Origin of the sequence: Rhizohabitans arisaemae (genome assembly GCF_025996515.1) — a bacterium.
Classification (GTDB): Bacteria; Actinomycetota; Actinomycetes; order Streptosporangiales; family Streptosporangiaceae; genus Rhizohabitans; species Rhizohabitans arisaemae.
The window spans coordinates 115343-173013 of record NZ_BLRH01000029.1 but is presented as its reverse complement, the minus strand read 5'-3'; the positions used below and the strand labels follow the sequence as shown (position 1 = coordinate 173013).

The following is a 57671-nucleotide window of genomic DNA, read 5'->3' as shown; positions in this document are numbered from 1 at the left end:
CGGTATCGAGGTCTATCGCTGGGATCCCGGCGACTTCCCCGTCTCCGCCCGGATGACGTCCCGGCTGGTCGGCGGAGCGTGGCGGCACACCCTGGTGACGGCGGACGCGGAGATCGACTCAGCGGATGTCAGCGCTGTATGGATACGGCGTCCTCGCGATCCGCGCGCGGCGTCGGACACCATGGACCCCGGCTATCGGCGGTATGTGGAGAGGATCGGACGGATCTTCCTCGACGGCTGGGAGGACACCTTCGAAACCCGCTGGTTCCCGGCACGGCTCGGCGTACTCATCCGTACCCAGAGCAAGCTGGTCAACCTTGCCGCCGCGGCCAAGCTCGGCTTCACCGTTCCCGACACCACCGTCACCAACGACCCCGAGGGCCTGGCCGTGGCGTGGTCCGAGGCGGGCGGCCGGCTCATGGCCAAGGAGGTTGAGGCCCTCCCCTACAACTTCGACGGGTTCGGGAACGCCTTCTACACCACGGCGGTCACCCGGCGCCACCTCACCAGTCGTCACCGACTCGTCCACGCACCCGTGATCCTCCAGCCCAGGGTCGACAAGGCCGTGGAGCTGCGGATCAACGTCGTCGGCGACCAGGTCTTCACCGCGGAGATCCACTCTCAGGGATCACGGGCCACCCTCGACGACTTCCGGCACTACGAAGGCACCTTCACCGAGTACGGCGTTTACGACCTGCCGAAGGATCTGGAGCGGCGCTGCGTGGAGCTGGTCAGGTCCCTGGGGTTGGACTTCGGCTGTATCGACATGATCCTCACCCCGGAAGGCGAGTACGTGTACCTGGAACTCAATCCCAACGGTCAGTGGGGATGGGTGGAGGAGGTCACCGGCCTGCCCATCTCCGAGGCGATCGCCGAGCGCTTGGCCGCCGACGAGCGCCCGGCAGTACAGGGGGTGCCCGCGTGACCGGCTACCCGGAGACCCTCGCCGCGGCGGTGGACCTGCTCCGCGGGCTGCCGCGCGACCGTACAGGCGTACCGGACGCGAAGCGGGCCGTCGCCGCCTGGCGCGCCGCCCACCCCGAATCCCGCGCCCAGCTCGTCCCGGACATCCGCCCGGGCACCACGACGGTCGACTACGACCTGCTCGTCGACCATCCGGACGGCGGCACCGTCGCGATCACCGCGTCCGTCGAGGACGGCGTCCCGTGGACGATCGACCACTCGACGCACTGGGCGGCGAGCAAGGTGCTCAGTGTGGACGACGAGGAGATCTCCGTCCAGACGGCGCTGCTCACCCTGCGGGCCCACGCCGAGCGTGACCGCACCGTCCACGACGACCTCATCGACCACTGCATCTTCCAGCTCGAGACCGCAGGCGAGCCGGAACCTTCCCCGGAGGAGCTGCAGCGGGCCTCCGACGACTACCGCCGCCGGCGCGGCCTGTACAGCCGAGCCGCCATGTCCCGGTGGCTGGAAGAGGTCAACCTGACCCCCGAGGCGTACCAGAACCACCTGTACTCCGTGGCCAGGGCCAACCGGTTCCGGGACCGCGTCGAGCGCGAGTCGGCCCGAACCTACTTCGACGATCACATCCGGGAGTTCGACCAGGTGTCGGCCGTGTGGGTGCTCGGCCCCGAGTCCGGTCTCGCCGAGCTGGCCGGCCAGGACGACCCCTTCTCGGCGGTGGCCGCGGCGGTCGCGGACCTCTCCGGTGAACTCACCGTCCAGGTGGCCGACCGGATGGCGGCCGAACTGCCCGAGCCGCTGCGAAACGCCGCCGAGGGCTCGGCGGTCGGCCCCGTGCCGTACCGGGACACGTTCCTCTTCGGTGCCGTACGGCGACGTCGCCCGGCCCGGCCCGACGCCGTCGCGCTGGCCGCGGCGGGGCGGGCCGCCTTCACCGCCTACCTGGCGGACCGGCGGGCCAAGGCGCGCATCAGGTGGTTCTGGCTCTAAGCACCGCGCCTCGTCGTCGATGACGCCTCGGCGACGAGGCGCGGCACCGGCGGCGGCAGGAGATCGGCGTTCTCCCCCTTAACAGCCGATTCTCCGCCGCCGCCACGGGGACCGGCGGCGGCCGGAGATCGGCATTCTCTCCCCAACCTCCGATGCCGATCCTCCGCCGCCGCCGGTGGGGGAGCCCCCGATCGGGGCGTCCACGGACGGTACCCGGCCATCCCACTGTCCCGTCCAGCGTTTTGAGGTTCCGTTCCATGACCGACCACGACCGCACCCATCCCATGCAGGCTCCGGCCCGGTTCCGGGCGAGCCATCCGGTCGACGCCCAGGCCGCACCTTCCGGTCCCGCTCCCCAGACCTCCCCACCGGGTCCTCCCCGGTTCGCCCCGGCCGATCCCGGCCACCGGGTCGTGCCCGCCGGCCCCGCTCCGCAGGCGGCCCCTGCCGCCCCCTCCCCCGTGGCGCGCCCGGCCGGAGGTCTCTTCCGCGAGGAGGCGATCCGCCACGCGGCCGGATCCCGTGCCGCGACCCGCATGCCGCTCATGATCAGCGGTCCGTCGTTCCTGCTGCTGTGGATCGTGGTGGCCGCACTGGTGGCGTCCGGCGCCATCCTGGCCGTACTCCTTCTGGACCTGCGCCGATGAGAGACGCCGTCCTCGTCCCGCCGGCCGTCTCGGCCGTACCCGTGCCGGAGGCCGCCCGGTGAGACGCCGCCGTGTCCCCGTCATCCTGCAGAACACGGTCACCGAGTGCGGCGCCGCGTGCCTGGCCATGGTCCTCGGCCACCACGGGCAGCGCACCACCGTGCACGCGGTGTCGGAGCGGCTGGGTGTGGGCAGGGACGGGCTGACCGCACGGGCCATCCTGGAGGGTGCCCGTGAGCACGGCCTGAAGGCCCGGGCGTTCTCCCTGGCTCCCGAGGATCTGGCTCGCGTGCCGCTCCCGGCGATAGTCCACTGGGAGTTCCGCCATTTCGTGGTGGTCGAACGCCGGTCGCCGGACCGGGTGACCGTGGTCGACCCCGGTCAGGGGCGCCGGCAGCTGACCGCGGCGGAGTTCAGCGCGGGGTTTACCGGCGTCCTGCTGGCCTTCGAGCCGAGCGAGGGGTTCCAGCGCGGCTCGTCCTCGGCGGCGAGCACCTGGCGGCGGGAGTTCCTGCACACCCTGGTGCGGCGCCGCCGCGGCCTCTTCGCACAGATCGTCACGGCCTCGCTCCTGCTGCAGCTGCTGGGGCTGGCCCTGCCGTTCTTCGCCGAACTGCTCATCGACACGATCGTCCCGGAACGCGCCGTGGACCTGCTGCCGCTGCTGGGCGTGGCCGTGCTGCTGGCCGGGGTGGCGCAGTTCGTCATCGGCTACCTGCGGGCCGCCCTGCTGGTGGCGGTACGGGCCCGCGCCGACCAGGAGCTCACCGAGGGGGTGGTCGGCCACCTGGTGGCCCTGCCCTACCGGTACTTCTCCCAGCGCGGCACCGGCGACCTGGTGACCAGGGCCACCAGCGTGTCGGCCCTTCGGGACATCCTCACCGGTCAGATCGTCACGGCGCTGCTGGACGGGCCCCTCGCCATCGGCTACCTGGTGCTGGTCTACTTCCGGGATCCGGTGTTCGGGCTGGCCCTGACCGGCGTGGTGGCGCTCCAGTCACTCCTGCTGCTGGTCACCGCCCGCCGGGTCAACCTCCTGGCCCGGCAGGAGCTGACCGCCCTGTCCGCCTCACAGGGCAGCCTCATCCAGACGATCAGCGGAATCGAGACGTTGAAGGCGTCCGGCGCCGAGGAACGTGCGGTGGATCAGTGGTCGGCCCACTTCTCCAGGCAGCTCAACGCGGACGTCCGCGGCGGGCTCACCCACGGCGTCCTGGAGGCGGCACTGTCCGCGATCCGGGTGGTCACCCCGCTCGGACTGCTCTGGCTCGGCACCTGGCGGGTGCTGGAGGGCCAGCTCACCGTGGGCACGCTGATCGCGCTCAACGCCGTCGCGCTGGCCGCGCTGACCCCGCTGAGTTCGCTGATGAGCAGCCTGCAGAGCTTGCAGCAGGCGGGTGCGCACTTCGACCGGCTCTCCGACATCCTGGCCTCCGACCCCGAACCGGGCCAGGGCATCGAGGTGCTGCGGCTGCGTGGCGCCATCGACCTCGACCGGGTCGGTTTCCGCCACGATCCGCGGGCGCCCTGGACGGTGCGCGACGTCTCGGTCTCCATCCGGCCGGGGCAGAAGGTCGCCCTGGTGGGGGCTTCGGGCTCGGGCAAGAGCACGCTGGCCAAGCTGCTGCTGGCGCTGCACACCCCGACGGAGGGCGAGATCCGCTACGACGGCGTCCCGCTGCCGGAGTTGAACCTGCGCACGCTCCGCCGCCAGTTCGGGGTGGTCACCCAGGACCCTTCCCTGTTCAACGGCTCGATCCGGGAGAACATCGCGTTCAACGACCCCGACGCCACGCTGGAGCGCATCGTGGACGCGTCCGTCCTCGCCGCCTTGCACGACGAGGTGATGGCGATGCCGATGGGGTACGAGACCATGCTCACCGACGGCGGCGGTCTCTCCGGCGGTCAGCGTCAGCGGCTGGCCCTGGCCCGCGCCGTCCTGTCCCAGCCGAAGGTGCTCCTGCTCGACGAGGCCACCAGCAACCTGGACAGCGTCACCGAAGCGGCGATCGAATCCAATCTGTGCTGGCTTTCGCAGACCAGAATCGTGATCGCCCATCGGCTGAGCACGATCAGGGACGCCGATCTGATCCTGGTGCTGGACGCCGGGCGGATCGTGCAGAGCGGCACCCACGATCGGCTCATGGCCGAGGGCGGCAAGTACGCCGCGCTGGTCGCCGCCCAGGCGGCCTCCCGCTGACCCGCCGTGCGACCGCGTCCAACCTCTGAGCCGGTACGGCCGGCGGCGGCTCAGGCCGGGCGCCGCGGCGTCCCGTACCCCCTCCACCGCAGCTGACCTGAGGAGACACCAAGCAGTAAGCAAACTGAAAGGTCATAAAAATACGGTGTCAGTCACAATTTCGGATGTTCTAATCCGGGATTATCCTGCGTACCCTTGCAGGGTCGTGACTGAAGGGACAGGCCAGCTGTGGATGCCAGGGGGGCCGAGCTTCACTTTTCCGTTCTTGGACCGCTAACCGTGACGCGGGAGGGCGTCGACCTCGACCTCGGGGGGACGAGGATCAAAGCGCTGCTCGCGACCCTGCTCATCGCACAGGGCAGAGTCGTCACCGTCGATCGGATCGTGGAGGCCATCTGGGACGGGCGTTCCCCCGAATCCGCGGTCGGCACCCTTCATTCCTACGTCACCAGGCTGCGCCGAACGCTTGAGCCGGACCGCGCCCCCCGCACCGCGCACGGAATCGTGGACCGGCAAGGGCCCGGCTACACGCTGCGGGTACGGCCGGAGACGGTGGACTCCGAGCGCTTCACCGAACTCGCCAAACGCGGCTCCCGCCTGCTCAAAGAGGAACCGCTGGTGGCGGCGGAGCATCTGTCGGCCGCGCTCGCCCTCTGGCGCGGACCCGCCTACGCCGACCTGCAGGACAGTGAGGTGGCGGCGGCCGAGATCGCCCGGCTGGAAAGCGCCCGCCTCGACGCCCGCCAGGACCACGCGGCGGCCCGGCTCGCCCTGGGGGTGGACGCCTCGGTCCTCAGCGACCTGGAGGGGCTGGTCCGCGAGCACCCCCTCTCCGAGCGCGCCTGGGAGCTCCTCGCGCTCGCCCTCTACCGGAGCGGGCGGCAAGGCGGCGCCCTGGCGGCGCTGCGCACGGCCCGCGAACACCTGCTGGAAGAACTGGGCGTCGACCCGGGTCCCGGACTGCGAGCCATGGAGACCGCGGTTCTCAACCAGGATCCGGAACTGGACGGGGCCGCTCCGCGCACAAGCGTTCAGGCCGTCGTCCCCCGGCCCGCTCCCGCCGCCCCGTCGAAGAGTGCGCAGGTCTCGTCGATCCCGGCCCCGGTGACCAGACTGATCGGCCGCGACGACGACGTGGCGGGGGTCAAAGGCCTCCTGGCATCCCACCGGATCGTGACGATCACCGGCCCCGGCGGTTCCGGCAAGACGCGCACCGCGTTCGAGGCGGCCAGAGGGTACACCGTGGCCGAAGGCCCGTGGGCCGTACTCCTCGCGGACCTGACCGACCCCGCCCTCCTCCCCGACCTCGTCGGTACGACCATAGGCGCCTCGTTCGCCAAGAGCACCGCCGAGCTGACCGCCGCGATCGGCGACCGCGAGATCCTCCTCGTCCTGGACAACTGCGAGCACCTCGTGGACGAGATCGCCGCCCACGCCGAAGAGCTGGTGACGCGCTGCCCCGGCCTGCGGCTGCTCGCCACCAGCCGGGAAGCCCTCGCGATCGCGGGAGAGGTCACCTGGGAACTCCCGCCGCTGGACCCGGACGGCGCCGGCGTCGAGCTGTTCGTCGAACGAGCCGTTTCCCTGCGGCCCGGATGGCGGCCCCGCCGCGCGGAACGCGAGCTCATCGCCGAAATCTGCCGGAGCCTCGACGGGCTTCCGCTCGCCATCGAACTGGCCGCCGCCCAGACGCGGATCCTGTCCCTGGAGCAGATCCACGAAGGCCTCGACGACCGCTTCGACCTGCTGTCCTCGGGATCCCGTACGGCGCCGGCGCGGCACCGCAACCTGGAAGCGGTGATCGAGTCAAGCGTCCGCCTCCTCAGCGAGGACGAGCTGAAGCTCCTGGGCGGCCTCGCCCTGTTCGAAGGAGGCTTCGACCTGGAGGCGGCCCAGTGGCTGAGCGACCGGCCCAAAGTCCTCCCGAACCTGCGGGCGCTGATCGCCAAATCGCTGGTCACCACCGAGACCGCGGACACCCCGCGCCGCTACCGCCTCCTGGAAACGATCAAACAGTACGCGCACCGTCTGCTTACCGTGGAAGAGCGGCCCCGCTGGGCGGACCGGCACCTCGCCTGGGCGATCTCACTGGCCGACACCGCCGGCCGCCGGATGCGATCGTTCGACGCCGACATCTGGATGCGCCGGCTTCAGCAGGAACAGGCCAACATGCGCTCGGCGCTGAGCCACGCCATGTCGACCGGCGACGTCGACTCCGCACTCCGCCTCATCGCGTCGCTGTCCTGGTACTGGTATCGCACCGGCCAGGGACACGAAGGCATCGGGTGGGCGAACCGGGCGCTCGGCTCCGCCGACGCCGAGCACCCCGAGCGTGGGCAGGTCCTGGTGGGCCGGGCGATGCTGCGCTACCTCGTGGGGGACGCGCTCGGCGGCAACGAGGACGCCAACCTGGCCTCGACGACGGCCGAACGCTCCGGTGAGATCGAGGTCATCGCCCGGGCCCTCCCGTACCGGGCCTACTTCCAGCAGCTCGCGGGTGACCCCGAAGGCGCCCAGGAGCTGATCCGCGAAGCGACACAGCTGGCCCCCTCCGTCGGCCTGCCGTGGATCGAGGCGGAGGCGATGATGATCCGCGGGCAGATCACCAGGGCGAACGGGGACTTCCGGCTCGCGTCCGAACAGCTGATGCGGGCCGCCACCATCGCCGATCTGTGCGGGCACGAGTGGGCGTCCGTCTCGGCGTGGTGGATCGCCGCCAAGGTGTCCATGGACCTGGGAGACGCGAACCAGGCGATCCGCCAGGCCGCACACATGATCATCCTGCTTGACCGGGGACTGGACGTGACCAGCTGGCTCGCGGGCGTGCACGTGCTGGCCGGCGCGCTCGGCATGGCGGGACAGGCGACGCAGGGCGCGATGCTGCTCGGCGCGGTGGAGGCCATCGGCGGCCGGGTCGGCTACTCCCCCGAGGCCATGGACCCGCTGGACGGCCCGCGCAACACGTTCTCGGTACGCTCCGCCCTGCCGGAGGAGACCTACACGGAGGCGGTCGCCGTGGGCGCCTCCCTGAGCCGGGACGACGTGACCGCGATGGCCCGGCGCCTGACCACGTCGATCTGCGGGTGCCAGCACTGACCGAACCGTTCGGCGTCGGCCCGCCCCCTTCCGGTTTCCCCGGTCCGGGGCGGGCCGACCCTATGCCATGGCGCGGTGTCTCAGCGGCGGGCGAAGAGCGGAACCCACGCGCCGGGCTCCTGGCTGTTCGCCATGTAACCGGTGAGCGGCACCGCCTGCCCGCCGTCGGCGTCCACCAGCAGCAGGCGGTTGCGGAACTCACTGACCCGGCAGTTGTTCGTGCCCTCGAGTTCGCAGGCCCAGACAATCACCTTGTCCTCACCCGACCAGGCGACGCTCTGCTCGATCCAGTGGCCCGCAAGCGGACGGAGCGGGGTGGTCGTGCCCGAGGCCACGTCCTTCACCGCCACGATCGCACTCTGGTCAGGGCTGTCGACCATCAGTGATCGGCCGCTCGGCGACAGCCCCGCCTCCTGGTACGTCTCGGCCACGTGCGGCGGGGCCGGCCGGGGCCTGCCCTCGAGGTCGTAAAACCGCTTGGTCGACGGAGGCGTGCTCTGGGTCTCCCAGATCAGGCTGCCGTCCTGACTCCAGTACAGCCAGAGGTTGGCGCCTAGGTCACCGTCCACGGACGTCAGCGGACGGAAACTCACTTGGCCGCTCTTCACGTCGACCACCGAGAAGCCGGTCCGGGTGGCGGGCGATCGGTGCACGACCACCGTCCCCGACATTTCCAGTTGGCCGTGCGGGTTCGCGCTGTAGCTGGTCAGCAGCAGCTTCCCGCCGTCCGGAGACCACTTCACCGAGGACGCGGGGTGCGGCAGGTCGACCCACTTCACCTGCCGATCGGGACCCAGCACACCGACCCTGCGGGCGTGCTGCTCCTCCAGCACCGCGACGTACCCGCCGTCGGCGACGTCGACCACCGCCCACGGGGTCTTCTCGTAGGTCGCCGTGGCCGGGTTGTAGAGGTACCAGGTCTGGCGGTAGCGCTGCCGCTTGTCCGGAAGCTGCTCGTAGTCCCAGACGTAGTAGGCGTACATGGCCGCTTCAGGCGTCGCCACCAGCTTGGTGGGCGGTGCGGCGTCCGAGTCGGCCGACAGCTCCCCGGACTGCGGGAGCGCGACGGCGGGGCCGTCGACGATCAGCGAGTTGCCGGCCAAGGCGATCCTGGTGTCGTCGCCCCTGCGGGGAAGCACCGCCGGGGCGACGACGACGGCGGCGGCCACGACGGCTGCGGTGGCCCCCGCGATCACCGCGAACGTCCTGACCCGGCCGCGCCTGCGCCGGGCGAGCGCCCGGTCCGCAAGCCCGCCGGGGACTCGTGCCTCGTCCGCCCAGCGGCCAAGCGTCTCCTTCACGATTTCGTCGATCGTCATGCCATCGCCTCCCCGAGCATGGTGTACGGCTCGGCCAGCTCGGGCACGAGGACCCTGAGCTTGGCCAGTGACCGATGGGCGGTGCTGCGCACGGTCCCCACCGAGCAGCCCAGAACCGCCGCGACCTCCGCTTCGGGGAGGTCCTCGAAATAGCGCAAGACCAGCACCGCCCGCTGGCGCGGGGTGAGCCTGGCCAGCGCATGTCGTACAACGATCTTCATGTGGATCGCCTGTGTGGCGTCCTGGGCCACCCCCTCCGGTGGCTCCGCCACCGCGATCTCGCGTCTGCGCGTGGCCCGGCGCCACAGGGAAATCTGCTGGCGGTACAGGACCCGGCGCACATAGGCCTCCGGCTCATCCACGGCGTGCCACCGGGCGACCGTCTTGGCCAGCGCGATCTGGAGCAGATCCTCCGCCGCGTGCTGATCACCACCGCTCAGCAGGAAGGCCAGGCGCATCAATGCGGGGGAGCGCGCCGCCACGAAGTCGCGGAAACGTCGCTCTGCTGCGGCGTCCACGATCACCTCCACAATTCGGTTGCCCCTGAAGACGCTCGGGGCACCGGACCGCTATGGCGGCTTCCCGCTCCGACCTTTCCGCGTGACCGGAACGACCGCATCGAAGAGAACGCGCCGCGGCTCGATGGATTCACAATCTTCAGCCCGACGACCGACATGTCCCTGGTCGATGCATCCCGCTAAAACTTGAAATAGAAACATTTTCAAGTTTAAGTGTGGTCACTACGCTGATCGCCTATGACTATTCCGCGATGGCTGGCAGCAGTGACACTCGCCACCGGGTTATCCCTGGCACTCCCAGCGCACGCCAACAAAGCAGTCATGCAACCCCCCGATACGCTCCTGCGCGGGCTGGACCTCGACCGCGCGACCGTCCTCGACCTGCAGCGCGCCATGAACCGAGGACGCCTCACCTCTCCCAACGTTTGATTGTGACACTTCTGGAATCTACGTGCCTGAGCTACCGAGATTGAAGGCAAGCTACTACCCCTGGGACAGCGGGTCTCAACTTGGTATCACCGCTGGTGTTGGCTTCTACGTTGCGCATCGGTTGCTGCTGGCCACCACGGCTGCCGTGGCTCCATGACCTGGAGTGCCCGAAATGACGAAAGGCCACGGATCGAACAACCATGTCGATCCGTGGCCTTGATCACTCCGTTGGTGGCTGACTGTCCGGCGGTTGCTCGAACTCGAAGTCATCGACCGTGCCCACGGTGTACGTGAGGTAGCGCCGACCTTGACATGACTTGCACATCTCCTCGACGCCTGCGGTGACGATCTGCCGATCGACTATCGCCATGCGACCAACGACGACGTGACCCGCCCCGTAGCAGCGGGGACATATCATGCGCTCTTCCCTGATCGTCATCAGTAGGCCGTTCCTGTCCCGTTGCAGCGTTTGCAGTCAACGTATACGACTTCGGTCACCATCTGGTCGTTCTCTTGGTCGGCGGTCTGGTCTTTGGGGATGAGCCGCGCGAACTGTTGGGCATTGCTGCCACTACCGCTACAGCCTGGACACGACTCTTGTCCGCCTCCGGCGGCCTTCTTCCAGCCCATTCGAACCTCCTGCCTCCGATTGACCATCTCCGGGTCAACATTGCAAGAGGGTGTGTAGATACATCTTGCCGACTTCCAGGGTATGGACTAGAGGCAATGTGGTTAAGGCTGGGCGCTCCTAGATGGTTCGGCCAACCGCAAACGCCAACTGATCTTTGGCGTCAGACAGACCGCTTTCCTTGGTGCATAGCGCAAGAATGTTCCGAACATCCTTGTCGAGTCCGCCCGAATTAAGCATTGGTAGCAATGTGGCTAGCTTGCCCATCCACTCTGCGGCTTCGTCGAATTCACGCCTGTTAAGGAGTGAGATGGTATTTGCAGCCAAATAGCCAGCTTGCATGAGCGGGCTGAAGTCCTCACACATTGTCGCTGCCTGCGTTAGCATTCCGTGGGCAACGTTCTCGTTGAGATCGGCGAGCGCTGTACCGGAGTTGCCGATGATCGCTGCTCGACCCGCAGTGTCGAGACCATCGATTGTTAGTGCCTTATCGATGTAGTGTCTTGCCTGGGCTTTCATATGCGGATTGAGAGCAAGTGCCTGACCCATACGACAGGTCAGCCGCGCCTTAAGCTCTGACGTCAGGTCTGCCAGACTGAGACCAGATTTGGCGTACACAATCGCCTTGTCCTGTTCTCCGTTGCGTCGGGCAATGGCACTCAACGTTTGCAGGCATTCACCCTGGCTGAGGGTATCCCGGCTCCGTGCGGCGAGGTTAAGCGCCAGTTTCCCTAGAACTTCTGATTTGGCTTGCTTGCCAGGAATATCGCTAATTACAAGTGATGTCCGCCAAATCAATTCAGAGGCGGCTTTATTTGTGTGAGGGCTCGTTACGTTGCGGATTGCTGATTGTACTTGGGAAGCGTGCCGAACGGCTTCTGCCGCTACTGGTATCCCGCCTTGCATACTGGTGAGGTTGTGCAACCGGCTTGCCAGCGATTTCAAGTATTCAGGGTCTTGATAGGGGCTAGCCTGTGGGCTGGGAATGAAGGCTACTGCGGCGGCAGACGCCATGAATTCTCGTCGTTTCACTTCATCGGGTTCCTCTCTTAATGTGAGGGTGAGCTGCCACCCTATGCGCCTGAATGCCTCCTGAGCGTCTGTGATCTTGAGATCGTTCTTACGATTTATGATCTTCGATAGATACGGTTGCCGCAACCCTAGGTTTTCGGCCGTCTGGAGCTGGGTCCATCCGTAGCGGGACATGATGACCTGAAGCGCTTGGCTGAGATCGTTAGCCTCCACTAGCCCAGAGTATTCCTGACCGGAATAAAGGACTAGGGGATTCGCACATCCACATTCAGGATACGTGTTTGCCAGCGTCCGGGCCCAGAGAAGACAAAACAGACTTTTTCGACATCCGGCATCGTCTGGCGCTCCTGAAAATGGTGAACCCGCCAAAGCCGCGCGAACGATCTTGGCGGGTCCCGATCGCATGGAGGTGCGATCTATGCAGCACGCTAGTACGTCCCACGTCGGGTGGAAAGTCGATCTTTTCAGGTCGTCGGCGACCGCGCTGTATCGCCTGGACACCGGGCCTTTCCCGGTTCGGCGGGCGCGGCAACTGGTCCGCGATGTTCTTGTCGAACGGTGGGGGTTCGATCCGTCTGACGTTCTGGTCAGCGATGCGGTGACGGCGGTTTCCGAGCTGGCGACGAACGCGGAACGCTACGGGAAGACACCGTTTCTGTTGCTGGTGACGGCGTTTCCTGCGGGCGAGGGGTCCGGGGCGTGGGTGCGGGTGGGGGTGTATGACGCGAGGTCGAGGCGGCCTCGGCGCCGGTACTGGTGGCGGTGGTGGGGCTGGTGGCGTGAGCGGGGGCGGGGGCTGGACGTCGTCGAGGGGCTGGGCGTGCTGTCGGTGATCCGGCGGCCGTTCGGGGGTCGGGGCAAGATCGTGGTGGTGACCGTGGGGGCGGGCCGTCGTGTCGCGGGTGCCGTATGAGGCTCGGGTGGCTGGGCCTGGGTTCGGGGGTTGCGCTGCTGGTCCGGGCGGGGGTGACCGGGGGTGGGCACGCCGGATGAGGTCCGGGGGTTCCTGTCGGCGTTCCTGGCCTGCGCGGGTCGTCAGGGTTTGCGCGGCCGGTGGGCCGGTGCCGATGAGGTCTGGGTGTGGGTGCCCGGTGAACGGCTGGGTGTCGCGGTGAGCTGCCGGACCGTGCACGAGTACGGTCCTGCGGTTCTGCTGCTGGGAGGGACTACCCCGTTGGGCTCGGCGGGTGAGTGCGCCGATGCGGTGGCTCGGCTGAAAGGGCTGTTCGCGGTGTGGATCGAAGAAGATCAGCAAGGGTTCCGTTGATCATGAAGGGAAGAGAGATGCCGGTACATCACAAGCCGATCGTGCACCTGGGTCGCTCGATGGCGATCGTGCTGGGGCGGCTGGTGGCTGACCCTGACCGGGAGTGGCCGGAAGCCGATCTTCGAAAGGAGGCGGGGGTCACCTCGGTGGGCAACACGATGTTGCGGCTTGAGTTTCACGGCTGGGTGAGCTACACGGTGCGGCGTACCGGTCCTGATGGGAAGGCGTTTCCCAAAGCCCGCCGCTACTACAAGATCACCGCCAAGGGGCTGGATGAGGCCACAGCACGTCTTGGCGGGGTCGGCTCGTCCTCGGGTGAAGGGGGGTCGTCCCGGTGAAGGTGGGGCGCGTGACGGCCTCCGTCCTGCGGATCCTGGCTGAGGATCCGGATCGGGAGTGGACGCGGGTGCAGCTGAAGATGCGGGCCGGTCTGAAGGACGTTTCGCATTCGCTCGGCAGATTGGAGTCGCTGGGCTGGGTGTCGGTCGAGAAACGCCGTGTCCTGTTGCCGGGGTCGGACCGTTCGCTGATCACCAACTTCTACCGGGTGACCGGGGAGGGGGTCGCGGAGGCAAAGGAGAGGACCGGTGACGGCGGGGGCGGTGGGACCGAACCCGGGTGAGGCGGGCATGCCTTGCCGACGGTGAGTGCGGCGGACTCTAGTCGGCCGTTTGATGGATGGTCAACTCAAGATCAGGGAGAGGGACACCGGTGAGTAGGCGCCTTTCGGTGGTGCTGGCGGGTACCACGGCGGCTGTGCTGCGGATCATGGTTGATGAGCCGGACCGGGAGTGGACGGTGGCGGAACTGGGTGTCGACTCGGCCGATGTGCGGCGCCCGCTGGCGCATCTGAGGGCTCTGGGCCTGGTGGCGGTCGATGAGCGGGCCGTGGTGAGCGGGGGCTCTGTTGCGCTGGTTGATCACTACCGGCTGACGGCCGGTGGTCGGCGGGAGGGTCCGAGCTGGCTGCCGCCGGTTGCAACGGTCGTGCGAACGGGCGTACCTGAGCGGGCGGGTAGCCGGTGATGGATGCCGGGGGGCGGGCGCTGCCCGTGGTCAGAGTGGGGGTTCGGATGCGGTCGGTTCTGCGTCACCTGGCCGGTGACCAACACAGCCCGGTGTCGGATGATGATCTGTGCCGGATGGAAGGCGTCACCTCGCGGGTCCTGGTGCGCCTGGAGGCTCGGGGATGGGTCCGCCATAGTCAGCGCATGGTGGGCGGCGGGGGCAGACGGGCGCGGTGGCGGCGCCACTACAAGATCACGACGTGGGGTCTGAACGCCTCGCGGGATCTGGGGTTGATGTGAGCGATTCCGGCGATGTTCACGGGCGCCCGTCGATCGGCGCGGCGCGGGAGTTGGCCGATGCGCAAGGGGCGGTGGTGTTCGCGGACACAAAGGCGGCGCTGATGCTGGCGTTCACGGGTGTGGGCCTGGGGGGTGTGGGGGCGGTGGCGTCCTCGGGTCGGCTCGCGGGGGTGGCGCTGGCCGGTGCGGGGATGGTGGCGCTGCTGCTGGCGGTGGCGGCGGTGCTGCTGCTGTGGGTGGTGCGTCCTCGGCTGCCCCGGGATGCCGGGGGGTGGGTCGGTCTGGCGCGGGGGCTTCCCTATGAGGGGGATGTGGAGGCCGATGCCCGGCGGGTCGCCCGGATCGCCTTGTCCAAGCATGTGCTGAACCGGTGGGCGGTGGATGTGCTGGTCCTGGCGCTGATGGCTGCCGTTGTGACGGCGGTGGTGGTGTATCGGGCCGGTTGAGAGGGAGAGGTGCGCCGGGAGGGTGGCCGTCTGGGGTCGAGGGTGTTCCTCGGTCACGGGATGACGGTGACCCTCCCGGCGGCGTGTGCGGGGTGTGCCTTGGCCCGGCTGATGGCCTGCCGCTCGTGTCCGGGGCCGACGACCCGAACCGGAGTGAGCGCAGCGAATGAGGATCGGAAGCGTTGGCGTCGATCGCCGGTCACCACTTGTCCACATCGGCCGTTCGGCGATCGTGTTCCTGTGCGCGGGTGGGTGCTCGGCGTGGGGGAACCCTGTCGATCGGGTCGGTTCTGCTGCCGGTGTGGGCCTGCCGGTGCCGGTGGGCGGGTCGTCGTTCGAGGGCGTGAAAGGGGCGACCGGTGATTACGGAGTGCAGCCGCCGGCATAATGCAAGGCACCCCGTAGGGGCCGCGTAGCGGTTGTGCCGGACGCGTAACGGCTGGTCCTGCGCCTGCGTTGCCGGTTCGCTGTCCAAGCCCGATGCGTGACGGTTCCGTGTGTGCCGTGGGTGCCGGATTGCGGTCGACGGTTCGTCGGTCCGGGCTTGGGGTCGTTGCGGGGGTCGATGTCGTGAACGTGTGAGGGACGGCTTGGCTGGATCTCGTGTGATGCGGCCGGTGCCTGTTTGGTGGGCGTGTGTTCCGCTCGGCGCCTGGCGGTGCTGAGGGGGCGGGCGCCGGGACCGGCCGTCAGGCCGCACGCCCGGTGTCCCGATCCCCTCGGCGGCGCGGGGCGCCGTGGCGACGCGCAGCGTCGCCCTTGATCCATATAAGGAAAATTCGGCAATTGCTTTGTTGTCGATGTTGTGTCCGCCGGTGTCTGCCGCTGTGGCGAGTGGTCGGGCGGCCTGGTGACGAGCGGGTGGTCTCGTCGAGTCGAAGGGCGTTGCCGGGCCGGAAAATTCGGCAATCGTCGTTGCCGGGGTCGCGGGAGTTGCCGATGCCTGCTTCGTCGAGTCGCTGGGGCTCGTCCGGTGATCCGGGGCGGAACAGTTCGGCAATCGTGGTCGGGTGGTCCTGGTGACGAGCGGGCGGTCTCGTCGAGCTGGGGATCGATGCCGGGTTCCGGCGGCTGGGCGGGGAATTCGGCAACCGCTGCGCGGGCCTGTCCCACACCGATAGACTGAATGATTCCCCTGACTTTCGGTCACACCCGAACCTAAACGTGACGCAGGTCACACTCGCTGTTCGGAACATAAACTACCCGCTGGTAGAGATCATGGTCTGTGACCGCTGTTTCCGATGTGACGTCTGGGATTCCTGGGAGCCGTGTTTCCGGGTTGACCGAAACCCCTGCCTGTGACCTGGGGCGGGAACACGGGGTCGTTGCCGGTCGTTCCCCCGCTTACCTGCCAAACGATCAAAGGGGTGTGAATGGCGCTACAGGGACGTATCCCTGTCGGCTTCGATCAAGTCTTCCCGAACGGTTGTTTCGTGACCGGTGAGGTTACCCCGGTCCTGGATTTCGAGGCGTCCACTCCGGCAAAGCCCGTCCCCTCCCGGGACAAGGAGACCGGGGAACCGGTCTGGTCGGTGCCGGTGCTGGACGCGGACCCTGCCGCAAAGGCGGCGGGCAAGTCGCTGGCGGTGAAGATCTCTTCTCCGGTTCAGCCGGTGGTGCCCGAGATCCCGGCACAGATGGCGGCGCTCGGGCTGCCGTTCACGCCGGTGGTGTTCGAGGGCATGACGGTCACCCCGTATGTGAACGGGCAAGGGCGTCTGGCCTACTCCTTCCGCGCGTCGGGGATGCGCGGTGTTGCGGCGGCGGGGTCCTCGCCTGCGCCGCGCGGCGGTAAGGCCGCAGAGATCTAGCCGGTAGTCGGGGCCGCTGACCTCCTCCCGGGTCGGCGGCCCTTCGGCTGTCGCCGTGCTTCCCCCCCTCGGCTCGTGCGCCGGGGTCGTCCCCCGGAGTCTCATCGGCTCCGGGGTCCTCCGGGAGTCACCCCCTCCCGTTTTCCCAGTCTCCCAGTTGTCCGGCGTCCGTCACCGAGGTGGCGGGCGTGATGTGTCGTGTCGTCTGGTGCAGAAAAGGGGTTCTTCTCATGCTTCGTCAGTTGCCTGGGGCGACTGAAGGTCTGGTGTCCACGCGGCCTGACACGGTGGTGTTCCGGCCGGTGGTGCTGCCGACTCCGGCCGTGGTCACGATCTGGCTGACGGTGTGGCGGGTGCTGCGCGGCCTGGTCCGGCTGCTGGTGCGTCACCCGCTGGCCTGCGGCCTGACCTCCGGGGTCGGGGTGCTGTGGTGGGTGTGCGGCTGGCGGGTCACGCTCGTCATGGTGGCCGTGCTGGGGTGCGGCCTGGGATTCTGGGCGTCCTGGTGGCCGGAAAAGTTCATCGTCGTCGTGGGCTGGCGGCTGCTGGCCTGGTGGCGGTGGATGTGGGTGTATCGGCGCCGCTGGGGCGGGGTCATGGCGATCACCGGTCTGGCGCGGTCGGTGGAAGGGTCGACGTTCGCGCCGGACCTGGTCAAGGTCACCTGCAACGGGTGGGCCGACACGGTGACGGTGCAGATGCTGCGCGGCCAGACCGATCAGGACTGGGCTGACGTGTCCGGCGGTCTGGCGCACGGGTTCGGCGCGTCCTGGTGCAAGGTGACCTCTCCCATGCCGGGGCGGGTGCGCCTGGTGTTCCCGCGTCGTGACCCGCTGGGCAGGCCGCTTGCCGCTCGCCCGATCCCGGACGGGCCGCTGGTGGCGCACGCGGAGATCGGGGTGGGTGAGGACGGCAGGCCGTACCGGCTGAAGCTGCACGGGACGCACGTCCTGATCGCCGGTGCCACGGGTGCCGGTAAGGGCTCGTGGTTGTGGGGGGCGGTGCGGGGGCTGCTCCCTGCCGTGGCGGCGGGGCTGGCCGAGATCTGGGGTTTGGATCCCAAGCGTATGGAGCTGTCCTACGGGCGGGCGCTGTTCTCCCGGTACGCCTCCTCGCCTGAGGACTGCGCCGAGTTGCTGGAGGCTGCGGTGGAGGTGATGCAGGAACGCGCGGACCGGTACGCGGGGGTCCGCCGCAACCATGAAGCCACCACAGCGGACCCGTTCGTCCTGGTGATCGTGGACGAGGTGGCGTTCCTGACGGCCTACCAGCCCGATCGGGGGCTGAAGCAGCGGATCTCGGCGTCGCTGGCCACGCTGACGACACAGGGCCGCGCGGTCGGCGTGTGCGTGCTGGCTGCTCTCCAGGACCCGCGCAAAGAGGTGCTGACGATCCGGAACCTGTTCCCGGACAAGATCGCGCTGCGGCTGGATGAGGCCGAACAGGTGGATCTCGTGCTCGGGGACGGTGCGCGGGATCGGGGGGCGCTGTGCGATCAGATCGCCCGTGATCCGTCCAACCCGAGTGTGGGGGCGGGTATCGGGTTCGTCCGTCTGGAGGCCGACCCGACTCCGGTGAGGGTGCGGGCGGGCTACGTCAGCGATGACGACATCCGTCAGATGGTGCTCGGCTACTCGGCGATGTTCAAGGGGGTCGTGTGATGTATCCGGACGTGAGCGGTTACCTCGACGGGGTGTGCGCGTCCTGCGGTGAGGACGGCGGGATCTTCATCGATGTGCGGGCGGGGGTGGCCGAGTGCCGGGGGTGCGGGCAACGGTCGCTGCTGTGCCCGGGTGAGTACGGGTACGACTACCGGCCTGGTGCGGGGGGATGCCGTTGACGGGCGGTGCCGTGAACGGGATGCCGGTGTCCTCGTCGGCGGTGGGGCCGGTGCGGGCGTCGATGCCGGTGGCGCTGGATGTGGCGGTGGAGGCCGCCAGGGTGAACGGGGTGTGCGTCCGTCCTGTCGAGCTGGAACGGGTGGATGTGCTCGGCGGCCGGACCGAACGGGTGCTGATCCCGTGCGGGGCGACCCTGGCAAGCCGCTGTGAACCGTGTGCCAGGCGGGCGGCGGCGCTGCGGCGGGCTCAGTGCCGGGAAGGCTGGCACCTGGCCGTCGAACCGGTGGCGGGCCGTGAGACGCCCGACGGTGACCAGGTGCACCTTGCCGTCGAACGGGCCGACGCGCAATGCCTGCTTGATGACGCGCGGGAGAACGGCGGCGACACGGCGACCTATGAACAGGTCGTCGAGCTGCTGGACGGCGATCTCAACGCGGCGGGGGTGCGCGGCGTCCTGAAGGTCGATCCGTCGTCTCGGCGGGCCCGGTCGACTCGGCGACGGCAGGACACCCCGGATCTGCCTCGGCGTCGGCTCGAACCGCGCACGGTCGGCCGGACCTATGCCGCGAGAGACGGCAAGGGGTACCGTCCGAGCCTGTTCATCACGTTGACCTGTGACAGCTACGGCAAGGTGCGATCGGACGGTACGCCGGTCGACCCTGCCAGCTACGACTACCGGCGGGCGGCTCGGGATGCGATCCACTTCCCTCGGGTGGTGGACCGGTTCGTGCAGAACCTGCGCCGGGTGGCGGGGTTCGACGTCCAGTACTTCGCCACGGTGGAACCGCAACGGCGGGGTGCTCCGCATCTGCATCTGGCGATGCGCGGCACGATGCCCCGGGCCGACGTGAAGGCAGTGGCGGCGGCGACCTACCACCAGGTGTGGTGGCCGTCGGCCGACGTGGTCCGTTTCGAAGGGGACCGTTCGCCGGTGTGGACCGGTGAGGGCACCGGATACGCCGACCCTGCCACGGGTGCGCTGCTGCCCACCTGGGATGAGGCGTTGGACGCTCTCGGCGACGATCCGGACGCTGAGCCGTTTCACGTGGTCCGGCTCGGGCGGCAGGTCGACGTGAAGGGGGTTCTTGCCGGGTCACCCGATGCCGACCGCTGCCTGCGGTACCTGTCCAAGTACCTCACCAAGTCGATCGGTGACTGCCACGTCCCCGACTCCGATGATCAGCGTCGGCACGTCGAGCGGCTGGCGGACGTGCTGCGGTACGAGCCGTGCTCGCCCGGGTGCTGCAACTGGCTGCGGTACGGGGTGCAGCCCAAGGGCGCCAAACCGGGCATGGTGCCCGGGACCTGCCGGGGTCGGGCGCACAAGCCCGCCCACCTGGGCTATGCGGGTCGGCGGGTGCTGGTGTCGCGCAAGTGGTCGGGCAAGACCCTGGCCGGTCATCGGGCCGACCGTCGCGCCTGGGTGCTCGAACAACTCGGCGTGAACGCCGATGCGGGCGAAGATCCGGGCCGGTACCTGTGGCGGCCGGTCGACCCGGGAAGCCCTCGGGCGTCCCCGCTGGCGTTGCGGCTGCTGCGGGCGATAGCGGATCGGCAACGCTGGCGTGATCGTCTGCGGGCGGCGCTGGCGCGGGCCGACGGTGACCCTCCCGGTGCGGTCGTCACCTCGGCGGCCTGACCGGTGCGGGGCGGTCAAGATGCGCGTGGGCCCGGCGGCCGGTGACGCAGGGTCGCCATTGAAAAGGGCCGCGCGAAGCGCTCCTTTCCTGCTCGCAAGGACCGATGCCGGCACTTTTCCGGCTGGCTCTGACGTGCGTAAACACCATGACGGCGGCGACGAAAGGACGGTGAGGACGGCGGGAACCCCGGTGTGTGCGCCTGCCGCGCTGGCTGCGGTGCGTGACCAGCGTGACCATGTGGTACAGCCGATGTCGGCGGAACAGGGCTGCGGGCAGACCGCTCGTGAACGGCTGACCTCCGAAGACCGTGAATGGATCAAACAGACGGCGGGGCGGCTGGGGCCGCTGGACGGGGAAGACCGCGAGTATCTGGCAATGGTCTTCGCCATACGCCGACGCTGAACAAGCCGGAAAAGCAGATGCCCCGGGGTCGTCCCCCCGGGGCACCTGTCGTTGAACGAATCGGCAGCCTGGCCGATGTCAGGTGATCTCGATCCGTTCCCTGATCGGCAGGCGACTTCCACTTCCCACCCGTCGGACGGTGAGGTTCACCAGGCGCCGGACCACGGCGCGCTGTTCCCCGAAGTCCAGCTCATCCCATGCCGCCTGGACGTCTGGGGCGTTGATGAGCCGGTGAACGGGATGACGGTCGGCGTTGGCCGCGCTGATCTGAGCCTCCAAGACTTGGATCTTGGATCGGCGGCGGGCGGTCATCTCCAGCATCTGAGCTCGGGTGATCAGGTCGTTGTCGCGGTCGGCGGCGATGTCGATCAGCCGTTCCCGGTGTTTGGCCACCTCGGCGTTCAGGGCGGCCACGTCCACCGAGTCGGCGGCCTCCTCGCCGATGATGTCGGCGGGCTTGCTTATCTGGATGCGCTCGATGATCAACGCTTCCACTAAGGCGTCCAGCTCGGCGGCGGGGACGGTGACATGCCCCTTGCCGGGCGCGGAACAGCGGTATGTCTTGCGAACGACGGTCTCCTTCTCGGTGCTACCGGGAACCTTGCGCGTCTGGTGCCACGGCGAAGCTCTCAGCACGCTTCCGCAGTGACACCGGAACGTGCCGCTTCCCAGCAACACCGGTGCGGTTCCCCGGACGTTGGTACGCCGGTCGGGGTCGGTCCACTTGGCCACCAAAGCCCAATAGTCGTCTTCGGCGACGATCGGGTCGCCCGGGAGACGGCCCACCACGTCGTCGGGGGTGTAATACCGGGACTGCGGTAGGTCCTGCACGGGGCGGTGCACGCTCAGACCGGCGTTTCGCGGGCGTAGCAACATCGTGCGTGCGGACTGACCGGTCCACAGCTCGCCATTGGCGTTACGGTGTCCGGCGGCGTTCATGTCCCGGGTGATCTCCCGGACGGCCACACCGGACAACGCCACGGCGTGATAGCGAGCGATCACGTCGGCTTCCGACTTGCGAATGGTCTCGCCGTCCGGCTCGAAACCGTAGGGGCGGCGGCCTCCCTGGAAATGACCCTCCTCGGCGAGTTGGCGTTTCTTGCGCGAGACACGGCGTGCGGTGTCCCGTGACGACTGGTTGGCGACGGCGCACAGAATCCGCGCGGCGGTGATGTCGGAGTCGCTGGCAAGCCGGAGTGATCCGGTTACCGAGTCGACCACGATCCGGGGGCGTGAGGTCTCGATGACGTCGATCAGGTCTTCCAAGTCGCGCGGGTCGCGGACCGTCCGGTCAAGGTGAACGGTGAGAAACCGCCGGAACCGGGGTTCTGTGAGGAGTTTCAAGGCACGGCGGAACTGGGGGCGGACGGTGCGCAGCTGGTGTTCCCCGTTGGGAAGTTCGATCCTGCGGCGTTTGAACGCGCTGGTGTCGTTCTCGACAAGGATCATGCCGATACGGGCTTGAGTGCGGGCGGCGTGGTCGCATAGGTCCTGGACCTGGCGGGCCACTCCGTCAACGTCGCCGTCCTCGGCGTCGGAGATACGGGCGAGCGCCAGGGCGTCACCCGATGCCGGGTCGTCGGTGGTCCAGGTGTCGCCTGCGGGGTTCCACGATCCGGGGATGCCGTCGATGGTCATGGCGGCGCCGGTGAGCATGGCCTGCCGAATCTGCTGGATGCGAGCCGTCTTCTCGTCGGCCTGGTCGGGACTGTGTGCCACGGGATGCTCCGTTTCGGGGGCTGATCTCCTGCGGCTCCAAGCTAGCCAAGAGAAGTGGCACATTCCATAGTTCGTCTCGGTGATGCTCACCCGGTTCTACCTCGACCGCATTCGCCGGCTGAACCCGCGGCTGCACGCCGTCATCTCGACCAACCCCGCTGCGCTGCGGGAAGCGGAACGGAGCGACCGGCGGCGGCGCCAAGGGGCACGCAGCCCGCTGGAAGGTATCCCGGTCCTGCTCAAGGACAACGTCGACACCGCCGGACGGCTCCGCACGACCGCCGGCTCGCTGGCGTTGCTGGACTCCCGCCCGAACCGGGACGCGTTCGTCGTCCGGCGGCTGCGCGAAGCGGGGGCGATCATCCTCGGCAAGGCCAACATGTCGGAGTGGGCCAACTTCCGCTCCAGTCCCTCCTCCAGCGGCTGGAGCGCCGTCGGCGGCCAGGCGAGCAATCCCTACGTCCTGGACCGCAACCCCTGCGGATCCAGCAGCGGCTCGGCGGTCGCCGCCGCGGCCGGCCTGGCCGCCGTCACCATCGGCACCGAGACCGACGGCTCGATCGTCTGCCCGGCGGGGGTGACCGGCACCGTCGGCATCAAGCCCACGGTCGGCCTGGTCAGCCGGACCGGAATCGTCCCGCTCTCCCTGGCCCAGGACACCGCCGGCCCCATCACCAGGAACGTCACCGACGCCGCCGCGGTGCTCTCGGTCATCCAAGGAACCGACCCCAAAGACCCGGCCACCGTCCCCGGTGGCAACCGCGACTACCTCAAGGCCCTGCAGCCGGACGCGCTGACCGGCAAGCGCATCGGCGTCTGGCGGGCGGCCGCAGGGGCCGACCAAGCGGTGCTCGCCACGCTGGACACCACCGTCGCCACGCTCCGGGCGCAGGGCGCGACCGTGGTCGACAATGTCGACCTGACCGGGGTGGACCAGATCGGCGAGGCGGAGTTCCCCGCCCTGCTGACCGAGTTCAAGCACGACATCAACGTCTACCTGGCCCAAACCCCGGGACGGCACCCGAGCAGCCTCGCCGAACTGATCGAGTTCAACAAGCGGCACGCCTCGACCGAGCTCCGCTACTTCGGGCAGGAGCTGTTCGAACAGGCCCAGGCGACCAGCGGTGACCTGAACGACCCCGCGTACCGCGCCCTCAGGGAGAAGGCGACCTCGCTCGCCCGGCAGGCGATCGACTCCGCGATGGCCGCGCACCGGCTCGACGCGGTGCTCGCGCCGACCAACGGCGAAGCGTGGCTGACGAGCCTGACCAAGGGCGACGACTTCTCCGGCTACATCGCCTCCTCCACACCGGCGGCCGTCTCCGGCTACCCCGCGATCACGATCCCCGGTGGATACGCCAAGAACGTCCTGCCGCTCGGCGTCACCTTCTTCGGCGGCCGGTTCTCCGAGCCGACCCTTATCGCCCTGGGCTACGCGTTCGAGCAGGCCGGACAGGTACGCAAACCGCCGACCTACCTGCCGACGCTGCCGTAGCCGACCGAGACACCCGGGCTTGCGGTGCGGATCCGGCTCGGCACGCTCTTCGCCATCGGTACGGGGTTCCCATCCGATGGCGAAGAGCCTCCGATGTGCTCCCCCGCAGCCGTCGGGAACCCGGTCGGGGACGCGTCACCGTGGTCGCGGAAGGGCTGTCCACCCGGAATCCGGCCTCGCGGTCAACCCGGGGCTTGAATGAGGCCGGACTGGTAGGCGAGCGCGACGAGTTGAGAGCGGTCTCGGGCGTGGAGCTTGGCGAGGAGACGGCTGACGTAGGTACGCGCCGTGGCCGAGGTGATGTGGAGTTCCGCGGCGATCTCGTCGTTCGAGAGCCCGCAGCCGATGTGATACAGGACTTCCCGCTCCCGGTCCGTGAGCCGTTTGATCGGTTCCGTGACGGGGGGCCGGATGGCCGAACGCGCCGCGGCGTCCATCACCCGGCGGGTCACCGCAGGGGACAGGAGGGCGTCGCCGGAGGCGACGATGCGCACGGCCCGGCGCAGTTCGTCGGGGTCGGCATCCTTGAGCAGGAAACCGGCGGCGCCCGCCTGGATGGCGGCGAAAACATGTTCGTCCGTATCGAAAGTGGTCAGCATGACGACATGAATGCCGGCCAGCCGCTCGTCGCCCTTGATCCGCCGGGTCGCCTCGATGCCGTCCACGCCCGGCATGCGGATGTCCATCAGGACCACGTCGGGATGCAACTCTTGGCACAGGGCCCACGCGCGTTCCCCGTCGGCCGCCTCACCCACGACGGTGATGTCGGGCGCCCGCTCGACCAGCGCGCGTAATCCGGCACGGACCAGGTGCTGGTCGTCCACGATGGCGACGCGGATCATCGCGCCCCCTCGAACGGCAGCGACGCGCGGACCTCGAAGCCGTCGCCCCCGGCGATGACGGTGAGGGTTCCGCCGATCAGCTCCGCGCGTTCGCGCATCCCGGTCAGCCCGTGCCCGCCGCCGCCCGTACCGCCGTCGCCTCCACGGCCGTCGTCCTTCACGGTGACGTCGACCCGATCGGGCCGATAGCGCACGTGTACGGCCACATGCGTGGCGTTGGCGTGGCGTACGGCGTTGGTGAGCGCCTCCTGCACGATGCGATACGCGGTGACGTCGACCACGGTGGGCGGAGGGGGTCGCTCGCCGTCGACGTGGACGGTGACCGGCAGTCCGCTTTCCGTGGTGACGGCGGCCAGGCGGCCGAGGTGTTCCAGGCTGCCGACCGGGACGCGTGACGCCCCCTCCGCGGGTTGCCGGAGCAGGGTGAGCGTGGCACGGAGCTCTTGGGTGGCTTGCCCACCGGCCGACCGGATTATCGAAAGAGCGGCCTGCGCGGCGTCGACGTCGCGGACCTGAAGTGCCTCGCGGGCCACGTCGGCCTGGATGGAGATGACGGTCGTGGTGTGGGCGAGGACATCGTGGAGATCGCGTGCGAGCTGGAGGCGCTCCTGCGTGATGCGCCTCGCGGCTTCCTGCCGGCTCGCCTCCAGCAGGTCCAGTTCGCGTTGGCGCTGTTGCGCGTTGCGGATCCGGCGGCTGCGCACCCCGTCGCCGAGCGCGACGGCACCCGCCATGACCGCCACCGACCACGACAGTTCGTAGCCGAGGAGATAGGCGAGTTCCTGGCCGTCGCGCAGCCGGAAGAAGGAGGAGGACAGCAGCAGGAAGACGGCCACCCCGCCGGCGAGCATCAGCTTGCCGTGTTCGGCCGCGGAGTACAGTGCGGCGGCGACGGGCACCGCCAGGCCGATCGGCGGATAGTCGGCGATGTAGTAGCCGACCAGACCCACTGCCGTCACGATCAGCGTCAGCGACGGGTGCTGTCTCCGGACGAACATCAGCAGCCCGAGGCCCACCGCGAACATGTAGGCGCCGAGATCCGGTCCACGGCTGCCACCCGTGTTCGCGGTGATCGCGACCGCGACGACCAAGGCGACGACGCCGCCCAGGCAAGCGTCGATCACGACCTGCCGTCTTCTCACGCCCACCTAGGGTAGTCGAGTCCGATACCGGCCCCTTCCGACCATCGGACGACGGACCGTGTCGACATCCGAGGTACTCCTGCACCCGCGATACACCGGAAATCGACGTTCGGGTGTCGACCTCGGGCGGACGACGTGGAGCGGCTGCGTCCGTAGGTTTTCAAGGCATGAGAACACTCGGCGTAGCGGTGCTCGGCCTGTTCCTGGGCCTGATCGCGGGAGCGTTGCTTACCTCGGCCCTGGCCCGCCCCCTGGTCTCCGGGGGAGAGGGTGTCGGCACCGGCCTGGGAATCCTGCTGGGCAGCCTGATGCCCGTGCTGGGAATCGCCGGTGCGGTCGTCGCCGTGGTCGTCGATCGGAAGACGCGGGACAAGTCATGACCGCTGCTCAAGCATCGCGGCCGCCGGGCATGGCCCGCTGGGCGAAGTGGTCGCTGCGCGTGCTCGCGATGGCCGTCACCCTGCTCGCCCTCGTCCAGCCGGTGCTGGCCGGGCTGTTCGTCACCGGGGACGTCGGCATGCTCGACCTGCACGGCATGATCGCCTCGTTCCTCGTGGTGCTCGCCTTCCTGCAGATCATCGCCTCCATTCTGGCGTGGCGGCCGGGGCGAGGTCCCGCATGGCCCGTCTCCGTGAGTATCGGGATCTTCGTGGTGATCGAGCTGCAGGCGGCGCTCGGGTACGCCCGTGCCATCGCCTTGCACATCCCCGTGGGTGTCCTGCTGTTCGGACTGCTGGTGGCCCTCCTCATCGCGGTGTGGTCACCACGCTCGGATCGGCGCCGCTTCACCCGCGGACGGAAGGACGCCCGATGAGCCCGGCCAGGATCTCGCGACGCGGATTCCTCGGCCTGCTCGCCGGCACCGCCGCGGCGGGCCTGACCGGATGCGGAGCCTCGACCACCGAGCGGAGCGGCGCCTTGCTCACCAGCCGGCTCCCCCTCCCCCGGCCGTTCACCGTCCCGCTTCCTGTCCCCGCGATCGCCGAACCCGGCGCCGACGGCACCTATGAGCTGGTGCAACGGCAGGCCAAGCTGGAGATCATCCCGGGCACTCGGACCGAGATATGGGGATACGACGGAACGTTCCCCGGCCCGACCTTCGACGTCCGGCGCGGGAAGCCGATCCGGGTCCGGATCCGCAACACCCTGCCGGTGCCCACGTCCACGCACCTGCACGGCGGGGTGACGCCGGCCGAGTTCGACGGCTACCCCACCCATCTGGTCGTACCCCCTCGACTCACCGGATTCGATCCCGGCCACAGCCCGCACGCGGCGCACGACCAGTCGGTGTGGAAGCTGGCCGCGGAGCGGTTCACGCACGAGTTTCCCCTCGACCAGCAGGCCGCCACGCTGTGGTACCACGACCACCGGATGGACTTCACCGCACCGCAGGTCTACCGCGGTCTCGCCGGCATGTTCATCATCCGGGACGACGCCGAGGACGCGCTGCCGCTGCCCCGCGGCGAGCAGGAGATCCCGCTGCTGATCTGCGACCGTGCGTTCGAGGCGGACGGCTCCCTGCGCTACCCGTCCCTCGACCCGACGCTGCTGAAGCAGCCCGGCGTGAAGGGCGCCCACCACCAAGGCGTCGAAGGCGACGCGATCCTGGTCAACGGGGCACCGTGGCCGGAGAAGGAGGTCGCCGCGATTCGGTACCGGCTCAGGATCCTCAACGCCTGCAACGCCCGCCGTCTCGACCTGCGCTTGGACCCGCCGCCACCCTCTGGTGCGGCGTTCGTCCAGATCGGAAGCGACGTCGGGCTGCTGGGGCGGCCGCAGCGCCTCGACGAGCTGGTGGTGGCGAGCGGTGAACGCGCCGACGTCGTCGTCGACTTCGCGGCGTACCCCGTCGGTACCCGCGTGGTGTTGCGCAACCACCTCGGCACCGGAGCCACCCGCGACGTCATGAGGTTCCACGTCACCCGCCGGGCCAAGGACGACAGCGCGATCCCGGCCAGGCTCGCCGACGTTCCCACGCCGTCACCCGCGCAAGCCGTACGCAGGCGCCGGTTCGACTTCAGGCTGAGCGGTCCGGGCCCGCACGGCAAGAAGTGGATGATCAACGGCCTGCCGTTCGACCCGGCCGGCGCGATCGCCGACCCGGCGCTCGGCACCACCGAGCTGTGGACCCTCACCTCGGATTTCCACCACCCCGTCCACGTCCACCTCGGCCACTTCCAGGTGGTCGGCCGGAACGGCCGCAAACCCCGGCCCTCGGACGGCGGCTGGAAGGACACCGTCGACGTCCGCCCCTACGAAGTGGTTCAGATCCTGGTGCGCTTCACCGGCTACCGCGGCCGATACGTGATGCACTGCCACAACCTCGAACATGAGGACATGGCGATGATGGCCAACATCGACGTCGTCTAGCTCGGGCGGCCTCGGAACGGCTTCAACTTGCGGCCTCCTCGCACAACCCGCCTACGTGAAACACCCTCCGCGTCGGCGGACAGCGGAACCTCGCCGTACCCGGCTTGAGGGAGCAACCATGCGACGTCTCATCACCGGCTGAACAGATCGGCATGTCGGGCGACGAAATCCTCAATCGTCTGGGCCGGACGGCCGGTGATCTCTTCGACGGTCCGGGTGGAGCGGTCGTAGCGATTCCGCCGGTGCAGCCGGGCCATGGTGGCCAGATGCTGTTCGACGTGTGGCCCAAGCCCGGCGTGGGACAGCACACGGTCGGCCCACTCATCCGGGGGCACGTCCACGTACGAGATCGGTCTGCCCAGCGCGCGGGAGAACTCCCCGGCCACGCCGGTCATGTCCTGGGCGCGCGGGCCGGTCAACTCGTAGACCTGCCCGATGTGCGGTCCGGGGTTCGCGAGGACGGCGGTCACGACCTCCGCGACGTCGGCGGCGGCGATCGGCGAGGTACGGCCCCGCCCGAACGGGAGCTCGATGACGCCCCGGTCCGCGACGGAGCTCGCGGCCAGCGTGGTGAACAGCGGGTTTTCCAGGAAAATCGTGGGACGGATGTGCACGACCGGCAGGGCGGACCAGTCCAGCAGCTGTTCGGACAGCCAGTGCAGCCGCTGCTGGCGGGATTCCTCGGTGCTGAGGGCGTCCATCTGCGAGACCGTCATCTGGGAGATGTCGACCAGGGCTTCCAGCGGGCCGAGGGCGCGGGCCACGGTCGCCACGGTGGCGGCGGCCTCCAGGTAGGAGGGCGACACGCTCATCGCGAAGAACATCCGACGGACACCGTCGAGGCCGCGCGCCACGTCCGTGGGGCGGGTGAGATCTCCGACGACCACGTCCGCGCCGAGACCGCGCAGGGCGTCGGCACGCTCGTCGTCATGGTGGACCAGCGCGCGTACGGGGAGGCCGCGGCCGATCAGCAACCCGGTGACGGTACGGCCGACGCTTCCGACGCCTCCCCCGGCACCGGTCACAAGGATCGGACCCATTCTCTCCCCCCATATGACCTGACCAGCGTAAACGCCGTAACGTATCGATCTTGTCAGGAGGGTGCCGTGTCCGGGCGCCGATCTTTGATCAACGAGTGGTGTCGACGAGCGGGGCGAACCGTTCAGTTGGCGTCCACGCCGTACGGCCGATGACGCGGGCTCGTCTTGATCGCCCAGGCGGACTACCCCTGGTTTGCCGCCACCCGGCCGGACAGCCGCTCATAGCGCTGCCGGGCGGCCTGGGGAGTGCCAAGCCCCAACCCGAAGGCGATCTCCTGCCAGGTGAGGCCGCGGCCTCGCGCGATGAGCAGCAGGGACGCCTCCAGCTGTTCCATCTCGGCCTGCACGAGCGGAATGAGGGTGAGTGCGGCGGTGATATCCGCCTGATCGACCTCCGGCTCGCCGTCGTCCGGCTCCGCGGATCCCGCGGCGAGGAACGACACCAGCCTGACCGCCTCGTGCGGACCCAAGACCTCCGGGTGAACTTGACGATCACGCTGGTCACGCGTGGCCGCGTGCCGCTCGGCGATGCGGGCGAGGGCGGCGTACACGCGATGTGCCCGCACCTGATCGGGATTCGGCGGAGTGAAGGGATCTTCTGACATGCCCTCCAGAATGGCTAATGAACACTATGTTGTCAACCATTCGTTCAAAATATCGTGATATGTTCGTGACAATGTCGGCCCAACCACCGGCTTTGCCGCACGCTCCAACGGAGCATGAGACCGTTGACGAAGGTTGCGCTGCTGTTCATCGGAGCAACGCTGGTCGTAGGCTGCTCCTCAACCGCTCCGGCCGGATCGACGCCGAAAGCCGCGCGTGGCTCCCCGTCCGCCGTCACCCGGTCGCCCGCGGCGCCGGCCAAGACGCTCGCGTCGGTGACCGAGGTGCCGCCAGGCCTGCGAATGCTCCCCTCCTCCGGAGTCGGCCCCGCCACCTTCGCCTATGGCTGCGGCTCGGTGTCCCCCTACGACACAGGAGTGGCGTGCGGCCATTGGCGCCTGCTGACCCGTGACGGTGCCCTTTGGTACCTCCCCGAGGCGCTGGGCGACTATTGGGACGGCGTGGAAGACGACACGGCCCCCCTGGCGATCAGCCCGGACGGCCTGCGCGTCGCCTACTTCCAGGCCCATGACGGGCAGCTGGTCGTGCGCGAGCTGGCGAGCGGCGCGATCACCCCGATGCGGTACACCCCCACCTGGGACGCGGGGAGAAACTACCCCACCGAACTGAAGTTCCTGGGTGCCGGATGGCTGCTGGTCTCCGACGTCGTGCTCGCGGAGGTGGACGAGAAAGGCGAGCAGCGCGGGCACCACAAGGTGAAGGAGATGATCGCCAAGGTCACGACCGGAGAGATCCGCGAGGCCCCGGAGGGAGTGATCGGCGTGGACGAGACCGGCACCCGGTTCACCACGGAGACAGCGACGGACACCGGGGTCCGCCTCCAGACCACGGGCGGCCCCGCACACCACATCGTCGTCCGGCAGCTCAACAATGAGCTCACCCTCGAAGGGTTCATCGCCAAGGACGGCCTCGCCTTCGACCTCGCCCCCAGAGGCTTCGCCGTGTGCGGCGACGGTGACATCAGACCGGACAAACTGGTCACCGTGGATCTCCGTACCGGGAAGAACCGCTCGGTGGTCACCCCCAAGCTGCCGAAAGACGTCGGACGGGGATGGGGGATCGGCTGGCTGAACCCCCGGGAGGTGCTCGTGGGCGTCATCCGCAACCAGCCGGGCGATGACACGATCGAGGAGACCTATGCGCTGGACATCCTGACCGGCGACGCTCGGCGGACCGGCCGAATTGACCGGGAGCGGCTGCAGGCTCGCGACCCGGGGCTGATCCCGGACGGGGAGGAGGCTGTCGGCGGCTACCTCGAGACTTCGCCGGACCGGGCCGCGCGGAAGAAGACCGTCCCGCTCAAGCGCGGGAGCTGCGGCTGAAGGTCGCGGGACCCTGGACGCCGACATGGGTTCGCCACCGACGACGGCACCGGAGTCGATGGTCACTCACATCCGAGATATCCCGAAAGATCAGAAACAACCTGAAAACTCTGGTATCTCATGAAACATGGGATTACGTATAGCTCTAGCAATACTTCTCCTGACAGCGCCGATACCGATGGGACAGTCGGCGGCGGCTTCCACGTCTTCCGCACCGGACACGATCGCGTACGCGCAGGCGACGCAGACCTGGAAACTGGTGCTGGCCAACGGAGACGTGGTGGAGGTACCGGAGGCACTCACCGAGGCGCCCGACGACGTCGTCAACGCCGGTGAGCGGGCCCCGTTCCTGGTCAGCGGGGACGGGCGGCACTTCTTCTATTTCAGGAAATCGGATGGGTTGTTCGTCGAGCGGACGGTGAACGGCAAGGAGAGGGTGGTTTCCCCGAAACTCACGGCGGCCTCGATCGACGAGGAGTGGCCGGTGGTGTCGGACGACGGAAGCTACGTGGTCACGACAACCTCGGCTCCGGGGGTGGGAATCTTCGCGGACCTGCGGAAGGGCACGGTGCTGCCACCCCCCGGAAAGACGGACGCCTGGAGTTTCCTGGGGTTCAGCCCGGACGGCAAGCGGATGCTGCTGGCCGGGGAACACCGGCTGACGGCGTTCGACCGAGGGCTGCGCACCCGGACGCGCGTGAAGACGCGGCTCTCGCCGACGGCGCTGGCGAACGACCACATCACCGCGGCGGTACCGGTCGGCACCTGGGGTAAGTACCGCAAGCTGCGCCTGCTCAATCTGCGTACCAACCGCGCGAGCGGCCCGGTGACCGTCCGGCTGCCCCGCGGGCAGTACATCGACGACCTCGACTTCGACCAGGCGGGACGTGTGATCGTCCGATCGAAGACCAAGACGGGGGTGGAGGTCTACCGGATCTCCAAGGCCACCGGCAAGGCGACGCTGCTCCGGAAGATCGACCGGCCCGATGCCGACGTCTGGGTGCTTCCGGGGGACAACTCACACGAAGCATGGACGGAACGGAAGGGTGGAGCGTCGTAGCGGTGAGGTGACGGCGTGGCGGTGACCGGCCTCGGCCACCCGCCTCGCTCGAATCCCGGATGACATCGACCGCAGGCCGCCGGGGCGTCCCGACGGCCTGCCACACCGGGCTAAAGACAGGTCAGGCGGCCTGCGCTGCCGCCGTACGCGCCGCCATCCGCCGCTCGAACCAGATCGAGGTGAACGGCGGCACCGCGCACAGCAGACCGAGGATCACCGCGCCCCGGCTCCAGCCGGCCTCCCGCGCCGAGAGCACCACCCCGACCGCGTACAGCACGAACAGCGCCCCGTGGATCGGCCCGAACACCTTCACCCCGAGTTCCCCGGACTCGGTCACGTACTTGAAGAACATCCCGACCAGCAAGCCCGCCCACGAACACGCTTCGGCCACCGCGACGACCCGAAACCAGCGCAGCACACTCCACCCCTTCACCCGACGGTCCGCACACTCTACAGGCCGTAGAGGAAAGCTTGGGAAGCGGGTCGTCCGGCGGGTGTCGATGATGCCGTGGGGTGCACCGCCGCCGATACGGCGAATCGTCCTGTCGAATCAACCGATATCGTATGATCTCAAAGGTAAGCCCATGCGGTGAAAGTAGCCCGCCTCATCAGCTCATTGATTCCCGGAGGCGGAATTCGTAAGCGGCGGAAGCGCGACAGGTGATGGAGAAGCGCGCTTGCCGTTATCGATTCGCTACCCGACCTTTCGCTTCTGCGGCGCTCCTACCCGGATGACGAAAGGGAATATTCCGTGGAACTCAAAACGGTGCCACTGCGGAGAATCGCCGCGCTGGCCTTGGCCACCGTCACCGCAGGCACTCTGATCGCCACCCCGGCGGCGGCGTCCACCGCCGAGGCCGGTACCAAGTCCCTCCACTTCCGCAAGGGCCTCACGCTGACGGTTCCCAAGTCCTGGAAGGCGTACAACCTCGGGCACGACCAGGTCCAAATCGTAACCGGCTCCTGCACCCGTACCGGATACGACGAGTCGGGTTGCGACAGCTTCTGGGTTATGGGCCCCAAACAGATCCAGATAGGTAACGAGCTTCTTGCGCCCTACACCCCCGACGAAGCCTTCTACACGTCTACCGGGGTCGTGTCCTGCCCCTTCGACAAGAACTCATCGTTCGGCGGTTCGTTTGAACTCGCAGGCAAGGGGCTGCGCCAAATCGGCCCCGGGCATAAGGCGCACTACCGCAACTGGAAAACCCAGTGCGACAGCGGCAAGGTCAAGCGCTTCTACCAGCGCGAGTGGTACCTGCCGAAGTCGCAAATCCTAATCCTCGACCAGTGGAACACACCGGGCCTGCCCACGATCCTCCGAAACGCGACCTGGAACTGAAAATCCACTGATCGCCTGCCTCCTCGATCAGCAGCCCGATGATCCTCCCCTCCTGATGCCGTCCTCGGCACGGGACACGGTGACGGGCTTCGCGGAGGGTGAGCCGCCGAACGGGGGCGGCGGCCAGGCGTGAAGGATCTCGAGTGCGAGGTCGGTGAGTTCCTGCGTCAGGTCGGCTCGGGTATGGGCCAAGGGCAGGCGGACCAGGTCGTTGATCACGGTGAGCGCGCAGTGGACCACGGCCAGGGCCTCCGGTTCCGAGAGCGCCGGCCGGCCCTGGCGGAGCAGGCGGGTCCACTCGGCCACGTACTGGCGTTGCCGCCGCCGGTTGGCCTGCCGTTCCTCGGCGGGAAGGTGGGTCACCTCGCTGATCAACACGCCGATGAGGTCGGGATGGTGGGTGGCGAAGTCGACGTAGAAGGTCACCACCTCCGCCAAGGCGTGCGGCGGATCGGCCGAGCGGGACAGCGCGCGGTCGAGGGCGAGCTTGAGGGCCTCGTCGCCTCGGTTGAGCGCGGCGGTGAGGATCTCGGTCTTGCTGGCGAAGTGCTTGTAGAGCGTGGGACCGGTCACGCCGACGGCCGCGCCGATGTCGTCGTTGGAGACACCGGCGAAGCCGTACCGGCTGAACAGCCGGGTGGCGGCGGCCAGAAGGGCCTCGCGGGTGGAGGCCCGTCTGGGCTGGGACAGTGCCGGCCTCGGGGAGGAGACCGTCGCGATCAACGACTCGCTGCCGGCCACGCGGGCCACCATGGCCCGGAGCAACACCGGGTAGTTCTCGGGGGTGGCGTGGTGGTGCGCCGGACTGCCGACGACGGCGGTGATCGCCCAGGCCAGCAGGCGCGCGTCGTCCTCGCCGAGATCGGGCCGGCGGCCGCGCAACAGCTCCGCGGTGCGTTCGGCGTTATGCCGCAGGCGCCGCCGGAACTCCGCCCGTTCGGGTTCGTTGAGGTTGCGTACCTCCCGCTGCCACAGGGCGCCGAAGTCGCGGCCGTCCAATCCCACCGTGACCATGGCGTCGAGCCAGGTGTCGAGGTCGTCGCTCCGTACGGCCTCGAACGCGGCCATTCCGCTGTCTATCGCATGCCACAGCAGGTCGTGCTTGCCGCGGAAGTGCCGGTAGAGCGCGGGGCCGGAGATTCCCAGGGCCGCGGCGATCTCGTCCACGCCCACCCCGTGATAGCCGCGGTCGTGGAAGAGTGTCGCCGCGGTGCGCAGGATCTGCGCGCGGCGGTCCTTGGGCCGGGATTTGCCCTTTGCCGTGCCCCTCATCCCGCCAATGTTAGGGATGGTGTCACTGGACCGTGCGATCCTTTTCCTCCCAGTACGGCTTGCGCAGCTCGCGCTTGAGGATCTTCCCGGCTGCCGACAGCGGGAAGTCTTCGACGAATTCGCAGCTGCGTGGCGCCTTGTAGCCGGCGATGAGGCTCTTGCAGTGGTCTCGGATCTCGGCGAGCGTGGCGGTCGCGCCCGGCTTGAGCTTGATCACGGCGTGGACGCGTTCGCCGTACACGGCGTCGGGGATCCCGATCACGGCGCACAGGGCGACGGCGGGGTGAGCGGCCAGGGCGTTCTCGACTTCGGCGGAGTAGACGTTCTCGCCACCGCTGATGATCATGTCTTTGATCCGGTCGACGATGTGGAGGTAGCCGTCCTCGTCCAGGTAGCCGCCGTCGCCGGTGTGCATCCACCCGCCGCGCAGCGCCTCCGCGGTCTCCGCCGGCTTGTTCCAGTACCCGAGCATGACGTGCCCGCCGCGGACGACCACCTCGCCCACCCGACCCGGGGGAAGGACCTGGTCGTCGGGGCCGACGACGGCCACTTCGGCGTGCATGGCCGCCCGGCCCGCCGACCGCAGCCGGGTGCCCTCCCGGTGGTCCTCGGACGTGAGCAGGGTGGCGGCGGGCGCGAGCTCGGTCATGCCGTACGCCTGGACGAACTCCGCCCGCGGAAACGTCCGCATCGCCTGGCGCAGCAGGGTCTCGCTGATCGGGGACGCGCCGTAGACCACGTGGCGCACGCAGGACAGATCGTGTTCCGCGGCCGACGGGTGATCGACGAGCATCTGGATCATGGTGGGTACCAGCATCACGTAGCTCACCCGGTGCCGGGCGATCGTCTCGATGACCGTGCCGGGTTCGAAGAACGGGACGATCACATGCGTGCCGCCGAGGACGAGCTGGGTGTACCAGGCGGCGAACGCGGCCATATGGAACATGGGCGCGACCAGCAGCGACTTGCCTCCCGGCAGCCCGGTCGGCGCGGTGGCGCGGGAACCGTACGTGGCGACGAACAGGTTCGCGTGACTGATCATGGCCCCTTTGGGGAAGCCCGTGGTGCCCCCCGTGTAGAAGATGCCGAGGAGCGAATCGCCGCCGCGCCGTACATCCGGGATCGGCTCGTGGGCCGCGATGAGCTCCTCGTAGTCGAGCATGCCCTCGGGGAGGGGTCCGTCCCCGATGTGGACGACCTTCCGCAGCGCGGGATACCCCTGCCTGAGTACGGGCGCGTACGCGGCGAAGGCGTCGTCCACGAACAGGATGTCGGTCTGGCACTCCGCCAGCGAGTAGACGATCTCCGCCGGACTCCAGCGGATGTTGACCGGATTGACCACGCCGCCGGTCCAGGGGACCGCCAGGAGGATCTCGGCGAAACGGTCGGAGTTGAGGGCGAGCACCCCGACGCGCTCGCCGTCGGCGACGTCCATCGCCCGCAGCGCCGCCGCGAGGCGGGACACCCGGTCGGCGAGTTCGCGGACGGTCCGCACGCGATCCCCGAAGATCGTGGCCGGCGCGTCCGGATTCTGCTGCAGGGAACGGTGCAGACCCTGGGTCAGGTACATGAACCCCTCCTAGAGGGATCGTGCGATGAGCTCTTTCATGATTTCGTTCGTGCCGCCGTAGATCTTCTGGGCCCGCGCGTCCTCGTACATCCGGGCGATCGGGTACTCCCGCATGTAGCCGTATCCGCCGAACAGCTGGAGGCAGCGGTCGACGACCTGGCACTGCACGTCGGTCAGCCACCACTTGGCCATGGAGGCGGTCGCCGAGTCGAGCTCGCCGCGCAGGTGCCGTTCGGCACACGAGTCGACGAACACCCGGCCCGCGTGGACCAGCGTGGCGCACTCGGCGAGCTCGAAGCGGGTGTTCTGCTTGGCGATCAGCGGTTCGCCGAAGACCCGGCGCTGCTTGACGTAGGCGACCGTCTGGGCCAGCGCCTCCTCCGCGGCGGTCACCGCCATGATCCCGATGATCAGTCGCTCCTGCGGGAGCTGCCGCATGAGCTGGGCGAACCCTTGCCCCTCGACCCCGCCGAGCAGGGCACCGGACGGCACCCTGACCTCGTCGAAGAACAGTTCGGCGGTGTCGCCGGTGTGCTGTCCGATCTTCTCCAGGACCCGGCCCCGCCTGAACCCCGGTGTACCGGCGTCGACGAGGAACAGGGAGATGCCGCGGGCACGGCTCGGCGGGTCGGTGGCGGCGACGACGAGCACCAGATCGCAGCCGCCGCCGTTGGTGATGAAGGTCTTGGCCCCACTGATCACATAGTCGTCGCCGTCGCGCACCGCGCGAGTCGTGATCGACTGCAGGTCCGAACCGGCGCCGGGCTCACTCATGGCGATGGCCGCCACCGCCTCCCCCGACGCCATTCCGGGCAGCCATCGTCGTTTCTGATCCTCGGTGCCGAAGGAGGTGAGGTAGTGGGCGACGATCCCGCTGTGAACGGGGTTGCCGAATCCGAGTTCCAGGATCCGCGCCTGCTCCTGCAGGATGATCAGGTCGTGGGCGAAGACTCCCCCGCCCCCGCCGTACACCTCGGGAACGCCCGCGCACAGCAGTCCGATCTCGCCCGCCTGGGTCCAGAAGGCGCGGTCGACACGCCGCTCGGCCTCCCACCTCCGCTGCCGGGGAACCGCCTCCGCAACGAAGAACCGCCTGGCGGTGTCACCGAGGAGAGCGACGTCGTCGGTGATCCACGAGGAGGTGTAGGTCATGTCTCCTCCGTCTCGTCAAGCCAGTCCATGGTCGGAACGATCGGCATTTGTCCACGATCGAACGGCGGATCCGCGTCCTCGTCGGCCATCGGGCTCAGGCACATCGAACCTCCCTTAGAGGGACAGGCCACCGCCGCAGAGCAGAACCTGGCCGCTGATGTAGTCGGATTCCGGCACGCAGAGCAGGTAGACCGCTCCGGCCGCCTCGGCCGCCGTACCCGCCCTGCCCAGGGGGATCGCGGACTGAGCGGCGTCGAGGAACGCGGTGCCGATCCCCACCTTGATCTCGCGCCCCTCGACCCGGATGGTGTCCTCCCCGGACACCGCCACCGTGAGCCGCGTCTCGATGAGCCCGAACGCCACCGCGTTGACGTTGACCTTGTACCGCCCCCACTCCTTGCTCAGCGCCTTGGTGAGCCCGATGACCGCGGCCTTGGCACTGGAGTAGTTCGCCTGGCCGGGATGCCCGCCGAGACCGGAGGCCGAGGAGATGTTCACCACTTTGCGGTGATAGTCGGTTGGATTGGCCTTGATGAACGGATGGGCGGCCCGCAGAATCCGGAACGGCGCCTTGACGTGGACGTCCTGCATGGCGTCCCACTGCTCGTCGCTCATCTTCTGGACGACGTTGTCCCAGGTGTAGCCGGCGTTGTTGACGATGATGTCCAGCCCGCCGAAACGCTTCACCGCCTCCGCCGTGATCCGGCCGGCGAAGTCCTCCGCGGTGACGCTGCCGACGCAGACGGACGCTTCGCCGCCGGAGCCGCGAATGACCTCCGCCGTCTCCTCGGCGGGCTCCTCGTCCAGGTCGTTGACCACGACCCGGGCACCTTCGGAGGCCAGCTTCAGGGCGATCGCCCGCCCGATGCCGCGGCCGCCACCGGTGATGATCGCCACTCTTCCGTCGAGTTTCACAACTCCCCCTCGATGATCGCTTGCCCGGTGAGGGTCTGCGTGCCCTCCTCCGTCGTCACCGTCAGGTCGAGATAGGTGAGGCCGTTCTCGACTTTCGTGACGACCGCGGTGCAGACGGGCTTGGCGTGCACCGGTGTGACGGCGGTGAATCGGACGGCGTACGTACGGATCCGTCCCTGGTCGACCAAGTCGGTGAGCAGGCGACCCAGATAGGCCATGGAGAGCATGCCGTGCGCGAACACGTCCGGCAGGCCTGCCGACCGGGCCACGTCCAAGTCGATGTGCATCGGGTTGTGGTCCCCGGACGCACCGGCGTACAAGGCCAGCGTGGTGCGGGTGATCGTCGGGATCTCCAGTTTCATCGCGTCACCACGATGGTGGAGGTGAGATCGGCGATCGGAGCGCCCGCCCGGGTCACATGCGTGCTGCGGACCAGGAAGCCGAGCGCTCCGCCCTTCTTCTCGTAGGCGTCCGTGATCCTGGTGTCGAAGATCAGCGTGTCGCCCGCGAACGCCATGGCGTGATAGTCGAAACGCTGCTCCCCGTGAAGCACTTTGCGGAGGTCTATGCCAAGGTGCTGGAGATAGCCGAACCGATCTCCAGGCCGGGCCATCTCCAGGCAGAACAGGAACGCGGGAGGCACCGGCAGATCGGGGTAACCGGCTTCGGCCGCGGCGTCGACGTCGGTGAAACGCGGCGCCTCCTCCCCGATGACTTCGGCGTAGAAACGGAGCCTGCCCCGCTCGACCTCGACCGTGTGGCGCGGGAACGTCATCCCGATCGCGACCGCGAGGTTCACGACGCCTTCTCGTAGAGGGTGACCACGCAGGCCCCGCCGAGGCCGACGTTGTGCTGGAGGCCGAGACGCGCGTCCTCGACCTGGCGGGCCGCCGCCTCGCCGCGCAGTTGCCAGGTGATCTCCGCGCACTGGGCCAGCCCGGTCGCGCCCAGCGGGTGCCCCTTGGACAACAGACCGCCTGAGGGGTTGGTGACGACCCGGCCCCCGTACGTGTTGTCACCGTCGATCACGAACCGTTCCGCGGTGCCTTCCGGAGTCAGGCCCAGGGCCTCATACGTGATCAGCTCGTTGGTGGTGAAGCAGTCGTGCAGTTCCACCACGTCGAGGTCCTCGGCACCGACTCCCGAGGCTTCGTACACCTGCCTGGCCGCTTCGCGGGCCATGTCGTAACCGACGACCCGCATCATGTCGCCCGAGGTGAAGCTGCTCGCCGTGTCGGTGGTCAGCGCCTGGGCCCGGATGACCACGTCGGTCCGCAGCCCGTGCCTGCGCGCGAACTCCTCGCCGCAGAGCACGGCCGCCGCGGCCCCGCGGGTGGGAGGGCAGCACTGCAGCCTGGTCAGGGGGCCGAACACGTGCGGTGAGGCGAGCACCTCCTCCTCGGTCACGGGTGTCCGGAAGACGGCGCACGGGTTGTTCGCGGCGTGCCGGCGCGCCTTCACCGCGATCTTCGCGAACGTCTCCGGGGCCGTGCCGTACTTCGCCGTGTGGGCGGCGCCGCCACCGCCGAAGAACTGCGCGGCGAGGGGCGCGTCCGACGGTTCCTGGACCAGGGACATGGCCGCGGAGTGCCGGTCGAACACCAGCGGCCGGTCGTTCCACACGTTCTGGAGCGCCCCGGGGTTCATCTGCTCGAAGCCCACGGCCACGACGCATTCGGCCGCGCCGTACTCCACCGCCTGACGGGCCAGCCACAGGGCCGACGAGCCGGTGGAGCAGTTGTTGTTGACGTTGACGACGGGGATCCCGGTGAGTCCCGCCCCGTAGACGACCTTCTGACCACTGGTCGAGTCGCCGTAGACGTAGCCGGCGTAGGCCTGCTGGATGAGGTCGTACCCGACCGCGGCGTCCTTGAGCGCCTCGTGCAGCGCGCGCTCTCCCATGACGTCATAGGTCTGGCCGGCGCTGGGCTTTGTGAACGGGATCATCCCGACGCCCGCGACGTACACCCGACGTTCCACCGCTTCTCCCTTCTTCCCGGCTCTTGGTGACCGCAGCCGAGCCACACAATCGGGAGGTTATTCGCAGTTAACTTCTTGATGCAAGACCTTGCACAAGATATGTTTCTGCTTGAATGTGGGTTGTTTGTCGTTAACATCGGATCGAAAGGCACGTGGACGGATGCGGATAGGGTTGTTGCTCGACGCGCCCATGAGGCCGGAGGCGATCGACGAGCTGCGCGAAAAGCTGATCCGCGCCTCGCAGGAGGGCTTCGCCTCCGTCTGGATGCCGCACATCTTCGGGCTGGACGCTCTGACGGCACTGGCCGTGACGGGACCGGACGCCCCGGACATCGAGCTCGGCACCGCGGTGGTCCCGAGTTATCCCCGACACCCCGCGGCCCTCGCGCAGCAGGCGCTGACCGTCGACGCGGTGGTCGGCGGGCGGCTCACCCTCGGGGTCGGGCTGTCCCACCGGTTCATCACCGAGGGCATGTACGGCTACAGCTACGACAAGCCGATCCGGCACATGCGCGAATACCTGTCCGTTCTCATCCCGCTCCTCCGTGGCGGGCAGGTCGACTTCGACGGTGAGACGGTCAGCGCCCACATGCGGCTGACCACACCCAGCAAGGGGGCGATGCAGGTCCTCATCGCGGCCCTCGCCCCGCAGATGCTGAAACTGGCCGGCCGGGTGGCCGACGGGACCATCCTGTGGATGACCGGCCCCGGAACGGTCGCGAACCACGCGATCCCCACGATCACCGCGGCGGCCGAGGGCCGCCCCCACCCGCGGATCGTCTGCGCCCTCCCCGTCTGCGTCACCGACGACGTGGCGGCGGCACGGGCCCGGGCCGGCCAGGTCTACCGGGCGTACACCGACGTGCCGTCCTATCGGGCGATGCTCGACCGGGAAGGCGCGGCCGGCCCCGCCGACGTCGCCCTGGTCGGCGACGAGAAGACCGTCGCCGACCAGCTAGGGCTCCTGTCCGACGCCGGGGTGACGGACTTCGTCGCCTCCGAGTTCGCCTCCGGTACGGACGCCGTCCGCACCAGGGAATTCCTGCGCAGCCTGCTCTGACCGCGCGCAGGCCCGCGTTCGAGGTCCACGCGCCCGCCCCTCGGGTCACGACGTCACGCTCGTGCCCCGGCTACACGAGTGTGCGGCGCAGCCCGTACCGAACCTCTGACGAAACGCTGCAAGCCGCCTGGGCGAGTCGGTCTGCGTCAATTGAGGGCCGCCTGGGTGCCGCCCGTCGATCACGCGCAGGTCGGCGAGCGCAATCCGGTCGCCGTGCGGGGAAGGATTCCGTCAGGATCATGGACATGAGACTCCGGCACCCCCTCCGTTGCGCCAGGTGGCCGTGTCGGCGTCAAGTCCCACTCCCGTGAAGTGGGCGAAAGCCTGCGAGATCGACTCCAGGTAGCCGTCCGCACTGTGGAGGCACAGGGGTATCGGGTGGTCGCCTGACCGTGCATGGAGTACACGGGGAGCCACAACACACTCAGCCGGATCCTGAGCCGACCTCCTCGGCGGCGGCCGAGAGAGCGGCGCCCGGCATGACCAGGCGGCTCGACTGAAGAAGTCACGGCCGGCCGTCGTCGGACTGGAAGCGGTGGACCTCGGCGGCGGTGCTGCGTTCGGCCGCGGCCAGGAAACGGAGCAGAACGCGGAGTTCCTCGTCGGCGAACCCACCGAGGTCGTCCCGGGTGCGGGAGATCAGCCCGGCGTAGGCGTTGCCGACCCGCTCCAGACCCTCCTGGGTCGGCTCGATGAGGACGCGCCTGCGGTCGCCGGGGTCGGGTATCCGGCGGACGCAGCCGGCGTCGACCAGCCGGTCGATCATGCGTGAGGCCGATCCTGTGGTGAGGTTCACCCGCTTGGCCAGCTCCCCCGGCGTCGCCGGGCCGTACTGTCCCAGCACGTGCAGGCATTGCACGTCGGTGTCGGTGACGCCGAGCCGGGTGGCGACGACGCCGTTGAGCTGCACGACGCGGATCGCCCAGCTCGGCACCGCGGCCCCGATGAGCTCGCCGAGCAGCCTTTCCCGCTCCTGATCCGCGTTCGCCACGACGCCACCCCATCTCAATCGCTGCGCTGCGCAGCAAGTTTTGGTGTATATTCACTGCGTTACGCATTTAATGCGTAACGCAGCAATACTACCGTGTTCCCTGCCCTGGAGTGCAGCCAAGCATGTCCACCCACGCCCTTCACCACGACCGCGGGGCCGCGACCCCCGCCCTTCTCTCCGGAAAGACGGCCGCCGTCGTCCTGGCCGCGATCCTCATCGCCGAGTTCGTGGAGCTCTTGGACGCCACGATCGTCAGTGTCGCGGCCCCCGCGATAGCCGAGGACCTGAACGCCGGCGAGGCCACCCTCCAGTGGATGATCGCCGGATACACGCTCGCCATGGGGGCCGGCCTGATCGTCGGCGGCCGCCTCGGCGACCAGTTCGGGCGGCGACGCGTGTTCCTCCTCGGCCTCGCCGCGTTCACCCTGGCCTCGGCCGGCTGCGGGCTGTCGCCCACCGGGAGTGTGCTCGCCGGCATGCGCGTCGCACAAGGCCTGGCCGGCGGGCTGATGATCCCGCAGGTGTTCGGCATCATCCGGGCCTCGTTCACCCCCGAGGCACGGGCCAAGGCGCTGGGCGCGTACGGAGCCGTGCTCGGCCTGGCCTCGGTGGCCGGGCCACTGCTCGGCGGGGTGCTGGTCGAGGCCGACCTGTTCGGCCTGGGCTGGCGAGCGATCTTCTGGATCAACGTGCCGATCGCGATAGCCGGGCTGATCATCGCCGTCCGCCACCTGCCCGAGTCCCGCAGGCCGTACGGCACCCGGCTGGACCTCCCCGGTGCGGTGCTCATCGCCACCGCCGCGCTGCTCCTGCTCCTGCCCTTGGTGCAGGGACGCGACTGGGGCTGGCCCTGGTGGGGTTTCGCCATCCTGGCCTGCTCGATTCCGGTCACCGCCCTGTTCCTGGTCAACGCACGGCGGCTGGCCCGACACGGCAGACAGCCGATCTTCGACCCGGCTCTGCTCCGCGAACGCGCCTTCGCCGCCGGGCTCTCCGTCTGCCTGCTGTTCTTCGGGGCGCTCGGCTCCTTCTTCCTCCTGCTCTCCCTCTACCTCCAGCTCGGGACCGGACGCACCACCCTCGAAACCGGCCTGGTGATCCTGCCCTACGCCCTCGGCTCCATCGTCACCTCGCCCATCGGCGCCCAGTTCGCCCACCGCGCAGGTCGTGCCCTGCTCGTCAGCGGCTCCTTGATCCTGGCCGTGTCCCAGCTCCTCCTGCTCCTGTTCGTCCGCGACGGAGCCGCCCTTTCCTACTGGACCCTCGCCCTGCCCCTGTTCCTCGGCGGCATGGGGCTGGGGCTCACCGCCCCATCTCTGATCAACGTCGTCCTGGCCGGGGTTCCCGCCAAGGACGCCGGTGCCGCGGGTGGTGTTCTCACCACCGTCACCCAGCTCGGCAACGCGTTCGGTGTCGCCGTCCTCGGAGCCGTGTTCTTCGCCAGGCTCGACGAAACCCTCGCCGGCCCGCGGCTCACCGCGTACAGCGACGCCCTGGCCACGATCCTGCCCTGGCAGATCGTCTGCTACCTCGCCGCGGCAGCCCTGATGTTCCTGCTCCCCAAGCGCGCGAACGCGCCCCAGGAGTGATCCCGCTCCAATTCAGGCGTTCTTCATTCGGAAGGGGTACTCCCAGGCGCCCGGAGGAAACCGGCAAGGCGCCTCAAGAGTGAGGTGACGGCGAGGCGTCGATCAGGCTCGGTCGCTCGCCTCGCTCAAACTCCGGGGTGCGTGAACAGGCTCTCCTCGACCATGCGCCGTCCCTCGGAACGGTGGCCGGCACCGTGCGGAGCGGAGCCGAGAAACCAGAGCAGCCGTGCCCGCAGCCCGGGGTCGTCGACGCCGTTCAGCAGAGCGGCCGGCGGTTCGCCGTACTCGTCCACAGGCTGTGTACGGAGTTCGACCCCCGCGAGCCAGGCTCGCGCGACGGCTCTCGCCTCAGGCCTGCCGCCCTGAAGGCTCAACGCGGCGCGCAGGGATCGGCGGGCCTCGGTGAGTTTGCCGCGGAGCATCCAGTACCAGGCCATCGCGTTCACCAGGCGCAGTGCCGGCTCGGTTTCCCCGCCGTGGACCATGATGTCCAGCGCCCGGCGCAGATTGACGGTTTCGGCGTCCATGCGGCTCAGCCACCGGCGCTGCTCGGGGCCGCGCAGCTTGGAGTCGGCACGCTCGGCCAGCCCGGTGTGGTACCGCGTGAACCGAGTCCGCACCGTGTCGAGTTCGCCCGCGTCCACCAGGCGCTCGACGCAGTACGCCGCGACGGATTCCAGCAGCCGGAAGCGTTCCCCCTCGCGAACGACCAGGGATCGATCCACCAGCCGGGCCGCCAGGCCCAGGACATTGCGGGCGGGCAGATCGTCGTCGGCGCAGACGGCCTCGGCGGCCTCCAGCGTGCAGCCGTCCGCGTGTACGGCCAGCCGGCGCAGCACGGTCCGCTCGTCGTCGCGCAGCAGCTCCCAGCTCCAGTCGATCATCGCCTGCAGGGTTCGCTGCCGCTCGGGCCGACCCCTCACCCGACCGGACGGCAGATTGAACCGGTCGTCCAGACGTTCCAGGAGCCGATCGGGACTGAGCACGCGGAGCCGCGGCGCCACGAGTTCCAAGGCCAGCGGGATGCCGTCCAGCCTCCGGCAGATCGCGCTGACGGCCGATGCGTTGCTCGCGTCGAGGACGAAGCCCGGGACCGCGGCCACCGACCGTTCCACGAACAGCCGGACGGCACTGGAGCGAGCGGCCGCATCGGGGCCGGGCCCCTGCCCGGGACCCGGCACGCACAGCGGCGGGACGGGATGGACCACTTCACCGGGAACGTCGAGCGTCTCCTGGCTGGTCACCAGCAGGTGCGCGCCGGAGGCGGCGGTCAGCAGCCGTTCGGCGAGCATGGCGAGCGACTCGACCAGGTGCTCACCGTTGTCCAGCAACAGCAGGACGCGCTTGCCGACCAGGGCCCGGCCAAGCCAGCCGACGAGATCGGCCGCGTCCGGGTCCACCGACGCGGCGTCGCAGAGACCCAGCACCGTGACGACCCGATCCGCGATGTCGTCCGGCGCGGACCCGCGGGCCAGCCCCGCCAACTCCACCAGCCACACCCCGTCCGGGAAACACGGCACCAGGTCGTGGGCCGCGGCGACGGCCAGCCGGGTTTTGCCGACTCCCCCGGGACCCGTCAGCGTGATCAGCCGCGTTCCCGAGCCGGCGGACAGCGACCCCCGCACCGTGGTGACCTCGTCCTCCCGGCCGATCAGAGCCGTCACCGGCGAGGGGAGATTGGTACGGTGCCGCGGGCCGATCCCCGGTTGGGGTTCCTGTCGCAGGATCGCCTCGTACATCGCGGTGAGCTCCGGAGTCGGATCCACGCCAAGCTCGTCGGCGAGCCGGCCCCGTAACTCGTGGAACGCCGCCAGGGCCTCGCTCTGCCGGCCCGCCAGGTACAGTGCGCGCATCTGCGCCATGCGCAGCCGCTCCCGTAGCGGGTGCCGGGTGACCAGGTCACCCAGTTCCGTGGCGAGCAGCGCGTGTTCGCCGAGCTCCAGCCGCACCTCGGCCTGGTCCTCAAGGGCGGTGAGCCGCAGCTCCTCCAACCGGGTGATCTCGGCGCAGGCGAACGGGGCGTCGGCGACGTCGGCGTAGGCGGGTCCCCGCCACAACATCAACGCGTCGGCGAGGAGCCGCGCCCGGCTGCCGGGATCCGCCGTCGCGCGGGCACCGTCGGCCAGTGCCTGGAACAACCGGGCGTCGACCTGTGGCTCTTCACCGTCCAAACGCAGCCGGTAACCCGCCGGCCCGTGGATCACCTCGTCCCTGCCGACGAGGTGACGCAATCGGGAGATCTTGGTCTGCAGGGTGTTGGACGGGTTGCCCGGCGGATCACCCGCCCACAGTTCCTCGACCAGCAGGTCGGCCGGCACCGGTCTGCCGTGATGCGCCAGCAGGATGGCCAGCAGCATGCGCACCTTGGCTTCGGGGATCTTTATCTGACGCCCCTCGTCGTCCCAGGCAGCCAGTGGGCCAAGCACCCCATACCGCATGCAATCAGATTATCCGGCAGCGGACCGGCAGCGGTTCGTGCGTGCCGACACGCACCATGAGCGGCACGGATCTCCTGCGGAAAGGTTTGCCTGACCATGCGCACGATACGCCGAGCCGGTCCCAAGGAGTGGGCGGGCCTCGCCGTGCTGTCCTTGCCCACCGCCCTGCTCGGCTTGGACGTCACCCTGCTGTATCTCGTCCTGCCGTCCCTGACGACGGATCTGCGGCCCACCGGCACCCAGGCGCTGTGGATCATGGATGCCTACGGGTTCCTGATCGCCGGGTTCCTCATCACCATGGGTACCCTGGGTGACCGGATCGGCCGCCGCAGGCTGCTGATGATCGGCGCCGCGGCCTTCGGAGCGGTCTCGGTGCTGGCCGCCTACTCCGTCAGCGCCGAAATGCTGATCGCCGCGCGGGCCGCGCTCGGCGTCGCCGGAGCCACGCTGATGCCCTCCACGCTTGCGCTGATCAGCAACATGTTCACCGACGCGCGCCAGCGGGCATTGGCGATCGGGGTCTGGGCGACCATGTTCTCCTTGGGCATGGCGGCCGGACCCGTGGTGGGCGGCGCCCTTCTGGAGCACTTCTGGTGGGGTTCCTCGTTCCTGATCGCGGTCCCGGTCAGCGGCCTTCTCCTGATCACCGCACCTTTCCTGGTACCGGAGTATCGCGCCCCGCGGAGCGGCCGCTTCGACCTGCCGAGTGTCGCCCTCTCCCTCGCCGCCATCCTGCCGGTGATCTACGGCATCAAAGAAGCCGCCAAGGACGGGCTCACGACCCAGCCGGGCCTGGCCCTTCTCGGCGGAGCGGCGTTCGCCGTGATTTTCGTCCGGCGCCAGCTCCACCTGCCCAACCCCTTGCTGGATGTACGACTGTTCGCGGGCCGTGCCCTCAGCGCCGCGCTGAGCGTCCTTCTCGTCGGCCTGGTCGGAGTCGGCGGCGTCATGCTGCTGGTCACGCAGTACCTGCAGCTCGTGAAGGAACTGCCCCCGCTGACCGCCGGGGCGTGGATGGGACCCCCCGCCCTGATGATGTTCGCGGCGGCGATCGGGGCGCCGCTGGTCGCCCGGCGCATCCGCCCCGGATACGTGATGGCCGGAACCCTGGCCGTCTCCACGGTGGGGTATCTGCTGCTCACCCAGGTGGAGATCTCGTCCGGTCCCGGCCTGGCCGTGGCGGGTTTCTCCCTGGTCTACTTCGGCCTGGGCGCCATCGCGGCGCTGGGCACCGACCTGGTGGTCGGGGCGTCCCCGCCGGCCAAGGCCGGATCGGCCTCCGCGATGTCGGAGATGGTCCAGGAGCTGGGCCTCGCCCTGGGAGTCGCCACGCTGGGAAGCCTCGCAGGCGCCGTCTACCGCGCCCGGATCGACGACCGTATCCCGGCCGGGGTGCCCGCCGAGATCGTGACCGCGACCCGGGACAGCCTCTCCGGTGCCTCCTCGGTGGCCTCGCGTCTCCCCGACGGCCTGCTGGAACAGGCCAAGGACGCGTTCCTCTCCGGCCTGCACCTGGCCGCCTTCGCCGGCGCCGTCTGCATCGCGATCCTGGCGGCACTGTCCGCGATCGCCCTACGGGACGTCGGAACCGCCGAAAGCGAGGAACCGCAGGCGAAGGACCGAACCCCAACCCCGGATCCCGCCACGAACGCGACCTGACGGCACGTTTCAGCCGACGATGGGCTCGTCCGTCTTTCAGTGCACATCAGAGCCTGATGTTTTTGTCCCGTGGCAGGGACAACCGGAGAGAAAGAAACACACTCCCCGTTATTGATTCGTGTCCCAACCTTTCGGTCCCGCGTCACGTCTATCCGGATGACGAAAGGAATGTTCCATGAAAGTCAGCATAGGGCCGCTGCGGAGAATCGCCCCATTGACATTGATTGCCGTCACCGCCTCCATTCTGCTCACCACCCCGGCTGTGGCGTCCACCGTGGAGTCCGGCACCAAGTCCCTCCACCTCCGCAAGGGCCTCACTCTGACGATTCCGAAGTCCTGGAAGGTGTACAGACTCGAGTACGACCAGGTGCGTGTCGTGACCGGCTCCTGCGCCAACCCCCGTAAAGAAGGTTTTGTTTGCGATGGCTTCTGGGTTTACGGCCCCAAAACAATCGAGATAGGCAACGAGTTCTTCAACCCCTACACTCCCGGCAGCCCGTTCTACACGTCTACCGGGGTCGTGCACTGCCCCGTCAAGAAGAACGCGTCACTCGTCGGGGGATTCAAACTCGTGGGCAAGGGGCTGCGCCAGATCGGCCCCGGACATAAGGCGGACTATCACAACTGGAGAACCCAGTGCTACAACGGCAAGATCAAGCGCTTTAACCAGCGCGAGTGGTACCTGCCGATATCGAAGATCCTAATCGTCGACCAGTGGAACACGCCGGGCCTGCCCGGGATCCTCAGGAACGCGACCTGGAACTGAGGCTCCCCGATCGCCGACGGGACCGCGACAGCAACGCCGACTTCACTGCGATCTCCATCGCCGAGCCCTTCACCGGAGGGGCTCGGTGACGGAGACACGTACCGCAGTGTCGAATTCCGCATCGGGATCCGGATTCGCCCGCCTGCGCCCCTGTGGCAGGCGGGCGAATCCGTGCACGCCGACGTGCCTCCGTCACCGAGGGTTCAGGAGGCCCCGTAGAACTGCCGTGCCCCGTCGTGGAGGTCGACCGGGTCGGTCTTGGGTGCCTCCTGCCGCGAGATGTTGCCCGCCTCGGGATGGACCTTCACCAGGTCCGCCTGATGCGCGAACAGGACCCTGGTGAGGTCCCCGGCGAGTTTGGCCGGCATCCTGTCCGAAACGATCAACAGGTTGGGCACGGCGACGGTCGGCACGTCCTGGGCGGCGCCGTACACGTCCCGCTTCAGATCGGCGGCCTGGTAGACCGGTCCGTACTCCGCCACGAGCTTCGGCAGCAGGTCGTCGATCGGGACGAAGACGACGGCGTCCTTGAGACTCGTGGTGAGATCGGTGATCCCGCCGGTGGGCAGGCCGCCGGACCAGAACAGCGCGTCCAAGGTGCCGTCCTTGATCCCCTGCACCGTCTCCGGCAGGGAGAGCGCCTGCTTGCGGATGTCGGACTCGGGGTTGAGCCCGGCCGCCTTGAGCAGCCGCAGCGCGATGTTCTCGGTGCCGGAGTTGGGCGAACCGGTGGATACCCGCTTGCCCTTCATGTCGGCGACCGAGCGGATACGCGCGTCCGTGCGGGCGATCACGTGGGTGTAGTTGGTGTAGATGCGGGCCAGGGCCCGGATCGGCTGCCGGCCGGTGAAGGCGCCTTTGCCGGTGGCCGCGTCGCTCGCCGCGTCGGCCAAGGTGAAGGCGATGTCGGCGTCGCCCCGTACCACCCGCTGGATGTTCTCGACCGAGGCGCCGGTCGCCTCGGCGGTGACCTGGTAGCCCGACAGGTTCCTGGTGATCAGATCGGCGTAGCCTCCGCCGAGCTGGTAGTACACCCCGGTGGTGTTCCCGGTGGCGATGGACAGCCGCCCTCCCTTGTAGAGACCCGGGTCCGCAGAGCTCCGGCGTTCGCCGCCGCAGGCGGCGAGGACGACGATCAGGCCGAGCACGACGGCGCCGAACCGGGTTGGGGATCGCATCATTTCCCTTCCTTCGCTTGGTGGGCAACGGAGCTCCGGCCCCGGCCGGCGGCGGACCGCCGCAGAACCAGGTGGACGAGAAGAGCGGCGGCGAGCAGGGCCAGCCCCGTCGCGACGGCGGCCGGTTGGAGGGAGAGGAGCGTGATCGCCGCGCCCGCCGCCAGGAGCCGCTCGGGCCACGCGGCACGGTGGATCATCCAGCCCCCGGTGGCGACGGCCAGCGCGGCCACGGCGAGGCCGGAGACGGCCAGCGCCAGGAGGACCTGGGGCAGCGGGGCCTGCCAGAGCAACGCGCGGCCGGCGGGTGCCAGGACGAAGGCGAAGGGAACCAGGAAGGCCGGAAGCGTGTACTTCCAGGTCATCATCATCGTCTTGAACGCGTTGCCCCCCGTGATCGCCGAGGCGGCGACCGCGGCCAGCGCCGTCGGCGGCGTCACCTCGGAGAGGACCGCGTAGTAGAAGATGAACATGTAGGCCGCCTCGGACGGCACGCCGAGGCTCTGGAGCGCGGGTCCGATGATGACGGCCGCGATGATGAACGACGCGGTCACCGGTACGGCGAGCCCGAGGATCAGCACCGCGAGCGCCGCGACCACGGCGGTCAGGACCAGTTCGCCCCCCGCCAGGTCGACGATGATCCGTGAGCCCTTCAGCCCGAGGGCGGTCAGGGTCACGACGCCGACGATGATTCCGGCGGCGGCCGTGGTCGCGGCGACGGGCAGCACGCCGAGTGTCCCCGCCGAGAGGGCCTGGGCGGCACGGCGTGGCCCGAGCCGGTGCTCACGGTCCAGAAACGACAGCAGGAACGCCATGACGGTGGCGTAGACGACCGCGCGGAACGGCGAGACCCCCAGCGCCATCAGCACCACGATCGCGATCAGCGAGGAGAAGTGGTAGCCGAAACGCCCCAGCAGCCGCCAGGGGGAGTCGGCCGCCACCTCGACCCCGCGCGTGCCGAACCGGCGGGCGTCCATCTCGACGGCCAGGATGATCCCCAGGTAGTACAGGAGCGTCGGCACGGTCGCGTAGAGCAGCACGGCCAGGTAGGACACCTTGAGGTACTCGGCGATGATGAAGGCGGCCGCGCCGAGCGTCGGCGGGGACAGGATCGCGCCGATCCCGGCCGCGGCGAGGACGCCTCCACCCTGCTCCCGCGGATAGCCGGCGCGCCGCAGGATCGGCCAGGCCACGCTGCCCAGCGAGACCGCGGTCGCCGTACCCGATCCGGAGACCGTGCCGAGCAGGAAGCCGGCCAGTGTGACGGTACGGCCGGGGGCGGCGGCGGAACGGCGGAACGCCGCGAACGAGATGTTCACGAAGAACGCCCCAGCTCCCGAGTATTCGAGCACCGCGCCGTAGATCGTGAAGAGCACGATGTAGCTCGCCGCCACGTCGAGCGGCACGCCGAACAGGCCCTCCGTCCCCATGTACAACTGGACGACGATCCGCTCGAGGTCGTAGCCGCGGTGCCCGACGACCCAGTCGAGGGGCAGGTAGCCGCCGTAGTAGGCGTAGCCGACGAACCCCACGCAGATCACCGGCAGGATCGCCCCCACCGTGCGGCGGGTCGCCTCCAGCACCAGGAGCACGCAGCCCGCACCCATGATCAGATCAAGCGCCGAGGGGGCGAAGGTGCGCCGGATGAACTCATCGAACGCCACCAGCGGATAGGCGCACACCACGACGGAGGCCCCGGCGAGGATCCAGTCCACGATCCCGGGGTTGTCGAGGGCCGGAACGTTCCCCGAGGCGGACCGCGCGAACCACCGAGGCACCCGCAGGCCCGGGCGATAGGCCAGGAACGTCAACGGCAACACCGCGGCGAGGAAGCCCATCCGGTACGGCAGCACCGGGATGGGATTGAAGACCGCGTAGAGCGCGTAAAGCGAGACGCCGAGCGCCAGTGCCCCGACGACGTGGGTGAGGTGGCCGGTGAGCCGGCGGGCCGGCCGCTCCGCGTCGTACTCGGCGATGAGTTCACCGGCGTCGCGAATCGGCGGGGTCTGGTCCTGCGCACCGGCCGCGGCCGGCAACGGCGTGCTCCGACCGAAGGACGTCACCCTTTCACCCCGCTCTCCGGCCACCCGTCGGGATGGGCCGCCTCGTCGGCGTGGAACCACCGGATGCGGGAAACGTAAGTCTGACCTGTCACAGAGCTGAAGGTGTGCGCGCCGGAATTTGATTGACACTTAGGGCGGCGCCCAGAACCGCGTTGATTGCCCGTCGTCATCGGTGGACCACTCGAATCGGCCACCCGCCTGGGCGATCCGGTGTATGCCGGGCACGGCTCGTGGAATGATGGCGTGCACATCGAGGGCCGGGATCGAGCGTGACCACCATGCGCGTGCTTGTTGTCGAAGACGACGTACGGGTCGCCGCGGCCCTCGCCAGCGCGCTGCGGCGCGAAAAGTACGAGGTCCTGCACGCGGCGAGCGCCGCGGAGGCCCTGGCCGCCCCCTCCGTCGATCTGATCCTGCTCGACCTCGGCCTGCCCGACCGCGATGGGATCGAACTCTGCCGCAGGCTGCGGATGAGCGCCCCCGATGTCGCCATCATCGTCGTCACGGCACGTGGCGAGGAGCGAGACCGGATCATCGGCCTGCGTTCAGGGGCCGACGACTACATCGTGAAGCCGTACTCGTTCGCGGAGCTGGGGGCGCGCATCGAGGCCGTGATGCGCCGGGCCCGGCCGAGGCCCAAGGCGGCCGTCGAGATCGGCGGCCTGCGCGTCGACCTGGCCACGCACTCGGTGACCAAGGACGGTCACCCGATCGCCCTGACCCGTAAGGAGTTCAGCCTCCTGGCCTGCCTCGCCCACGTCCCCGGAATCCTCGTGTCGCGAGAGCGGCTGCTCATCGAGGTCTGGGGTACCGCGTGGCATGGAGGCGGTCGCACCCTGGACGTCCACATGGCGACCCTGCGGGCCAAGCTCGGTGAACCCGCCGTCATCGAAACCGTGCGCGGCGTCGGCTACCGGCTGGCGGGCGGCGTCGGCTAGCATGCGCGCACTGCTGGCGATCATGCTGTGGGGCACCATGGCCGTGGCCGGATGCGGTGACACGCAGGAGCCACCCGCCCCACACGGCGTGATCAGGATCGCCACCGGTCCCGACGGCGGCGTGTACCAGGTCTACGGCCGGGAGTACGCGCGGGTGATACACGACCGGCTGCCGGAGGTCGCGGCCGACTCGTTCACCACCGCGGGCACCGTCGAGAACATCGAGCTGGTCACCTCGGGCCGGGCACAGGTGGGATTCGCCCTCGCCGACGTGGCCGCCGACGCCGTCGCCGGACGGCCGCCCTTCCGGGTACGGCAGCCGATCACCGCCCTGGCCCGCCTGTACGACAACTACGTCCAGCTCGTCGTACGCGAGGACGGCCCCGTACGGTCGATCCACGACCTCAAGGACCGTCGGGTCTCGATCGGCGGCAAAGGCTCGGGCACCGCCGTCATCGGGGAACGCGCCCTCACCATCGCGGGGCTGTTTGAGGACGTCACCTTGAAGCATCTCGACGTCGCCTCCTCCGCCCGCGCGCTCGCGGCGAAGGAGATCGACGCGTTCTTCTGGAGCGGCGGCCTGCCCAGCGCGGCGATCGTCGATCTCCGCCGGCACACGGTCGTACGGCTCATCGACCTGGGCTCCATCGTGGAGTCCCTGATCCGCAGGTACGGCGATCTCTACACCGAGACGACGGTGCCCGCCTCGGTGTACGGACTGCCCAGCGCGGTCACCACGGTGAGCGTGCCGAACTACCTCGTCGTCCATGGCCGCATGGACCCCGCGACGGCCTACTGGCTGACCGGACTGCTGTTCTCCGGGCACGCCCGGCTGGTCGAAGCCCACCCCGAGGCCCGCCGTCTCGACCCCGGCCTGGCCATCATGACCCATCCCCTGGATCTGCACGAAGGCGCGGTCCGCTGGTACCGCTCGAACCATCGCTAGCCGGCAACCGGATGAGGACCTCCAGCCCATGCGGCCGTACGGCGGACAGCGTCATCGAACCCCCGCTCTCCTCGGCCAGCGTGCGCGTGATGGCGAGGCCCAGTCCCGTACCCGGCACGTTCTGATGGCGCGGACTGCGCCAGAACCGCTCACCCGCCCGAGCGAGCTCCTCCCCCGGCAGTCCCGGGCCGGTGTCCCGCACCCGAATCTCCACCGCGTCGTCCAAAGACGCGGCCTGGACCTGTACGGGGCTGCCCCGCCCGAACTTCAGCGCGTTGTCGAGCAACGCGTCCAGCGCGTGCTCCAGCAGGTCGGGAAGGCATTCGACGATCACGCCGACCGGCGCGTCGACCACCAGCGGGGTGTTCGAGCCCGCGTAGGCGGCCTGCCAGGCCACGGCCCGCCGCCGGATCGCGGCCGACACGTCCAGCGGCTGAGGGACGGCCGTCGTCGACTCCGCCCGGGCCAGCCGAAGCAGCGCGTCGACGGTCTCGCCGAGCCGGTCCGCCTCCTCCAGGGCGAGCCGCAGCTCCATCCGGCCGTCCGGATCCGACACCAGCACCCCGGCGTTCTCCATGCGCAGCCGCAGCGCGGTGAGCGGATTGCGCAGCTGATGCGAAGCCTGCGCGACGAAGGCCCGTTGCTTCTGTACGGCGGCGGCGACACTGTCCGCCATCGCGTTGAAGCTCCGCGCCAGCCGCCGGAGCTCCGGCGGCCCCGCCCGCTCGGACACCCGCGTCGCGAGCCTGCCGGACTCCATCGCGTGCGCGGCCTCATCCAGATCCTGGACCGGACGCAGCACCCAGCGCACCACGGGCACCGACACGGCCAGGGTGACCACCAGCAACGCCACCAGGAAGCCGACCCCCAGGTGGACGAACCGGTCGGTGACCAGTCCCCGCGCCCTGTCCGTCGGGGATACCGTGACGGCCGCCCCAAGCACCCGATTGTCGCGGACCACCGGCTCGACGACGACGTACGGCCGGTCGTCCCACGGCCACAGGACGTGCGGGCGCTGCGGCGGCCGTCCGGCGAGCCCGCGGAGAATGGGAGCCCGCAGTCCGGCAGCCGACGTCGTCAAGCCCTCCCGCGACGACGCGATGATCTGTCCGTCGGCGTCCACGACGAGGACCGCCGTGTCGTACAGCGCGTCATAGCGCTCCATCTCGGCCACGAGGCGGACGGTGCGGCCCATCGCGAGCGCGGACTCGGCGGCGTCCGCGAACCGAGCGGTGTCCGCGGCGCGGCTGATGAAGACCTCCTGGGACGTCTGCTCCGCGCTCGCCGTGGCGAGCGGGAGACCCAGCGCCGCCACGATACCCGCGACCAGCACGAAGACAATGATCAGCAGTCGTCTGCGCACGCCGTCTCCCCTTCCGGCGCCGCTGCGCGGAGGGCCGCGCACCCGTCGCGGAGCCGGATCCTCATGCGGCGAACCGATCGCGACGGACACCGATCATCGCCCTTGCCGCAAAAGACTACGGCGTCCGGATCTCGATAGGGCGACGTTCTCGGTACGGCCGATCGGCCGTGAATGCCGAACATCCGAACACAATAGTGAGTAAGAGGAGAACATTTATCGCGAAAACGTGCAGGAAATTCGATCCGAGCAGGTCACAGGAATCCTTGAGCTGGTTACGGTCGCCGACAATCCGCACGCCCGCAAGGCGGTGATCTGCGGGGAAACAAATCCTCGCGCAGCCCGTAGAGGTCTCTGCCAAAGTATGAAATATGAATCACAGGGATGCTCAGGACTTAGCCCTCGCACTGAAACAGCTCGTCGAAGACGCGCATCATCAACTGGATTCGGCCCGGGAGGTACCTGAACTGGTGTCCCGGGTGACCGGCCATTTGGGGTGCGAACTCAGGAACATGATCTGCGTGACCGAGCGCTTCCCGGGCTGGGAGCACGTCAACCTGCAGAACGGCGTCGATCGGTACATCGCCGAGCACAGCCCGGAGGCCGAATGGTTCGGCGTCGCGGGGCACGGCCGCGAACACGACGACCTCGTCAACATACTGACCGTCACGGCTCGGGGCTGGGAGCGGTTCGAGATCGGCGCGGTCGGTCTCGGTACCGCGGCGATCGGGCCCGACGAAACCACCGAGGTGGTCACCTTTGGACTGATCTTGACACGGACGCCGGACGGCTCCCCCGTCCTGGTCGGCCTGCGTGCGGGTTCGGAACACGGGTCGCCGCAGTGCCAGGTCGACGTGCTGGCCGCCGACAGGTCGAACGCGACGGCCGTACGCGACGAGATCGGCCGGCTGATGCGCGAGCACGACGTCTACCGGGGCCAGATCCTGTCTTTCAGCTGGAGTGAGCACCGCGGCAACGAGTTGGTGACCTTCCTGCCCCGGCCGGCGCTGAGCACCAACGAGGTGATCTTGCCCTCGGGGGTGCTGGAGAGCGTGGAGCGGCACATCGTCGGCATCGCCGAGCACGCCGTATCCCTGAGTGAGCACGGTCAGCATCTCAAGCGGGGACTACTGCTCTACGGCCCGCCGGGAACGGGGAAAACCCACACGGTTCGCTATCTGATGGGGCGAATGAGCGGGTGCACGGTCATTGTGATGACCGGTTCCGCGATCCGGTTCGTCGCCCAGGCGGCCGGCCTGGCCCGCCGGCTCCACCCGGCGATCGTGGTCCTGGAGGATGTGGACCTGGTCGCCCAGGATCGCTCCTACTCCGGCGGGGACGGGAATCCGCTGCTGTTCGCGCTGCTCGACGCCATGGACGGGATCGGCGGCGACGCCGACGTCACGTTCATTCTGACCACCAACCGGGCCGACGTCCTGGAGCGGGCTTTGGCCGACCGGCCGGGCCGAGTCGATCTCGCCGTCGAGATCCCGAAACCCGACGCGGCGGGCCGGGCGGCGCTCCTCCGGCTCTACGCCGGGGACCTGGACCTCACCGCGGACCTGGACCCGCTCGTGGCCAGGACCGAAGGGGCCACGGCGTCGTTCTTCAAGGAACTGCTGCGCCGGGCGGTACTCGGCGCGCTGGTCGAAGGGGCGTCCCCGGCCAGGCTCACCGGCGAACAACTGGGCCGGGCGCTGGACGAGATGCTCGGCGAACGGGAAACCCTGACACGTTCCCTGCTGGGCTCCGGGGAGCACGTCCACGACGACGGAGACGGACCCCCTGGCTTCACCGTGCCCCGGCCGATGCTTCACGGCCCGGGAGGGGTCTTCAGAAGAGTCGACCGCCATCCGCTCTGAGTGCGGGCCGACACGGCTCCGTCACTCCGACGCCTCGGGAGACCGGGCTCCCGGCGGGTTGGGCGGCCGGCACCTGGAAGACGTGTCGTTCAAGGTAGCCGTCTTCCAGGCGGGCTGCTGTACGGCGGGCGCGGCGCAGCGTTCGGCGACGGGCTGCGGCGGACTCCCGCCACCTATGTCGTGGCCGGGAGCACAGGCTCGCCGACCGGTCGGCCGGTCAGAACTTGGCGGTGGTCAGGAGCCACGACTCGACGGTGGCACCACGGGTCTGGGTCGGGGCTGCGGCCACGGATGCCTCCGGCTTCAGCGTGACCGCGGCGGCGGCCAAGCTGCCGAAGAGGATCCCGGTGAGGGCCGCACGACGTGAGACTGGTTTGGACATCGACGTCCTCCGCTAACGGATCTGTTGACGAATGAGATTGAGTACGTCGGCGTCGACGCGGCCCGCGCCGAGTCGCAGCAGCTCCTGAAGCGTCCGC

General features: G+C 68.9%; 55 protein-coding genes (2 of these 55 running past the window's edge). 31 read left to right on the top strand and 24 right to left on the bottom strand.

The features are described from left to right. The 5 genes from RUR_RS12285 to RUR_RS12265 form a co-directional block, all read left to right on the top strand. A protein-coding gene (locus RUR_RS12285; RefSeq protein ID WP_283135123.1) for an MvdC/MvdD family ATP grasp protein crosses the window boundary here: on the top strand, positions 1-925 show its 3' portion. 68 nt of this gene lie to the left of the window's left edge; 925 of the gene's 993 nt are visible here — the last part of the coding sequence; the start codon falls outside the window, past its left edge; the stop codon is at positions 923-925. Continuing rightward, the gene (locus tag RUR_RS12280) at positions 922-1917 is read left to right on the top strand and encodes a TIGR04500 family putative peptide maturation system protein (RefSeq protein WP_283135122.1); all 996 of its coding nucleotides are present in this window, start codon (positions 922-924) and stop codon (positions 1915-1917) included. The genes RUR_RS12285 and RUR_RS12280 overlap by 4 nt, the downstream gene beginning before the upstream one ends. A gap of 257 nt (positions 1918-2174) precedes the next feature. After that, positions 2175-2564 carry a hypothetical protein gene (locus RUR_RS12275; RefSeq protein WP_283135121.1) on the top strand — a complete coding sequence of 130 codons (390 nt, stop codon included), beginning with the start codon at positions 2175-2177 and terminating at the stop codon, positions 2562-2564. Between the two features lie 58 nt (positions 2565-2622). Beyond that, the gene (locus tag RUR_RS12270) at positions 2623-4764 is read left to right on the top strand and encodes a peptidase domain-containing ABC transporter (protein ID WP_283135120.1); all 2142 of its coding nucleotides are present in this window, start codon (positions 2623-2625) and stop codon (positions 4762-4764) included. A 279-nt stretch (positions 4765-5043) separates the two neighbouring features. Further along, a complete protein-coding gene (locus RUR_RS12265; RefSeq protein WP_283135119.1) occupies positions 5044-7860 on the top strand; it encodes an AfsR/SARP family transcriptional regulator in 2817 nt (938 codons plus the stop codon). Between the two features lie 80 nt (positions 7861-7940). Here RUR_RS12265 and RUR_RS12260 read toward each other — a convergent pair whose 3' ends face one another. The 4 genes from RUR_RS12260 to RUR_RS12245 all read right to left on the bottom strand — a co-directional run bounded on the left by RUR_RS12260 (position 7941) and on the right by RUR_RS12245 (position 11999). Continuing rightward, complete coding sequence (locus RUR_RS12260; RefSeq protein ID WP_283135118.1) at positions 7941-9179, bottom strand: hypothetical protein; 1239 nt, start codon at positions 9177-9179, stop codon at positions 7941-7943. Beyond that, positions 9176-9697: a SigE family RNA polymerase sigma factor gene (locus RUR_RS12255; RefSeq protein WP_283135117.1), complete on the bottom strand. Its 522-nt coding sequence runs from the start codon at positions 9695-9697 to the stop codon at positions 9176-9178. The genes RUR_RS12260 and RUR_RS12255 overlap by 4 nt, the downstream gene beginning before the upstream one ends. A 649-nt stretch (positions 9698-10346) precedes the next feature. Beyond that, positions 10347-10496, bottom strand: a complete 150-nt coding sequence (locus tag RUR_RS12250; RefSeq protein WP_283135116.1) for a hypothetical protein — start codon at positions 10494-10496, stop codon at positions 10347-10349. Positions 10497-10874: 378 nt separating this feature from the next. Then, positions 10875-11999 carry a helix-turn-helix domain-containing protein gene (locus tag RUR_RS12245; protein WP_283135115.1) on the bottom strand — a complete coding sequence of 375 codons (1125 nt, stop codon included), beginning with the start codon at positions 11997-11999 and terminating at the stop codon, positions 10875-10877. 205 nt (positions 12000-12204) lie between these two features. Here RUR_RS12245 and RUR_RS12240 point away from each other — a divergent pair, with 205 nt between their 5' ends. The 12 genes from RUR_RS12240 (at position 12205) to RUR_RS12185 (ending at position 20500) form a co-directional block, all read left to right on the top strand. Further along, the gene (locus tag RUR_RS12240) at positions 12205-12699 is read left to right on the top strand and encodes a hypothetical protein (RefSeq protein WP_283135114.1); all 495 of its coding nucleotides are present in this window, start codon (positions 12205-12207) and stop codon (positions 12697-12699) included. A 63-nt stretch (positions 12700-12762) separates the two neighbouring features. Continuing rightward, a complete protein-coding gene (locus RUR_RS12235; protein WP_283135113.1) occupies positions 12763-13053 on the top strand; it encodes a hypothetical protein in 291 nt (96 codons plus the stop codon). Continuing rightward, positions 13050-13391, top strand: a complete 342-nt coding sequence (locus RUR_RS12230; protein WP_283135112.1) for a hypothetical protein — start codon at positions 13050-13052, stop codon at positions 13389-13391. Before RUR_RS12235 ends, RUR_RS12230 begins: the two co-directional genes overlap by 4 nt. A gap of 11 nt (positions 13392-13402) precedes the next feature. Continuing rightward, positions 13403-13675 (top strand): hypothetical protein, encoded by a 273-nt coding sequence (locus tag RUR_RS12225; RefSeq protein WP_283135111.1) that lies wholly within the window; start codon positions 13403-13405, stop codon positions 13673-13675. A gap of 89 nt (positions 13676-13764) precedes the next feature. Beyond that, entirely contained in the window at positions 13765-14079 is a 315-nt protein-coding gene (locus RUR_RS12220) for a hypothetical protein (RefSeq protein ID WP_283135110.1), read from the top strand. Between the two features lie 92 nt (positions 14080-14171). Next, positions 14172-14360: a hypothetical protein gene (locus RUR_RS12215; protein ID WP_283135109.1), complete on the top strand. Its 189-nt coding sequence runs from the start codon at positions 14172-14174 to the stop codon at positions 14358-14360. Continuing rightward, the gene (locus tag RUR_RS12210; RefSeq protein ID WP_283135108.1) at positions 14357-14806 is read left to right on the top strand and encodes a Pycsar system effector family protein; all 450 of its coding nucleotides are present in this window, start codon (positions 14357-14359) and stop codon (positions 14804-14806) included. The genes RUR_RS12215 and RUR_RS12210 overlap by 4 nt, the downstream gene beginning before the upstream one ends. Before the next feature lie 1433 nt (positions 14807-16239). Beyond that, a complete protein-coding gene (locus RUR_RS12205) occupies positions 16240-16617 on the top strand; it encodes a plasmid replication, integration and excision activator (protein ID WP_346349035.1) in 378 nt (125 codons plus the stop codon). A gap of 266 nt (positions 16618-16883) precedes the next feature. Continuing rightward, a complete protein-coding gene (locus RUR_RS12200) occupies positions 16884-18278 on the top strand; it encodes an FtsK/SpoIIIE domain-containing protein (RefSeq protein WP_283135106.1) in 1395 nt (464 codons plus the stop codon). After that, positions 18278-18457 carry a hypothetical protein gene (locus tag RUR_RS12195; protein ID WP_283135105.1) on the top strand — a complete coding sequence of 60 codons (180 nt, stop codon included), beginning with the start codon at positions 18278-18280 and terminating at the stop codon, positions 18455-18457. Before RUR_RS12200 ends, RUR_RS12195 begins: the two co-directional genes overlap by 1 nt. After that, the gene (locus tag RUR_RS12190; protein ID WP_346349034.1) at positions 18448-20097 is read left to right on the top strand and encodes a replication initiator; all 1650 of its coding nucleotides are present in this window, start codon (positions 18448-18450) and stop codon (positions 20095-20097) included. The genes RUR_RS12195 and RUR_RS12190 overlap by 10 nt, the downstream gene beginning before the upstream one ends. A gap of 133 nt (positions 20098-20230) precedes the next feature. Next, complete coding sequence (locus RUR_RS12185) at positions 20231-20500, top strand: hypothetical protein (protein ID WP_283135104.1); 270 nt, start codon at positions 20231-20233, stop codon at positions 20498-20500. Positions 20501-20578: 78 nt separating this feature from the next. Here RUR_RS12185 and RUR_RS12180 read toward each other — a convergent pair whose 3' ends face one another. Continuing rightward, positions 20579-22309 (bottom strand): recombinase family protein, encoded by a 1731-nt coding sequence (locus RUR_RS12180; RefSeq protein WP_283135103.1) that lies wholly within the window; start codon positions 22307-22309, stop codon positions 20579-20581. Between RUR_RS12180 and RUR_RS12175 the strand changes: the two genes are divergently transcribed. Next, positions 22302-23714: an amidase gene (locus RUR_RS12175; RefSeq protein ID WP_283135696.1), complete on the top strand. Its 1413-nt coding sequence runs from the start codon at positions 22302-22304 to the stop codon at positions 23712-23714. The two genes, RUR_RS12180 and RUR_RS12175, sit on opposite strands and share 8 nt — an antisense overlap. Before the next feature lie 182 nt (positions 23715-23896). On the opposite strand, the gene RUR_RS12170 is transcribed toward RUR_RS12175, so the two are convergent. Beyond that, positions 23897-24556, bottom strand: a complete 660-nt coding sequence (locus RUR_RS12170) for a response regulator (RefSeq protein ID WP_283135102.1) — start codon at positions 24554-24556, stop codon at positions 23897-23899. Continuing rightward, positions 24553-25698: a sensor histidine kinase gene (locus RUR_RS12165; RefSeq protein WP_283135101.1), complete on the bottom strand. Its 1146-nt coding sequence runs from the start codon at positions 25696-25698 to the stop codon at positions 24553-24555. The genes RUR_RS12170 and RUR_RS12165 overlap by 4 nt, the downstream gene beginning before the upstream one ends. 167 nt (positions 25699-25865) lie before the next feature. Here RUR_RS12165 and RUR_RS12160 point away from each other — a divergent pair, with 167 nt between their 5' ends. Genes RUR_RS12160 through RUR_RS12150 form a run of 3 tightly spaced genes read left to right on the top strand, consistent with a single transcriptional unit; the run spans position 25866 to position 28068 of the window. Next, positions 25866-26078, top strand: a complete 213-nt coding sequence (locus RUR_RS12160; protein WP_283135100.1) for a hypothetical protein — start codon at positions 25866-25868, stop codon at positions 26076-26078. Continuing rightward, positions 26075-26512: a hypothetical protein gene (locus RUR_RS12155; protein WP_283135099.1), complete on the top strand. Its 438-nt coding sequence runs from the start codon at positions 26075-26077 to the stop codon at positions 26510-26512. The genes RUR_RS12160 and RUR_RS12155 overlap by 4 nt, the downstream gene beginning before the upstream one ends. After that, positions 26509-28068, top strand: a complete 1560-nt coding sequence (locus tag RUR_RS12150; protein ID WP_283135098.1) for a multicopper oxidase family protein — start codon at positions 26509-26511, stop codon at positions 28066-28068. Before RUR_RS12155 ends, RUR_RS12150 begins: the two co-directional genes overlap by 4 nt. Before the next feature lie 131 nt (positions 28069-28199). On the opposite strand, the gene RUR_RS12145 is transcribed toward RUR_RS12150, so the two are convergent. After that, complete coding sequence (locus RUR_RS12145) at positions 28200-29108, bottom strand: NAD(P)H-binding protein (RefSeq protein ID WP_283135097.1); 909 nt, start codon at positions 29106-29108, stop codon at positions 28200-28202. A gap of 182 nt (positions 29109-29290) precedes the next feature. Beyond that, the gene (locus tag RUR_RS12140) at positions 29291-29713 is read right to left on the bottom strand and encodes a DNA-binding protein (protein ID WP_283135096.1); all 423 of its coding nucleotides are present in this window, start codon (positions 29711-29713) and stop codon (positions 29291-29293) included. Positions 29714-29827: 114 nt separating this feature from the next. On the opposite strand from RUR_RS12140, the gene RUR_RS12135 reads away from it, so the two are divergent. Both RUR_RS12135 and RUR_RS12130 read left to right on the top strand, forming a co-directional pair. Beyond that, the gene (locus RUR_RS12135; RefSeq protein WP_283135095.1) at positions 29828-31054 is read left to right on the top strand and encodes a hypothetical protein; all 1227 of its coding nucleotides are present in this window, start codon (positions 29828-29830) and stop codon (positions 31052-31054) included. Between the two features lie 178 nt (positions 31055-31232). Further along, positions 31233-32114, top strand: a complete 882-nt coding sequence (locus tag RUR_RS12130; RefSeq protein ID WP_283135094.1) for a hypothetical protein — start codon at positions 31233-31235, stop codon at positions 32112-32114. A 121-nt stretch (positions 32115-32235) separates the two neighbouring features. Here the strand turns inward: RUR_RS12130 and RUR_RS12125 are convergent, their stop codons facing one another. Next, positions 32236-32532 carry a DUF3817 domain-containing protein gene (locus RUR_RS12125; RefSeq protein WP_283135093.1) on the bottom strand — a complete coding sequence of 99 codons (297 nt, stop codon included), beginning with the start codon at positions 32530-32532 and terminating at the stop codon, positions 32236-32238. A 333-nt stretch (positions 32533-32865) separates the two neighbouring features. On the opposite strand from RUR_RS12125, the gene RUR_RS12120 reads away from it, so the two are divergent. Continuing rightward, positions 32866-33456: a hypothetical protein gene (locus tag RUR_RS12120; RefSeq protein ID WP_283135092.1), complete on the top strand. Its 591-nt coding sequence runs from the start codon at positions 32866-32868 to the stop codon at positions 33454-33456. A 27-nt stretch (positions 33457-33483) separates the two neighbouring features. Here RUR_RS12120 and RUR_RS12115 read toward each other — a convergent pair whose 3' ends face one another. The 7 genes from RUR_RS12115 to RUR_RS12085 form a co-directional block, all read right to left on the bottom strand. Continuing rightward, positions 33484-34728 (bottom strand): TetR/AcrR family transcriptional regulator, encoded by a 1245-nt coding sequence (locus tag RUR_RS12115; RefSeq protein WP_283135091.1) that lies wholly within the window; start codon positions 34726-34728, stop codon positions 33484-33486. A 22-nt stretch (positions 34729-34750) separates the two neighbouring features. Beyond that, positions 34751-36298 (bottom strand): long-chain-fatty-acid--CoA ligase, encoded by a 1548-nt coding sequence (locus RUR_RS12110; protein WP_283135090.1) that lies wholly within the window; start codon positions 36296-36298, stop codon positions 34751-34753. A 9-nt stretch (positions 36299-36307) separates the two neighbouring features. Then, entirely contained in the window at positions 36308-37450 is a 1143-nt protein-coding gene (locus RUR_RS12105) for an acyl-CoA dehydrogenase family protein (protein ID WP_283135089.1), read from the bottom strand. A gap of 114 nt (positions 37451-37564) precedes the next feature. Continuing rightward, positions 37565-38365: an SDR family NAD(P)-dependent oxidoreductase gene (locus RUR_RS12100; RefSeq protein WP_283135088.1), complete on the bottom strand. Its 801-nt coding sequence runs from the start codon at positions 38363-38365 to the stop codon at positions 37565-37567. Continuing rightward, positions 38362-38727, bottom strand: coding sequence for a MaoC/PaaZ C-terminal domain-containing protein (locus RUR_RS12095; RefSeq protein WP_283135087.1), 366 nt, complete (start codon positions 38725-38727; stop codon positions 38362-38364). The genes RUR_RS12100 and RUR_RS12095 overlap by 4 nt, the downstream gene beginning before the upstream one ends. Further along, positions 38724-39164: a MaoC family dehydratase N-terminal domain-containing protein gene (locus RUR_RS12090; protein ID WP_283135086.1), complete on the bottom strand. Its 441-nt coding sequence runs from the start codon at positions 39162-39164 to the stop codon at positions 38724-38726. Before RUR_RS12090 ends, RUR_RS12095 begins: the two co-directional genes overlap by 4 nt. Further along, positions 39161-40345: a lipid-transfer protein gene (locus RUR_RS12085; protein WP_283135085.1), complete on the bottom strand. Its 1185-nt coding sequence runs from the start codon at positions 40343-40345 to the stop codon at positions 39161-39163. The genes RUR_RS12090 and RUR_RS12085 overlap by 4 nt, the downstream gene beginning before the upstream one ends. A 160-nt stretch (positions 40346-40505) precedes the next feature. On the opposite strand from RUR_RS12085, the gene RUR_RS12080 reads away from it, so the two are divergent. Then, positions 40506-41405: a TIGR03564 family F420-dependent LLM class oxidoreductase gene (locus RUR_RS12080; protein ID WP_283135084.1), complete on the top strand. Its 900-nt coding sequence runs from the start codon at positions 40506-40508 to the stop codon at positions 41403-41405. Between the two features lie 505 nt (positions 41406-41910). Here RUR_RS12080 and RUR_RS12075 read toward each other — a convergent pair. Then, the gene (locus RUR_RS12075) at positions 41911-42396 is read right to left on the bottom strand and encodes a MarR family winged helix-turn-helix transcriptional regulator (protein WP_283135083.1); all 486 of its coding nucleotides are present in this window, start codon (positions 42394-42396) and stop codon (positions 41911-41913) included. Positions 42397-42518: 122 nt separating this feature from the next. Between RUR_RS12075 and RUR_RS12070 the strand changes: the two genes are divergently transcribed. Continuing rightward, entirely contained in the window at positions 42519-43985 is a 1467-nt protein-coding gene (locus RUR_RS12070) for an MFS transporter (RefSeq protein ID WP_283135082.1), read from the top strand. Between the two features lie 125 nt (positions 43986-44110). On the opposite strand, the gene RUR_RS12065 is transcribed toward RUR_RS12070, so the two are convergent. Then, positions 44111-46423, bottom strand: a complete 2313-nt coding sequence (locus RUR_RS12065; RefSeq protein WP_283135081.1) for an AfsR/SARP family transcriptional regulator — start codon at positions 46421-46423, stop codon at positions 44111-44113. Positions 46424-46519: 96 nt separating this feature from the next. On the opposite strand from RUR_RS12065, the gene RUR_RS12060 reads away from it, so the two are divergent. Together RUR_RS12060 and RUR_RS12055 are read left to right on the top strand one after the other, a co-directional pair. Beyond that, complete coding sequence (locus RUR_RS12060; protein ID WP_283135080.1) at positions 46520-48082, top strand: MFS transporter; 1563 nt, start codon at positions 46520-46522, stop codon at positions 48080-48082. A 175-nt stretch (positions 48083-48257) separates the two neighbouring features. Further along, positions 48258-48848: a hypothetical protein gene (locus tag RUR_RS12055; protein ID WP_283135079.1), complete on the top strand. Its 591-nt coding sequence runs from the start codon at positions 48258-48260 to the stop codon at positions 48846-48848. Between the two features lie 203 nt (positions 48849-49051). Here RUR_RS12055 and RUR_RS12050 read toward each other — a convergent pair whose 3' ends face one another. After that, on the bottom strand, positions 49052-50029 hold the full coding sequence (locus RUR_RS12050) for a TAXI family TRAP transporter solute-binding subunit (protein ID WP_283135078.1): 978 nt from the start codon (positions 50027-50029) through the stop codon (positions 49052-49054). After that, a complete protein-coding gene (locus RUR_RS12045) occupies positions 50026-52086 on the bottom strand; it encodes a TRAP transporter permease (protein ID WP_283135077.1) in 2061 nt (686 codons plus the stop codon). Before RUR_RS12045 ends, RUR_RS12050 begins: the two co-directional genes overlap by 4 nt. 278 nt (positions 52087-52364) lie before the next feature. Between RUR_RS12045 and RUR_RS12040 the strand changes: the two genes are divergently transcribed. Both RUR_RS12040 and RUR_RS12035 read left to right on the top strand, forming a co-directional pair. After that, a complete protein-coding gene (locus RUR_RS12040; RefSeq protein ID WP_283135076.1) occupies positions 52365-53024 on the top strand; it encodes a response regulator transcription factor in 660 nt (219 codons plus the stop codon). A 1-nt stretch (position 53025) separates the two neighbouring features. Next, a complete protein-coding gene (locus RUR_RS12035; RefSeq protein ID WP_283135075.1) occupies positions 53026-53970 on the top strand; it encodes a TAXI family TRAP transporter solute-binding subunit in 945 nt (314 codons plus the stop codon). Here the strand turns inward: RUR_RS12035 and RUR_RS12030 are convergent. Continuing rightward, positions 53906-55333: a HAMP domain-containing sensor histidine kinase gene (locus RUR_RS12030; RefSeq protein WP_283135074.1), complete on the bottom strand. Its 1428-nt coding sequence runs from the start codon at positions 55331-55333 to the stop codon at positions 53906-53908. The genes RUR_RS12035 and RUR_RS12030 overlap by 65 nt on opposite strands. A 518-nt stretch (positions 55334-55851) precedes the next feature. Between RUR_RS12030 and RUR_RS12025 the strand changes: the two genes are divergently transcribed. Continuing rightward, positions 55852-57192: an AAA family ATPase gene (locus RUR_RS12025; RefSeq protein WP_283135073.1), complete on the top strand. Its 1341-nt coding sequence runs from the start codon at positions 55852-55854 to the stop codon at positions 57190-57192. Between the two features lie 217 nt (positions 57193-57409). Here the strand turns inward: RUR_RS12025 and RUR_RS12020 are convergent, their stop codons facing one another. Both RUR_RS12020 and RUR_RS12015 read right to left on the bottom strand, forming a co-directional pair. Next, positions 57410-57574 carry a hypothetical protein gene (locus tag RUR_RS12020; protein ID WP_283135072.1) on the bottom strand — a complete coding sequence of 55 codons (165 nt, stop codon included), beginning with the start codon at positions 57572-57574 and terminating at the stop codon, positions 57410-57412. Between the two features lie 12 nt (positions 57575-57586). After that, positions 57587-57671, bottom strand: partial view of a hypothetical protein gene (locus RUR_RS12015; RefSeq protein WP_283135071.1) — the 3' end only. It continues 362 nt past the right edge of the window; only the last 85 of its 447 coding nucleotides appear in the window; its start codon lies beyond the right edge, outside the window; it ends in the stop codon at positions 57587-57589.

What these genes read in the sequence shown, in the direction of transcription:
- RUR_RS12275 (WP_283135121.1), top strand. Translation starts at nt 2,175, where the DNA reads ATGACCGACCACGACCGCACCCATCCCATGCAGGCTCCGGCCCGGTTC.
- RUR_RS12140 (WP_283135096.1), bottom strand. Translation starts at nt 29,713, where the DNA reads ATGTCAGAAGATCCCTTCACTCCGCCGAATCCCGATCAGGTGCGGGCA.
- RUR_RS12065 (WP_283135081.1), bottom strand. Translation starts at nt 46,423, where the DNA reads ATGCGGTATGGGGTGCTTGGCCCACTGGCTGCCTGGGACGACGAGGGG.
- RUR_RS12195 (WP_283135105.1), top strand. Translation starts at nt 18,278, where the DNA reads ATGTATCCGGACGTGAGCGGTTACCTCGACGGGGTGTGCGCGTCCTGC.
- RUR_RS12160 (WP_283135100.1), top strand. Translation starts at nt 25,866, where the DNA reads ATGAGAACACTCGGCGTAGCGGTGCTCGGCCTGTTCCTGGGCCTGATC.
- RUR_RS12145 (WP_283135097.1), bottom strand. Translation starts at nt 29,108, where the DNA reads ATGGGTCCGATCCTTGTGACCGGTGCCGGGGGAGGCGTCGGAAGCGTC.
- RUR_RS12080 (WP_283135084.1), top strand. Translation starts at nt 40,506, where the DNA reads ATGCGGATAGGGTTGTTGCTCGACGCGCCCATGAGGCCGGAGGCGATC.
- RUR_RS12050 (WP_283135078.1), bottom strand. Translation starts at nt 50,029, where the DNA reads ATGATGCGATCCCCAACCCGGTTCGGCGCCGTCGTGCTCGGCCTGATC.
- RUR_RS12135 (WP_283135095.1), top strand. Translation starts at nt 29,828, where the DNA reads ATGAGACCGTTGACGAAGGTTGCGCTGCTGTTCATCGGAGCAACGCTG.
- RUR_RS12055 (WP_283135079.1), top strand. Translation starts at nt 48,258, where the DNA reads ATGAAAGTCAGCATAGGGCCGCTGCGGAGAATCGCCCCATTGACATTG.
- RUR_RS12070 (WP_283135082.1), top strand. Translation starts at nt 42,519, where the DNA reads ATGTCCACCCACGCCCTTCACCACGACCGCGGGGCCGCGACCCCCGCC.
- RUR_RS12190 (WP_346349034.1), top strand. Translation starts at nt 18,448, where the DNA reads ATGCCGTTGACGGGCGGTGCCGTGAACGGGATGCCGGTGTCCTCGTCG.
- RUR_RS12110 (WP_283135090.1), bottom strand. Translation starts at nt 36,298, where the DNA reads ATGTACCTGACCCAGGGTCTGCACCGTTCCCTGCAGCAGAATCCGGAC.
- RUR_RS12115 (WP_283135091.1), bottom strand. Translation starts at nt 34,728, where the DNA reads ATGAGGGGCACGGCAAAGGGCAAATCCCGGCCCAAGGACCGCCGCGCG.
- RUR_RS12150 (WP_283135098.1), top strand. Translation starts at nt 26,509, where the DNA reads ATGAGCCCGGCCAGGATCTCGCGACGCGGATTCCTCGGCCTGCTCGCC.
- RUR_RS12170 (WP_283135102.1), bottom strand. Translation starts at nt 24,556, where the DNA reads ATGATCCGCGTCGCCATCGTGGACGACCAGCACCTGGTCCGTGCCGGA.
- RUR_RS12020 (WP_283135072.1), bottom strand. Translation starts at nt 57,574, where the DNA reads ATGTCCAAACCAGTCTCACGTCGTGCGGCCCTCACCGGGATCCTCTTC.
- RUR_RS12250 (WP_283135116.1), bottom strand. Translation starts at nt 10,496, where the DNA reads ATGGCGATAGTCGATCGGCAGATCGTCACCGCAGGCGTCGAGGAGATG.
- RUR_RS12130 (WP_283135094.1), top strand. Translation starts at nt 31,233, where the DNA reads ATGGGACAGTCGGCGGCGGCTTCCACGTCTTCCGCACCGGACACGATC.
- RUR_RS12035 (WP_283135075.1), top strand. Translation starts at nt 53,026, where the DNA reads ATGCGCGCACTGCTGGCGATCATGCTGTGGGGCACCATGGCCGTGGCC.
- RUR_RS12240 (WP_283135114.1), top strand. Translation starts at nt 12,205, where the DNA reads ATGCAGCACGCTAGTACGTCCCACGTCGGGTGGAAAGTCGATCTTTTC.
- RUR_RS12095 (WP_283135087.1), bottom strand. Translation starts at nt 38,727, where the DNA reads ATGAAACTGGAGATCCCGACGATCACCCGCACCACGCTGGCCTTGTAC.
- RUR_RS12260 (WP_283135118.1), bottom strand. Translation starts at nt 9,179, where the DNA reads ATGACGATCGACGAAATCGTGAAGGAGACGCTTGGCCGCTGGGCGGAC.
- RUR_RS12175 (WP_283135696.1), top strand. Translation starts at nt 22,302, where the DNA reads ATGCTCACCCGGTTCTACCTCGACCGCATTCGCCGGCTGAACCCGCGG.
- RUR_RS12060 (WP_283135080.1), top strand. Translation starts at nt 46,520, where the DNA reads ATGCGCACGATACGCCGAGCCGGTCCCAAGGAGTGGGCGGGCCTCGCC.
- RUR_RS12105 (WP_283135089.1), bottom strand. Translation starts at nt 37,450, where the DNA reads ATGACCTACACCTCCTCGTGGATCACCGACGACGTCGCTCTCCTCGGT.
- RUR_RS12040 (WP_283135076.1), top strand. Translation starts at nt 52,365, where the DNA reads ATGCGCGTGCTTGTTGTCGAAGACGACGTACGGGTCGCCGCGGCCCTC.
- RUR_RS12155 (WP_283135099.1), top strand. Translation starts at nt 26,075, where the DNA reads ATGACCGCTGCTCAAGCATCGCGGCCGCCGGGCATGGCCCGCTGGGCG.